47 protein-coding genes (2 of these 47 cut by a window edge) are annotated in these 57,671 nt (G+C 62.3%); 33 read left to right on the top strand and 14 right to left on the bottom strand.

Annotated features, from left to right (window positions below; all coding sequences use genetic code 11):
* From fucO to NVS32_RS07150, 21 genes are all read left to right on the top strand, one after another.
* Positions 1 to 113, top strand: the end of a protein-coding gene (gene fucO, locus NVS32_RS07050) for a lactaldehyde reductase (RefSeq protein WP_258499187.1). Its footprint begins 1,051 nt before the window's first position; the window shows 113 of its 1,164 coding nt (coding positions 1,052-1,164); its start codon lies beyond the left edge, outside the window; it ends in the stop codon at positions 111 to 113.
* Positions 114 to 435: 322 nt separating this feature from the next.
* A complete protein-coding gene (locus NVS32_RS07055; protein ID WP_258499188.1) occupies positions 436 to 1,710 on the top strand; it encodes an Mbeg1-like protein in 1,275 nt (424 codons plus the stop codon).
* 86 nt (positions 1,711 to 1,796) lie between these two features.
* Positions 1,797 to 2,126 carry an HIRAN domain-containing protein gene (locus NVS32_RS07060; protein ID WP_258499189.1) on the top strand — a complete coding sequence of 110 codons (330 nt, stop codon included), beginning with the start codon at positions 1,797 to 1,799 and terminating at the stop codon, positions 2,124 to 2,126.
* Positions 2,127 to 2,220: 94 nt separating this feature from the next.
* Positions 2,221 to 2,583, top strand: a complete 363-nt coding sequence (locus NVS32_RS07065) for a YerC/YecD family TrpR-related protein (RefSeq protein ID WP_258499190.1) — start codon at positions 2,221 to 2,223, stop codon at positions 2,581 to 2,583.
* 2 nt (positions 2,584 to 2,585) lie between these two features.
* Positions 2,586 to 5,873: a PD-(D/E)XK nuclease family protein gene (locus NVS32_RS07070; RefSeq protein WP_258499191.1), complete on the top strand. Its 3,288-nt coding sequence runs from the start codon at positions 2,586 to 2,588 to the stop codon at positions 5,871 to 5,873.
* Entirely contained in the window at positions 5,873 to 9,376 is a 3,504-nt protein-coding gene (locus tag NVS32_RS07075; RefSeq protein WP_258499192.1) for a UvrD-helicase domain-containing protein, read from the top strand. The genes NVS32_RS07070 and NVS32_RS07075 overlap by 1 nt, the downstream gene beginning before the upstream one ends.
* A gap of 168 nt (positions 9,377 to 9,544) precedes the next feature.
* Positions 9,545 to 13,444 carry a DNA polymerase III subunit alpha gene (dnaE, locus tag NVS32_RS07080; RefSeq protein ID WP_258499193.1) on the top strand — a complete coding sequence of 1,300 codons (3,900 nt, stop codon included), beginning with the start codon at positions 9,545 to 9,547 and terminating at the stop codon, positions 13,442 to 13,444.
* Between the two features lie 211 nt (positions 13,445 to 13,655).
* Positions 13,656 to 14,036, top strand: coding sequence for a desulfoferrodoxin family protein (locus NVS32_RS07085; RefSeq protein ID WP_258499194.1), 381 nt, complete (start codon positions 13,656 to 13,658; stop codon positions 14,034 to 14,036).
* Between the two features lie 144 nt (positions 14,037 to 14,180).
* Positions 14,181 to 16,091 (top strand): nitrilase-related carbon-nitrogen hydrolase, encoded by a 1,911-nt coding sequence (locus NVS32_RS07090; RefSeq protein WP_258499195.1) that lies wholly within the window; start codon positions 14,181 to 14,183, stop codon positions 16,089 to 16,091.
* Between the two features lie 81 nt (positions 16,092 to 16,172).
* Entirely contained in the window at positions 16,173 to 16,826 is a 654-nt protein-coding gene (ruvC, locus tag NVS32_RS07095; RefSeq protein ID WP_368407216.1) for a crossover junction endodeoxyribonuclease RuvC, read from the top strand.
* Positions 16,823 to 17,455, top strand: coding sequence for a Holliday junction branch migration protein RuvA (gene ruvA / locus NVS32_RS07100; protein WP_258499196.1), 633 nt, complete (start codon positions 16,823 to 16,825; stop codon positions 17,453 to 17,455). The genes ruvC and ruvA overlap by 4 nt, the downstream gene beginning before the upstream one ends.
* Complete coding sequence (gene ruvB / locus NVS32_RS07105; protein WP_438273328.1) at positions 17,452 to 18,519, top strand: Holliday junction branch migration DNA helicase RuvB; 1,068 nt, start codon at positions 17,452 to 17,454, stop codon at positions 18,517 to 18,519. Before ruvA ends, ruvB begins: the two co-directional genes overlap by 4 nt.
* A 39-nt stretch (positions 18,520 to 18,558) precedes the next feature.
* Complete coding sequence (locus NVS32_RS07110; protein ID WP_258499197.1) at positions 18,559 to 18,972, top strand: hypothetical protein; 414 nt, start codon at positions 18,559 to 18,561, stop codon at positions 18,970 to 18,972.
* A gap of 144 nt (positions 18,973 to 19,116) precedes the next feature.
* Positions 19,117 to 20,928, top strand: coding sequence for an NTP transferase domain-containing protein (locus tag NVS32_RS07115; protein WP_258499198.1), 1,812 nt, complete (start codon positions 19,117 to 19,119; stop codon positions 20,926 to 20,928).
* Between the two features lie 153 nt (positions 20,929 to 21,081).
* Positions 21,082 to 22,113 (top strand): extracellular solute-binding protein, encoded by a 1,032-nt coding sequence (locus tag NVS32_RS07120; protein WP_258499199.1) that lies wholly within the window; start codon positions 21,082 to 21,084, stop codon positions 22,111 to 22,113.
* A gap of 5 nt (positions 22,114 to 22,118) precedes the next feature.
* The gene (locus NVS32_RS07125; protein ID WP_258499200.1) at positions 22,119 to 22,910 is read left to right on the top strand and encodes an ABC transporter ATP-binding protein; all 792 of its coding nucleotides are present in this window, start codon (positions 22,119 to 22,121) and stop codon (positions 22,908 to 22,910) included.
* 36 nt (positions 22,911 to 22,946) lie between these two features.
* Positions 22,947 to 24,521 (top strand): ABC transporter permease subunit, encoded by a 1,575-nt coding sequence (locus NVS32_RS07130; RefSeq protein WP_258499201.1) that lies wholly within the window; start codon positions 22,947 to 22,949, stop codon positions 24,519 to 24,521.
* A 21-nt stretch (positions 24,522 to 24,542) separates the two neighbouring features.
* On the top strand, positions 24,543 to 25,430 hold the full coding sequence (locus tag NVS32_RS07135) for a sugar phosphate nucleotidyltransferase (RefSeq protein ID WP_258499202.1): 888 nt from the start codon (positions 24,543 to 24,545) through the stop codon (positions 25,428 to 25,430).
* Positions 25,431 to 25,493: 63 nt separating this feature from the next.
* On the top strand, positions 25,494 to 26,588 hold the full coding sequence (locus NVS32_RS07140) for a glycosyltransferase family 4 protein (protein ID WP_258499203.1): 1,095 nt from the start codon (positions 25,494 to 25,496) through the stop codon (positions 26,586 to 26,588).
* A gap of 168 nt (positions 26,589 to 26,756) precedes the next feature.
* Entirely contained in the window at positions 26,757 to 27,626 is an 870-nt protein-coding gene (locus NVS32_RS07145) for a glycosyltransferase family 2 protein (protein ID WP_258499204.1), read from the top strand.
* Between the two features lie 26 nt (positions 27,627 to 27,652).
* Positions 27,653 to 28,669: a glycosyltransferase family 2 protein gene (locus NVS32_RS07150; RefSeq protein WP_258499205.1), complete on the top strand. Its 1,017-nt coding sequence runs from the start codon at positions 27,653 to 27,655 to the stop codon at positions 28,667 to 28,669.
* Positions 28,670 to 28,672: 3 nt separating this feature from the next.
* On the opposite strand, the gene NVS32_RS07155 is transcribed toward NVS32_RS07150, so the two are convergent.
* On the bottom strand, positions 28,673 to 29,473 hold the full coding sequence (locus tag NVS32_RS07155; protein WP_258499206.1) for a LicD family protein: 801 nt from the start codon (positions 29,471 to 29,473) through the stop codon (positions 28,673 to 28,675).
* Between the two features lie 201 nt (positions 29,474 to 29,674).
* Between NVS32_RS07155 and NVS32_RS07160 the strand changes: the two genes are divergently transcribed.
* The 3 genes from NVS32_RS07160 to NVS32_RS07170 all read left to right on the top strand — a co-directional run bounded on the left by NVS32_RS07160 (position 29,675) and on the right by NVS32_RS07170 (position 32,779).
* Positions 29,675 to 30,562 carry a glycosyltransferase family 2 protein gene (locus tag NVS32_RS07160; protein ID WP_258499207.1) on the top strand — a complete coding sequence of 296 codons (888 nt, stop codon included), beginning with the start codon at positions 29,675 to 29,677 and terminating at the stop codon, positions 30,560 to 30,562.
* Entirely contained in the window at positions 30,555 to 31,778 is a 1,224-nt protein-coding gene (locus tag NVS32_RS07165; RefSeq protein ID WP_258499208.1) for a lipopolysaccharide biosynthesis protein, read from the top strand. The genes NVS32_RS07160 and NVS32_RS07165 overlap by 8 nt, the downstream gene beginning before the upstream one ends.
* Positions 31,779 to 31,921: 143 nt before the next feature.
* A complete protein-coding gene (locus NVS32_RS07170; protein ID WP_117651418.1) occupies positions 31,922 to 32,779 on the top strand; it encodes a LicD family protein in 858 nt (285 codons plus the stop codon).
* Between the two features lie 24 nt (positions 32,780 to 32,803).
* Here NVS32_RS07170 and NVS32_RS07175 read toward each other — a convergent pair whose 3' ends face one another.
* The 6 genes from NVS32_RS07175 to NVS32_RS07200 form a co-directional block, all read right to left on the bottom strand.
* Positions 32,804 to 33,160, bottom strand: a complete 357-nt coding sequence (locus tag NVS32_RS07175) for a DUF2304 domain-containing protein (protein WP_258499209.1) — start codon at positions 33,158 to 33,160, stop codon at positions 32,804 to 32,806.
* A gap of 8 nt (positions 33,161 to 33,168) precedes the next feature.
* Positions 33,169 to 33,849: a glycosyltransferase family 2 protein gene (locus NVS32_RS07180; RefSeq protein WP_117651416.1), complete on the bottom strand. Its 681-nt coding sequence runs from the start codon at positions 33,847 to 33,849 to the stop codon at positions 33,169 to 33,171.
* Positions 33,850 to 34,013: 164 nt separating this feature from the next.
* A complete protein-coding gene (locus NVS32_RS07185) occupies positions 34,014 to 34,217 on the bottom strand; it encodes a cold-shock protein (RefSeq protein ID WP_117651415.1) in 204 nt (67 codons plus the stop codon).
* A 181-nt stretch (positions 34,218 to 34,398) separates the two neighbouring features.
* Complete coding sequence (locus NVS32_RS07190; protein ID WP_258499210.1) at positions 34,399 to 35,085, bottom strand: HAD family hydrolase; 687 nt, start codon at positions 35,083 to 35,085, stop codon at positions 34,399 to 34,401.
* Between the two features lie 47 nt (positions 35,086 to 35,132).
* Positions 35,133 to 37,478, bottom strand: coding sequence for a tetratricopeptide repeat protein (locus NVS32_RS07195; protein ID WP_258499211.1), 2,346 nt, complete (start codon positions 37,476 to 37,478; stop codon positions 35,133 to 35,135).
* A 124-nt stretch (positions 37,479 to 37,602) separates the two neighbouring features.
* Positions 37,603 to 38,868, bottom strand: a complete 1,266-nt coding sequence (locus tag NVS32_RS07200) for a DUF1015 domain-containing protein (protein WP_258499212.1) — start codon at positions 38,866 to 38,868, stop codon at positions 37,603 to 37,605.
* Positions 38,869 to 39,015: 147 nt separating this feature from the next.
* Here NVS32_RS07200 and NVS32_RS07205 point away from each other — a divergent pair, with 147 nt between their 5' ends.
* The 3 genes from NVS32_RS07205 to NVS32_RS07215 all read left to right on the top strand — a co-directional run bounded on the left by NVS32_RS07205 (position 39,016) and on the right by NVS32_RS07215 (position 41,951).
* A complete protein-coding gene (locus tag NVS32_RS07205) occupies positions 39,016 to 39,711 on the top strand; it encodes an HAD family hydrolase (protein ID WP_117651410.1) in 696 nt (231 codons plus the stop codon).
* 117 nt (positions 39,712 to 39,828) lie between these two features.
* Complete coding sequence (locus NVS32_RS07210) at positions 39,829 to 40,182, top strand: phasin family protein (RefSeq protein WP_117651409.1); 354 nt, start codon at positions 39,829 to 39,831, stop codon at positions 40,180 to 40,182.
* Between the two features lie 5 nt (positions 40,183 to 40,187).
* Positions 40,188 to 41,951, top strand: coding sequence for an ABC1 kinase family protein (locus NVS32_RS07215; RefSeq protein WP_233516472.1), 1,764 nt, complete (start codon positions 40,188 to 40,190; stop codon positions 41,949 to 41,951).
* 35 nt (positions 41,952 to 41,986) lie between these two features.
* Here the strand turns inward: NVS32_RS07215 and NVS32_RS07220 are convergent, their stop codons facing one another.
* Positions 41,987 to 43,546 carry a DUF6937 domain-containing protein gene (locus tag NVS32_RS07220; protein ID WP_258499213.1) on the bottom strand — a complete coding sequence of 520 codons (1,560 nt, stop codon included), beginning with the start codon at positions 43,544 to 43,546 and terminating at the stop codon, positions 41,987 to 41,989.
* A 91-nt stretch (positions 43,547 to 43,637) separates the two neighbouring features.
* Here NVS32_RS07220 and NVS32_RS07225 point away from each other — a divergent pair, with 91 nt between their 5' ends.
* The 3 genes from NVS32_RS07225 to NVS32_RS11050 are packed head-to-tail and all read left to right on the top strand — an operon-like array spanning position 43,638 to position 47,341.
* The gene (locus NVS32_RS07225) at positions 43,638 to 44,312 is read left to right on the top strand and encodes a TetR/AcrR family transcriptional regulator (RefSeq protein ID WP_258499214.1); all 675 of its coding nucleotides are present in this window, start codon (positions 43,638 to 43,640) and stop codon (positions 44,310 to 44,312) included.
* 45 nt (positions 44,313 to 44,357) lie between these two features.
* A complete protein-coding gene (locus NVS32_RS07230) occupies positions 44,358 to 45,758 on the top strand; it encodes an MFS transporter (RefSeq protein WP_258499215.1) in 1,401 nt (466 codons plus the stop codon).
* Positions 45,755 to 47,341 carry a glycoside hydrolase family 36 protein gene (locus tag NVS32_RS11050; protein WP_258499216.1) on the top strand — a complete coding sequence of 529 codons (1,587 nt, stop codon included), beginning with the start codon at positions 45,755 to 45,757 and terminating at the stop codon, positions 47,339 to 47,341. The genes NVS32_RS07230 and NVS32_RS11050 overlap by 4 nt, the downstream gene beginning before the upstream one ends.
* Before the next feature lie 23 nt (positions 47,342 to 47,364).
* Here the strand turns inward: NVS32_RS11050 and NVS32_RS07240 are convergent, their stop codons facing one another.
* From NVS32_RS07240 to NVS32_RS07250, 3 genes are all read right to left on the bottom strand, one after another.
* Positions 47,365 to 48,483 carry a GNAT family N-acetyltransferase gene (locus tag NVS32_RS07240; RefSeq protein WP_258499217.1) on the bottom strand — a complete coding sequence of 373 codons (1,119 nt, stop codon included), beginning with the start codon at positions 48,481 to 48,483 and terminating at the stop codon, positions 47,365 to 47,367.
* A 183-nt stretch (positions 48,484 to 48,666) separates the two neighbouring features.
* Positions 48,667 to 49,509, bottom strand: a complete 843-nt coding sequence (locus NVS32_RS07245; protein WP_258499218.1) for a histidinol-phosphatase HisJ family protein — start codon at positions 49,507 to 49,509, stop codon at positions 48,667 to 48,669.
* Positions 49,510 to 49,523: 14 nt separating this feature from the next.
* Positions 49,524 to 50,705: an MFS transporter gene (locus tag NVS32_RS07250; RefSeq protein WP_258499219.1), complete on the bottom strand. Its 1,182-nt coding sequence runs from the start codon at positions 50,703 to 50,705 to the stop codon at positions 49,524 to 49,526.
* 39 nt (positions 50,706 to 50,744) lie between these two features.
* On the opposite strand from NVS32_RS07250, the gene NVS32_RS07255 reads away from it, so the two are divergent.
* Positions 50,745 to 51,731 carry an AraC family transcriptional regulator gene (locus NVS32_RS07255; protein ID WP_258499220.1) on the top strand — a complete coding sequence of 329 codons (987 nt, stop codon included), beginning with the start codon at positions 50,745 to 50,747 and terminating at the stop codon, positions 51,729 to 51,731.
* Positions 51,732 to 51,978: 247 nt separating this feature from the next.
* Here the strand turns inward: NVS32_RS07255 and NVS32_RS07260 are convergent, their stop codons facing one another.
* The 3 genes from NVS32_RS07260 to NVS32_RS07270 all read right to left on the bottom strand — a co-directional run bounded on the left by NVS32_RS07260 (position 51,979) and on the right by NVS32_RS07270 (position 56,229).
* Positions 51,979 to 53,952 carry an ABC transporter ATP-binding protein gene (locus NVS32_RS07260; RefSeq protein WP_258499221.1) on the bottom strand — a complete coding sequence of 658 codons (1,974 nt, stop codon included), beginning with the start codon at positions 53,950 to 53,952 and terminating at the stop codon, positions 51,979 to 51,981.
* On the bottom strand, positions 53,945 to 55,741 hold the full coding sequence (locus tag NVS32_RS07265; RefSeq protein ID WP_258499275.1) for an ABC transporter ATP-binding protein: 1,797 nt from the start codon (positions 55,739 to 55,741) through the stop codon (positions 53,945 to 53,947). Before NVS32_RS07265 ends, NVS32_RS07260 begins: the two co-directional genes overlap by 8 nt.
* 74 nt (positions 55,742 to 55,815) lie before the next feature.
* Positions 55,816 to 56,229 carry a MarR family winged helix-turn-helix transcriptional regulator gene (locus NVS32_RS07270; protein WP_258499222.1) on the bottom strand — a complete coding sequence of 138 codons (414 nt, stop codon included), beginning with the start codon at positions 56,227 to 56,229 and terminating at the stop codon, positions 55,816 to 55,818.
* Between the two features lie 419 nt (positions 56,230 to 56,648).
* On the opposite strand from NVS32_RS07270, the gene NVS32_RS07275 reads away from it, so the two are divergent.
* Together NVS32_RS07275 and pstC are read left to right on the top strand one after the other, a co-directional pair.
* Positions 56,649 to 57,578 (top strand): phosphate ABC transporter substrate-binding protein, encoded by a 930-nt coding sequence (locus tag NVS32_RS07275; RefSeq protein WP_258499223.1) that lies wholly within the window; start codon positions 56,649 to 56,651, stop codon positions 57,576 to 57,578.
* Positions 57,579 to 57,653: 75 nt separating this feature from the next.
* Positions 57,654 to 57,671 carry the 5' end (the start) of a phosphate ABC transporter permease subunit PstC gene (gene pstC / locus NVS32_RS07280; RefSeq protein WP_258499224.1) on the top strand. 885 nt of this gene lie beyond the right edge of the window, so only the first 18 of its 903 coding nucleotides appear in the window; it begins with the start codon at positions 57,654 to 57,656; the stop codon falls past the right edge of the window.

Consider the following 57,671-nt stretch of genomic DNA (forward strand, 5'->3'; position numbering starts at 1 on the left):
CCGACCTCGACCAGCTCGCAGATGACGCGGCCGCTGACGCGTGCTTCCCCGGCACGCCCAAGCCCGCCGACCACGAGACCATCAAGGCCCTGTTCCGCAAGGTAATGGCGTAGGCGAGAAGAACAGCGATTCCTGGCCCGGTCGAGGTTTTCCCGGTCGGGCCATTTTTCTCTGCTGGGGTGCAAGTTCTCGGCTCTGCCGCGAAAAGCTGCGGCCGAGAAACTGCCGGGGAGAGACTGCGACCGAAATAGCCGGGCTCGAAAAACTGCGGTTTAATAGCACCTCCCGAGAAGGTAGCGGGCCGTCTACCTGTGGTTTCTCTCAGCGGCGCTCCAGGCTAACTGCTATTAAGCCGCAGGTTTCTCCCCACCTCCGCGCGTTCGTGGCATACTGCCTCATACCAACCGGCCATCATCTGCACCCGAAGGGACATTTATGGCAAACATCCACGACTACCTCGACCTTCGTGGCGACATCACGCTTGAGGAGCGGCCGTTCAACGTGGTGGACGGGCTGGTCCTCTCGGTGCTCTCCTACGTCGACTTCACGGGGATTGTTCCCGGGGAGGGAGAGGGGCCGGTTACCGTATCGTACGCATGCGAGGCGCTGCTCGACCGCGCGGGTGGGGACGTTTCCCCCTACGTGCGCTCGCTCGCGAAGATCGACGAGCGCTACCTGCGGCTCCTTGGGTCATCCAAGCGTTTTGGGCAGGCTCTCGTACAGGGTTACGTGGACGTATTCGACCATGACCGCGACCTGCAGTTTGCGGCGCTCACGGTGGAGCTTCCGGGCGGCCTGCGCTTTGTCTCCTTTAGGGGGACTGACAACTCCCTGGTGGGCTGGCGCGAGGACTTCATGCTGAGCTTCGAGGTCACGGAGGCGCAGCGGCTGGCGGCGGAATACCTGCTGAGACAGGCGCGCCATGCCGAGGCCGAGGGTGTGCGCCTCATGGTGGGCGGCCATTCGAAGGGCGGCAACCTGGCGAGCTTCTCGGCGGTGCTTCTGCCTGAGGAGCTGCAGCACGTGATTGGGCGCGTCTACTCCAACGACGGCCCCCTCATGGCGTCGGAGGTCGTGCCCCTGAGCTGCCACGACGTGTACGGCGATCGCTTTGTGCGCATAGTTCCCACCTACAGCGTGGTGGGCATGCTCTTCGACGACCCGGCAGAGCCCAAGACCATCGTGAGAAGCACCGGGGACGGCGCCCTCCAGCACGACCCAACCACCTGGCAGGTACACGCTGACTGTCTGGACGAGGCAGACGACCTGCTCCCGCAGTGCAAGCTCGTGAACGCGATCTTCGACAAGTGGATGCGCGGTGCCAACCTTGCGGACCGCGAGCTCTTCACGCGTCAGGTCTTCGACGCCTTCGAGGCCGGGGGAGCGACCACGTTCGACGAGGTTATGGGCAATCCTGCCAGTACCCAGCGCGTGCTTGCAGCTCTGAGGGACGTGGACCCCCGCACTAAGGAGCTTCTCGGCGAGCTTGTCCAGGTTGCCGCTGGCAAGACCTGGGATGCCACGGTTGCTGCGGTGGCAAGCGCCACGCGCGCCGCCCTGAGCGCCGTGGGGGCCATGCTCCCGCAGCACAGGCTCGCGAGTGAGGGCGACGCTGGCGAGCGGGGACAGGACGAGGCTCGCGTGCTCCCCGAAGGTTCGGCGCCCGTCGATGCCGCGCCTGACACCGACGCAGGGGACGTCTCCCTCTGAGGGGCTTATTTGTGTCGCGCCCCCGTTCCATACTGTGGTCAACACAGAGGACGGCCACCCAAGCGGCCTGGGGAATGGAGGAAGTCATGTACGAACCTTCTCGTCTCATCTCGTCATTCTTCATTGCGGGGTTTCAGTACTACGACGGTGCACTTGTGCTCTCGAGCCTCAAGCCAGGCGAGTCCACCCTCGAACTTGTCCCCGAGCCGGACAACCCTCATGACCCGGATGCTGTTGCCATCTATTTTGGCGGCCACAAGCTGGGCTTTGTTCCCGGAAGCGAGAATGCGCTGATATCGCTCATGTGTCACTACGGTCATGCGGACGTCTTTGAGGTAAGGGTGCTACAGGTCAAGCAGGATGCCGACCCCTGGAAGCAGGTGCGCGTGGGCATCTATGTGACAGATGCCCGCTAGCAGGCGCGTTCCCCTCGGTTCACTTTGATGCGCTAAAGTGGTTCCCACGCACGTGACACTGCTCGCTGGCACAAAGTGGCGTGGGAGGTTGTGGATGACGCGTGACAACACGTTTGGCTCTGAGGAGACGCGACGTCTCTGCGAGGCGGCATGCCTTGTGAAGACGCCGGAGGAGGCCTTGGCCTTCTTCGCCGACCTTCTCAGTCCGCACGAGATGAGTGACCTTGCGCAACGCCTTGAGGTGGCGACGCTCCTGCGGTCCGGGAGGTCCTACGTGGATGTGTCGAGCGCTACGGGGGCATCGTCTACCACGGTGAGCCGCGTCTCCAAGTGTCTGAGGGGAGAACGCGGTGGCTACCGTCTTGTGCTGGAGCGACTTGATGGCGAGCCGGGCGCGGCAGGACGCGCGAATGCCGAGAAGGCCGATGGTTTAGGGATGCAAGGGAGACAGGTCTAGGGATGCTTCACATTGCGACAACTGCCGAGGAGTGCCTGGCGAGCGCAGAGGTCCGTGCGTGCCTGGAGGAGGCGCTGCACACCCACGGCACGGCAACGCTTTTGGTCTCGAGCTTTGCCGACCAGCTGGTTGCCCAGAAGGAGCTCTCTGCATATCCTGCCCTCTCGCTTGGTGTGACTGTCACCACGCCTGTTGCATGGACCAAGGAACGCTGGGAGGTGTGGGGAGACGGCACGCACGTGGTCGAGCCGCTTGCGAGGACCATCGCCGTGCAGCGTGCCATTGCGCAAGCCCCCCAATCGCTTAGTCGCGGCGTGTCGCTCAACGCGGGGACGGTGCAGCTCCTCTCGTCGCTCGTGCGTGAGGCGCTGCCTTGGCTTCCGTTGGATCCTGCGGGCGAGCCAAACGAGCTTGCCTGCCACGGGGCCGGCCTCACCAATGCCGAGGTGGGCGTTGTTGCCCTGGCGGGGGAGTACGCGCGCATCATTCACCAGGCGGGCTACGTCGAGGAATCCGAGGCAATGGCGCGGGTTGTCGGCACAATGGCAGAGGGACTCGTTGGGCCGGGGTGTGTCGTTGCTGCAGGTTTGGGCGAGACGTCCCGCCCCACGCGCGAGCTTCTGGCAGACCTCGCCTGCGCAGGAGAGCTCACCATTGTTGCCCAGACTGGAAATGACGCTGCCCTAGAGGGACAACGTTCCACCATTGCGCAGGTGGAGGAGGCCATTGCCGTACGCGGCGGCAGCGTCTCTAGGGAAGGGGAGGCAACTCCCGGGCCGGTGGCTAACGCCGATAGGGCACCAGAGCTTCAGAACCTTGTCAAATCGATCTTTGGTACCGAGACGGGCGTCGCGCCTACGGGTGCGGTGGAGCTTCTCGCTCCGGCCGGGCCTCTCGCCGAGGCGGAGCTGGTAGCATCCCGTGTGGTCGAGCTTGCAAAGTCGGGCGCGCACGAGGTGGTTGTAGTCGCGGCAGACCCCGCCCGAGCTTGGCGCGAACTCTCGCCCAAGCTCTTCTCGCGCGGCGTGACGTGTGAGGCGGAGCTTTCCTCGCGCGTGGACCAGCTCGAGGCGGGGAGGGCCTTCCTCGAGTTTGCAAGCTCTGTCGCGCAGCTCTCTGAGCTGGCTGCTTCGTGGCCGGCTCCTGAGGAGAGCCCCGAGGGGGAGCTCGTTGTGTTGGGCGATATGACTTGGTGGCCGCCGCGTGCGCTTGCGGACTTCCTGCGTCAGGACATCGCGCACGTTCCCACCGAGCGCGCCGTCTCGCTTGATCGTGCGTGGCGCGCAGACCGTCTGCTCACCCCCGCGGACGTCCTTGCCACGCTCCAGAACCCCAAGGCCACGAGCGCTCCCGTTGCCGCTGCCACGAGGGAGCTCCTGCGCGGGCGCGTGGGGTCCGCGGCGTCAAAGCTCCTTGCACCCTACCTGCAGGATGGGGAGGCCATGCCAGCGGACCTGGTTCCCAGCGAGACCACCCTCGAGCTGGTTCCCGTTGCGCCCGAGCACAACCGCCTTGAGGACGAGCGCGGCATCGGCGTCCTTGACGCGGTGCTGGGAATTGCTGGCACGCTCAAGGACCTGGGGATAACGGCAGACCCAGAGGTCCCGGCGCACGTGAGTCTCTCCACGCTCGTCGAGCTCTGCGCGCAGGCAATGGCCCAGACCAGCGTGGTCGTGCGCCCTGGGGCCTGGGCGGGCGACGGGGCATGTCGTTGCAGGATTTATGGCCGCGCGCGGGCGGCGGGGCTGGCGCCCCTCTCGGCAGATGTCCTTGTCTCCTGCTCGATGACCTCCACCGAGTGGCCTGTCGCCACCGGAGACGACGTCCTCTCGGCGCTTCTCGAGCGCCTGGGGATAGAGCCAAAGTCAAACCCCGCCGCTCACGAGCGCTCCGTCTTCTGGCGCATGCTGCGCGTGCCCCGCACAAAACTCATTGTGGAGAGGTGCGGCGTCGATGCCTCGGGCAGCCCCTGCTACCCGGCTGTTATGCTCACGGAGCTGCTCTCCTGCTATGGCAAGGCGATAGCCGACAAGGACAAGGGCATGCCGGTGTGGTCCCGTGGCGAGGGCCAGGCAGACGCAAACCTCAGCACAACTGGTCACGGCATGAATGTCTTTGGCAGCAATGATCCCTCGCCCGCAGGCAGCATCTCTGGCCCCAATGCCGCCCTGGTGGTTGTGCCGCCCACGGGCAGGGTTGACCTTGTGGAGGGAAAGCCGCTCCTCTCGGCATCGCAAATCGAGTCGTACCTCGAGTGCCCGTACAAGTGGTTCAGCCTGCGGCGTCTTCGCCTGCAGGACTCCGATGCCGGCTTTGGCCCAATGGAGATGGGCACCTTTGCGCACCGCGTACTGGAGGTCGCTCACGCGCGGCTGCTCGCCGAGGCGCGCGAGCGCGCGGGGATAGGCGAGGGCGACCACCTCGACCCTTGGGTCATGCTTCCTGGCTCGCGCGTGCTTGAGGACGATGCGGCGGGCCTTTCGCACGCGCACGAGGTCCTTCTCGCCGAGTTTGAGGAGCACCTTCGCCACCAGAGTCTGCGCCAGGGAAAGCGCAGCCGCTACCAGGCCTTTGTTCCCCACAGCTCCGCAGACGAGGCGCAGCTTGAACAGCTCAGGCACGACCTCGAGTCCGCGCTCGACTACGAGGCGGGCCTCTTTGTAGGCTTCGAGCCGCGCTTCTTCGAGTGGGACTTTGGTACGCAGGACCAGCCTGTGGAATACGCCGGGGCCTGGATTTGCGGCACCATCGACCGCGTGGACGTTGATGCCCACCAGCAGGCCGTGGTCATCGATTACAAGCACAAGGGGCCAAACGGCTTTGCCAAGGAGTACGGCGTGACGCCCGTGCATACCGCCGCAGATGCTCCGCAGAGCGAGGCAGACGAGCAGCGGGCTGCCCCGTATGGCCTGCCCCGCCGCGTCCAGTCGCTCATCTATGGCCAGGTGGTGCGTCGCATGCATCCAGAGCTCAAGGTGAGGGCGGCAGTCTACCTGGGAACCCGTGGGAGCCACGCCGTGGGCGGAGCCATCTTGGACAACTCGATTGATCGCGTGCTTGGCAGTCACGCCCCCGCAAGGGACAGCTCCCTTTCCGCGTATGCGGTCAGTGACAGCGACTCCTACGGTATCGAAGGCGAGCACGGCATGGAGGCGTACCTCGATGCCACCGAGGCGGCAATTGCCGAGAAGGTGGCCCAGCTCCTTGCGGGAAACGTCGAGGCAAACCCGCTCGATGCTGCCGCGTGCTCCTTCTGCCCCGTCATGAACTGCGAGAGGAGGCTCTCCTAGTGTCAGGCATAGACCTCTCTACCTTGAACGACCGTCAGCGTCAGATCGTCTCCACGCTTGACCGCCCTGTCTTTGTCGAAGCTGGCGCCGGCTCCGGCAAGACGTTCACGCTTACGCGCAGGATTGCCTGGGCCCTCTCGCCCGGCTCCGGTGTGGACGGTGCGCCCTTTGTGGATGACCTGAGCCAGGTCCTCGTCATCACCTTCACCAACGCCGCCGCGCGCGAGATCAAGGAGCGTGTCCGCTCCACGCTTCGCGAGGCTGGCATGCGCGAGCAGGCGCTCATGGTGGATTCCGCCTGGATTAGCACGATCCACGGGATGTGCTCGCGCATCCTGAAGCGCCATGCGCTCGACTTGGGGATAGACCCATCGTTCAAGGTTGCCGGCGTCAACGAGGCACGCGCCCTTCTCGAGCAGGCAACAGAGGAGGTCGTGGGCGCTGCGAACCGTGGCCACGCGGACGCCGTCCTCAACCGTGCCTTCGAGGAATACGGCTACGGAACCCTTGGTGGGCCCACCTCCTTCGGCGTGGTATCCATGGTCCTGGACGTGGTGAATGCCGCGCACTCCTCGCCTGACGGCTTTGATTCGCTTGTCATGGTGGGTGAGCCGGATGTCGAGGGGTCCGTCAATCGTCTGAGGCAGGCGGTGGGCGCCCTGGGTGCGCAGTCTGGCATCACACCGGCCGCTCGCGAGGCGGTCATGTCGAGTCTGGGGTCTCTTGATGCGTTCCTCTCGGCACCTCCGGGCGAGCGCACGCCAGAGGCGGCCTCTGCGGCTCTTGCCGGGGTAAAGCTCCCCAACGCACGAGCAAAGGCAATCAAGGAGCTTGTGCCCGAGGCTAAGCGCGCCTTGGGCGAGGCAAGGCTCGAGGCCGCGCTCGCTGGCAATGCGCCGCTGGCAGAGGCCCTTGTCTGCCTAGCCCGTAAGGTTGACGAGCGCAACCTCGAGCTCAAGCGCGAGCAGTCCGTCCTGGATAACGATGACCTCGTCGCACTCGCCCTCCATGCCGTGCGCGACAACCCCGTTGTTGCGGCAGACTACCGCGGGCGCTTCAAGCTCGTGATGGTCGACGAGTCGCAGGACACCGACGCCAGCCAGCTCGAGCTCATCACGCTTCTGTCCGGTGACGGCGCGCGGCACCTTACCACGGTTGGTGATGCCCAGCAGAGCATCTACCGCTTCCGTGGTGCGGACGTGAGCGTGTTCCGCGCGCGCGGCGAGGAGGTCCCGCAGAAGGACCACGTTCGCCTTGACGTGAACTACCGCAGCCATGCCGACGTCCTCTCATTTGTGGATGCCGTCTGCGGTGTTCCTACTGGCGTGGTCGACGGCTTCATGCACCTGGAGCCAAACCCCAAGCGGGATGACGGATATCGTGCCCGTTCTCTCCCGCGCGTGGACGTGGAGGTGACACTTGCCCAACGTGGCATGGCAACCCTAGCCTCTGCCACGTGCGCAACTCAGATAGCAGACCGCCTCGCGGCGTATGCCGCTGCAGGCCAGAGCCCGTCCGACATGGCGTTGCTCCTTGGCGCCACCAGCAAGGCAGACCTTTACATCGACGCGCTGCGCTCCCATGGGCTCGAGTGCGTGGTTACGGGTGGCTCGACCTTCACGCGCACCCCCGAGGTCAAGGTCATGGCTGCCCTGCTCCATACGCTGGCCAATCCGCACGACACCCAATCTGGCCTCTTCCCACTTCTGGCCTCGCCCATGTTTGAGCTCGATGCCAACGACTTTGTGCAGTTGGGAACGCGCAGGCAGGACATGGTGGACGCGCCCACTAAGCGTTCCATCGACCGGGGAATCCAGATCATGTCGTTCTTTGGCGGGGCGCAGCCGTCGCCACGACTCAAGGCTGCGCACGAGGTTCTCGCCCGCGCGCGTCTGGCGCTACGCAAGCACTCTGTGGCAGACGTCTGCCTGCAGGTGGTTCGCGAATCCGGGTGGCTTCGTCGCCTGGAGGCCGCCGGCACCGACGGCCTTGCGCAGGAGGCAAACGTCCTGGCAGCAGTGCGCTACATTCGCGAGCTCACGCAGGACCTTGGCCTTGGCCCGGCGCGCGCCGCCTTTGAGTTTGACCTCTGGCTCGAGGCGGCCAAGGTTCCCCCGGCATCCCTTGCGGGTGGGTCCTCAAACCAGGTGCAGATCATGACCGTGCATGCCTCGAAGGGTCTCGAGTTCCCCATCGTTGCCATTGCTGAGTGCTGGGCAGACCCGCGCACCTCGGGACCGGTGGTCACCGGCCGCGTCGACGCCCGACGCCGAGGCATCATCGTGAAGCCCAAGGGGCTTAAGGTCCCCAAGGAGCTTTCTGCAGACGAGAACCCCCACAGCTGCGCGGAGTGGCTTCTCTCGCTCTCAGAGGATGGCGCAGAGCAGGAGGCTGCCGAGAAGACCCGCCTGCTCTACGTGGCGCTCACGCGTGCGAGGGAGGCGTTGGTCCTGGGGGTTGGCGTGACGCAGTCCTCCTCGGGCGCCTCGCCGGCACTGGCTGCAAACGTCCTTGGGGCGCTTGTGGAAACGCCCACGCCTGTGCCGGGCGAGAGTTCCCTCGAGTACGGCGGCAGCGAGCCGGGGCGGCTGAGGTGCGTCTCCCTTGAGCCCAACAATGAGCATGCAGGAAATGGCACCACGCTTGACTCGGCTGGAAGCTTCTTCGACGGCACCGTTGCCAGCGCGGACGAGGTCATCGCCATTGGCGCCACTGTCCAGGCGCCGGCACCCTCAGGCTTCTCGCTTGTCTCACCAGACCCTGACCCTGCAGCACCTGCCGTCACCATGTGGCGGCCGCGCGCGGGTGTCTTTAGCTACTCGAGCGCCCATGCGCAGATGCTCGGGGACTTCTCGACGTCTGACGCGGCGTCGCTAGACGATGCCGGTCCCGTTGCCGGCGTGGCCGCCCTGCCAACGCGCGCCGAGCGCGACGCCATGCAGGAGGGCGCGCCCGTGGTGGGCGATGCTGACAAGGCCACGGGGCTGGGGTCGGCCTTCCACGAGCTTGCCCAGGCCATGGTCGAGGGCGGACAGCGCTTCCCGGTGCCCGAGCGCATCGCGGCCACCAAGCGCTTCTGGCACCTCTCCAAGCGCGCCGGCGCCAGGCTCGACGAGGCGCTTTCGCGCTGGTGGGGGTCGGACGTGCGGCAGGAGGTCCTCTCGCACGCGCTCGTGCGCGCGGAGGTTCCCTTCTTCCAGAGGGTGGACTCCGCCTACGGCGGCTACGTGGAGGGCGCCATTGACCTTCTTGCCACAGACCCAGGCTCTGACCACGCCTGTCTTGTGGACTACAAGACAGGGGACCGCGGCCTCGATGCGCAGGCGCTGCGCCGGCGCCACGAGATGCAGGCCAACTTCTATGCGTACGTCCTCATGAAGCTTGGCTTTGCCTCGGTGAGCTGCCGCTTTGTCTGCGTCGAGCTGGACCGCACTGACGTTCTCGGCCAGCCCGTGGTGGTTCCGTACGAGTTTGACGCCACGCACCCGCCGCGCATGGGATAGCGCCCCCTGGGGGTAGCGGCAATCAGAACAACGTGTGGAGCCTCTGCTTGAATTCTACCTGCGACAATGCCATTGTCGCAGGTAGGGTGGGGTATAGGCCAAAACGCCAGCCACTGGCCTTCTGCTATGCTTTGCCAAACACAAAGCGTCACCCGGTATGGAGAACACATGGCATTCGTTCACCTACACAATCACTCGGACTTCTCGATTCTCGACGGCGCCACGCCCATCCCCAGCATGGTCAAGCGCGCCGTCGACGAGGGGATGCCTGCCGTTGCCCTTACGGACCACGGCTATATGTTTGGCATCCCCAACCTTGACCTGGAATGTCGCAAGTACAACGACGGCCAGGCCAACATGAAGCAGTGGCGCCACGACGTCGAGTGCTTCAAGAAGAGCTGGGACCTCGAGGAGCCTGCGCCGGACGCGGATGACGCAAGCTACTTCGACCGTATCCACGACCAGTGGGCAAGCGACGTTGCCGTGTGGGAGTCCTCCGGACACGACCTCGATGCCGTCCAGGCAAACCGCCCGCGCCTCAAGGTGAAGCCCATCTTTGGCTGCGAGGCATACTTCATCACTGACGACTGCATCGAGCGCGGCACCAAGCAGCGCCGCTATCACCTCATCCTTCTCGCCAAGAACGAGACGGGCTACCACAACCTGGTGAAGTGCATGTCCAAGGCCGCCGGCCACGAGATGATGTACTACCGCCCGCGTACCACGCTCGACATGCTCAAGGAGTACCACGAGGGCCTCATCTGCCAGAGCGCCTGCGTCCAGGGCATTATTCCCCAGTGCATCCTGGACGGTGACTTTGACGGTGCGCGCAGGTGGGCAGAGACCTTCCGCGACGTCTTTGGCGATGATTTCTACATCGAGATTCAGGACCACGGCCTTACCTTCCGCAACGGCTGGGACGACCGCAAGCTCGACGAGTACCTGGTCAAGATGGCGCATGAGATGGGTGTCAAGGTTGTTGCCACCAACGACTTCCACTACCTCACGCGCGACGACGCCTCCACGCAGGACATCCTCTCATGCATTGGCAAGGCGACCACCCTCGACGATCCCAATCGCATGCGCATGGAGGGCTCGGAGTTCTACATGAAGTCCGAGGACGAGATGCGCCAGCTCTTCTCATGGTGCCCCGAGGCCTGCGACACCACGCTCGAGATCGCCGACAAGTGCAACTACGAGCTCGACTGGACCCACATGTACCTGCCCGAGTACCCTGGCCTCCGCCCCGGCGAGACGGCGGACGAGCGCTTCCGCGAGGAGTGCGAGAAGGGGCTGGCCAAGCGCTATGGCGAGAACTGGCGCGACCTCACGATTGGCGGGTGGAACGTCAAGGATCGCTTCGAGCACGAGTACAAGATCATCACCGAGAAGGGCTTCGCCAACTACTTCCTCATTGTCCAGGACTACGTGCAGTGGGCCAAGGACAACGGCATCGGCGTTGGCCCGGGCCGTGGCTCCGCCGCTGGCGCCATCGTCGCGTACGCCATGAACATCACGAACTTCGACCCGCTCGAGAACGGCCTCATGTTCGAGAGGTTCCTCTCGCCGCAGCGCTCCGAGATGCCCGATATCGACATGGACTTCGACGACGAGCACCTCCAGGACGTCCTGCAGCACGTTCGCGACGTCTACGGTGAGGACCACGTGTGCAAGGTCATCACATACTCGACCATCAAGGCCAAGCAGGCCATCAACGACGCCAACCGCGTCCTGGGCTTCCCCGTCTACAAGGGCCAGCAGCTCTCCAAGATGCTCTCGAACGACCCCAAGCTCCAGCTTGCCAACGCCCTCCACAAGAACGAGAAGAAGCCTGACCAGTACTCGCCGGACTTCGAGGAGGCCTACAACAAGGACCCGGACGCCCACCGAATCATTGACGCCGCCCTCTCCATCGAGGGCTTCATGCGCGGCGAGGGCGTCCACGCCTGCGCAACGCTCATCGCACCCACGCCCGTCACAGACCATGTGCCCACCAAGCTCGACACCAAGGGCAACGTCACCATCACCCAGTACGAGGGCCACTCCGTTGCGGACATGGGCCTGCTCAAGATGGACTTCCTGGGCCTGCGCACGCTCACGGTGATCAACAAGGCGCTCGCGAACATCCGCCACTCCTACCCCAACGCCTCCGACATCGACCGCATGCCGGATGCGGTCAAGGCCTGCATCAAGCCCGGCGCCACCTGTGTGGACATCGACGTGGACAAGGTCGACTTCTCGGACCCCAAGATCTACGAGCTTCTCGGCAAGGGCTACACGGCCGGCGTGTTCCAGGTGGAGTCTGCGGGCATGACCGCCACCATCAAGAACATGCAGCCCAACGCCTACAAGCAGATCGTCGCTCTTATCGCCCTGTACCGCCCCGGCCCCCTGGGCGCCGGCATGGTCGACAGCTACATCAAGCGCATGCACGGCCAGGAGAAGATCTCGTACTACGACGACCGCCTGAAGCCGATCCTGGAGGAGACCTATGGCACCATGGTCTACCAGGAGCAGGTCATGCAGATCTCGATGAAGATGTCGGGGTTCACCGCTGGCGAGTCAGACTCGCGCATGCGCAAGCCGGTGGCAAAGAAGAAGATCAAGATGCTCACCGACCAGGTCTTCCACTGGGAGGGCAACGGCGCGGACGAGACGATCTACGACCACTGGATGAACGGCGCCGTCTCGAACGGCTACAAGCGCGAGGTAGCGCAGGAGATCTGGGAGAACGTTCTGGAGTTTGCCTCCTACGCGTTCAACAAGTCCCACTCCGCCGGCTACGCCATCCTGGTCATGCAGACTGCGTGGCTCAAGGCGTACTTCCCGCGCGAGTACATGGCCTCGGTTCTCACGTCCTACATGGGCAAGACCGACAAGATCGTGCACTACGTCACGAGCTGCCGTCGCGAGGGCATCCAGGTGCTGCCGCCCGATATCAACGAGTCCGGAAAGGACTTCACGGCAACCGCCGAGGGCGTGCGCTTTGGCTTCGCCGGCATCCGCGGCGTGGGCGAGGGCGTTGGCGAGTGCATCATGGCCGAGCGAGACGCCAACGGCCCCTTCAAGAACCTCCACGACTTCTGCGAGCGCGTGGACGGCTCCCAGGCAAACCGCCGCGTGGTCGAGTCCCTCATCAAGGCAGGCGCCTTCGACTCCACGGGCTACACCCGTATGCAGCTCATGCACTTCGTCGACAAGAACAACCCCGAGAACATCATCGACGCCGCGGCGCGCCGCCAGAAGGAGCGCGCAGTGGGGCAGTTCTCGATGTTCGACATGTTTGGAGACGTGGCGGGCTCCGGCTTTCAGGACGAGGTTCCGGCGCCCGACGGCGTCGAGTGGGACCGCCACATCAAGCTCGCACAGGAGCACGACGTCCTGGGCATCTACGTCTCGGATCACCCGCTGCGCCCGTATGCCTACGCGCTTGCCAAGGCGCGCGACTACACCATCGCAGACCTCTCCGTCTCGGAGGAGTATACCGACCCCAACACCGGCGCCACCACCGAGCGCTTCAAGGTCCCCGAGGACAAGCCCATCCGCCTTGCCGGCATGGCAACCTCGGTGCAGAAGAAGACAACCAAGAAGGGCGACGCCATGGCAATCGTCACCCTCGAGGACATGGAGGCCGAGACCTCGCTCGTGATCTTCCCCAAGACCTACAAGGAGTGTGCCGCAACGCTCGCCGGCGAGGTCGACCCCGAGACAGGCGAGAGCACGGGCGACATCTTCATCAAGGTGGTGGGGCGCCTGGAGCGCGGTGACCGTGGCGACCAGCTCATCTGCACCTCCGTCGAGCCGCTCGAGCTTAACGACAAGACCAACCGTCCCAAGGTGCTCGAGATAAACATGCCTGCCAACCTCCTCACGCGCGGCCGCATGGACAATCTCGGAGAGATTCTTGGCCGCTATCCCGGTCTCGACCACGTGGAGCTGCGCGTGGAGAGCGCCTCGGGCGACGTCATGCGCATGGAGCTTCCCACGCGCATCGACGCGCACAACATGGTCCTCATGGCCGAGGTCATCGACCTCATCGGCCGCTCCGGCCACGTGAAGGTGGCCTAGGGGGCGGCTCTGCCCCGCCCCGGGCGCACTTCTCGACAGGGGAGTGCGCTCGCTCTTGTCGTTGAGGCTTATATGTAGGTTTAAAGATAGCAATTGCCGCATGCATGAATCGGCGCCTGGTGGGGGACAATAGCTTTAGTAGCGGTCGCGATGCGGCCGCAGGCAGTGGCTCCTCCCTGCGGGAAGGAGCCAAAGATGGAGAGGATGTCCCATGGCAGATGTAAAGATCTATCGCTGCAAGCACTGTGGCAACATCGTCGTGAAGATCGTTGATGGCGGCCCCACGCCCGTGTGCTGCGGCGAGCCTATGGAGGAGCTTGTTGCCAACACCACCGACGCCGCCGTCGAGAAGCACGTTCCTGCGCTGACCGTCGAGGGCGACCGCCTTGTTGCCCACGTTGGCTCCGTCGAGCACCCCATGACTCCCGAGCACTACATCGAGTGGCTGCTCTTTGCCGACGGCACCAAGACCGTCATCCGCTACCTCAAGCCGGGCGAGGCCCCCGAGGCACGCTTCCATCTGGGCGAGGATGGCAAGGCCACGGTTTACGCCTACTGCAACCTCCATGGCCTCTGGAAGGCTGAGCTCTAGGCCAAGCTGGCTTCTCAACCGCTCTACGGTTCGTCGTGCCGCCCTGGCAGTGCCGGGGCGGCACGCTTCTCTTTGGGTAGTGCGGGCAAGCTTGGCGGGGATACAATCGATAGCAGGTTACGAAAGGTAGGGGAAGGTCCAAGCATGAAGATCGCGGTTGCCCAGATGAGGACCACGGCAGGCGAGCTCGAGCGCACCACGGAGCGCATGATCGAGTACGCAAAGAGAGCGGCCAGCGAGAAGGCCGAACTCGTGGTGTTTCCCGCCGCCGCCCTTATGGGTATTTGGCCACCCGATCCGCCCAGCCGGGACGGACTCTTGCTCGACCTTGCGGAGTCCCTGGTGAAGATTGCCGACGAGGCTCCATGCCCCTGCATCGTGCCGGTTGTCTCTGATATCGACGGGCGGCCTGCCCCCGAAGCGATTCTCGTACGCGATGGGCAGATCACGCCGCTCAAGCTCTCAGCGATGATGCGTTCATCACTTGAGCAACGTGTGCCCCAGCGTTTTCAGGAAGGCGAGGAGGGCAGGGGCCCCGCGTCTGACCTTGCCATCTTTGAGCTAGACGGCGTCCGCTTTGGGCTTGCCCTCTCCTTTGACGACCTCGATGACTTCGACACCTATGACTTTGACCTTGATGTTCTGCTCTACCTCGACAGCTGCGGATTTGTCTTGGACGACCCCTCCTCGGGCATGGGCATGGCAATCACCGAGAGCCGCTTTATAGACGATGCCGAGGCAACGGGCGCTTGGATCGTTGGCGTGGGATCGCTTGGAACCTACGGTGAGCAGGTGTGCATTGGTGGGAGCTTCGTCCTTACCTCGTGGGGCGAGCTTGCGGCCCAGGCGGCATCGTTCGACGAGGACTTTCTCGTCGCAGACGTCAACCCCGACTATGGCGGCCCCCTCGACCATCCGCTTGCCCCGGAGGTCTTCGATCGACCACTCGTGGGCTGGAACGCGCTTGTGCAGGGGCTCTCGGAGACCATCGACCAGATGGGCTTCACCCAGGCGGCCGTGCTCGTAGACGGCACGCTTGGCTCAAGTGCCGTGGCTACCCTGGTGACCGATGCCCTTGGCCCCACCAACGTACATGCCCTGCTCGTGACTGGGGCTAACGACAGGCTTGACGCGTCTGCCCGAAAGCTCGTCGAGAACCTCAGGTTGCCCGTTCGCGAGCTCCCCATGGCCGCGCTCTCGCCGGACCGCGCGCTTGCGGCAGACCTCGCAAAGGCCCATTTGGCGGCTCTGGCGCGCGAGGAGGGCGTCATGCCGCTCTCGAACCTCGACAAGACAGCCATGGCACTTGAGATCATGCCCGGCATGCTCGCCCCCGCAGGGCTTGCCCCCCTGGGGGACGTCTACCGCTCCACCGTGCTCGATCTTGTGCACACGAGAAACACCATTTCGCCGGTCATCTCGCGTGACTCCTGCCGTGCCTTCGAGGTGCCCGCCATCCCAGGCGTCGAGGAATGCGGCCCTACGCCCGAGCAGCGGCTGGGGTTCGTCGACTACGTGCTCGCCAGCCACATCGAGTGGGCGCGAGCCCTCTCCGATATCGCTGATATCGAGGGGCACCCCCAGGTGGTCTCGGCCATCCTTGACCGTCTTGCAACGTGCCAGCCAGGTCGAATGTCCTGCTGCCTGGTCATCGTGATGTCCACTTGCACGCTCGACGACGCGCCATGGCCCTTGGGCATGGCGTGGCGTGACCGTCCGCGCACCAAGGAAGAACGCGCTGGCAACTTGATGGAGGGTGCGGTCTCGCTTGGCAAGGACGTGGACGAGGCAATTGCCAAGCGCTCGTCGGCGGATACGGAGGGCGAGCGCCAGACGCGTGCGGCCGAGGATGCGCGCAAGGCCGCTGCGGAGAAGCACGACCCCGAGCAGGACATGCGCGGAGTTGTGAACCTCCTCCGAGACCTCTCGCTCACGGGTGGCCTTGCCGCCGACCAACCGGATGGCCGTGGAGGAAAGCACGGTCAGGGCGGTCGTCCAGGCCGCGGTGGAATGCCGGGTGGCGGCTCCGGCTGGCGCACCTTCTCGGAGAACTGAGAATGCCCTTCCCTTGGGTGCGTGGTATGCTAGAATAGAACGAACGTTCTAACAATTCCACGCGTGGGGAGGTGCAACCGCTTGATTATCTTGGGCATAGATCCCGGCCTTGCCAACACGGGCTGGGGCGTGGTCGAGACGCGCGGCTCTGTGTGCAGGGCACGTGCGTATGGTTGCGTCTCCACCTCCTCGGCCGAGTCCATCGATCGCCGCCTGGGAAAGATCTACGAGGGCATCTCCAAGGCCATAGAGACCTACGCGCCCAGTCAGCTTGCCATCGAGAAGATCTTCTTTGGCGAGAACTCCCGCTCTGCACTTGCAACGGCACACGCGCGTGGCGCAGCCCTTGTCGCCGCTGCAGAGGCCGGGCTCGAGCTGGGGGAGTACACGCCCATGCAGATCAAGCAGGCAGTGGTGGGTACGGGGTCTGCGGACAAGCGCCAGGTGATCTTTATGGTGAGGAACATCCTTGCCCTTGATCACGACCCGCGCCCGGACCACTGCGCGGACGCATTGGCGGCGGCCATCTGCCATGCCAACCTTACGCGAACGCATCGGCTCACGCGCGAGGGAGCGGCCGTGCAGGTCTTCGAGCAGGAGAGGGCACAGGAGGAGCTTGACGCCGCCACGGCGCGCAGCGTCACGGCGGCTGCCACGGCGGCACGTCTCGCAGGCGCACGTGGAGAGGCATCGCCTCTTGGCCACGTCCGGCAGAGCAGGAGGAACACCCAATGATCGTGCAGCTCACGGGCACCCTCGTCGAAGTTCTGCCCTCTCATGTGGTCATCGACGTGGGTGGCGTTGGCTATGAGCTAGGCGTCTCGGCAACCACCGCGGCATCGCTGCCAGCTGTTGGCGAGGCTGGCGTTACCGTGCTCACGCGCATGCTCGTGAAGGAGAACTCCGTTGAGCTCTATGGCTTTGCCACGCGCGAGGAACGCGCCGTGTTTGACAAGCTCGTTGCCGTCTCTGGTGTGGGACCAAAGCTCGCGCTTGCGGTGCTCTCCACATTCTCGCCGGCAACGCTCGCATCCATCGTCACCCTCCAGGACGAGGGACGCATGGCGCAGGTGCCTGGCGTTGGACGCAAGAAGGCCCAGCGGCTCCTCGTCGAGCTGCAGGATGTCTTTGCCAAGGACGCAATCCTGCGCGGTCTTGTGGGCATGAGCGAACCCGCGGCAGGCCAGTCCAAGGTGCCAGACACCTCGCAATCCGTAACTGAGGAGGCAACTGCCGCGCTTCTATCCATGGGCTTCTCGCCGCAGGAGACAGAGATTGCTCTCGATGGGCATGAGGAGGCTGGCGCTGTGACGGTCGAGAAGGCCATTCAGTTTGCGCTCAAGAGGATTGGGGGCAACCTGTGACGTGGGAGGCTCAGGAAGAGGATCTCTTCGACGACGTGCCGGGTTCCGGCAACGGCCATGGGGGGCCGCGTCCCGTGACGGGCGAGCTCACGGCAGATGACCTCGACGTCGACCGTAGCCTTCGCCCAACCACGCTTGACGAGTACTGCGGCCAGGAGCGTGTGCGTGACAACCTCCGCGTGCTCATTGCCGCCGCCAAGGACCGTCACGAGACGCTCGATCATGTGCTCTTCTCTGGCCCTCCGGGCCTGGGAAAGACCACGCTTGCCAATGTGGTTGCCAACGAGATGGGCGCCCGGCTGCGAACCACGTCGGGGCCGGCTATCGCTCGCACGGGAGACCTTGCCGCCATACTCACCAACCTCGAGGAGGGCGACGTCCTCTTTGTGGACGAGATACACCGCCTCAACCACCAGGTCGAGGAGGTCCTCTACCCCGCAATGGAGGACTTCTTCCTCGACATTGTCATTGGCAAGGGTCCGGCAGCGCGCTCCATCCGTCTTGACGTTCCGCATTTCACGCTCATTGGTGCAACCACGCGTACAGGGCTTCTCACGGGACCCTTGCGCGACCGCTTTGGCATCTCATACCGCCTGGACTACTACACCGTCGACGAGCTCAAGCGCATTGTCCAGCGTTCGGCGGCCATCCTTGGCGTCCAGATTGACGAGCAGGGGGCGGCAGAGATAGCCTCGCGATCGCGCGGAACGCCGCGCCTGGCAAACCGCCTGCTCAAGCGCGTTCGTGACTACGCCCAGGTGAGGGCTGGAGGTGCCATCACGTGGGAGGTCGCTGCCAAGGCGCTCTCGTTCTTCGAGATAGACGAGATGGGCCTTGACTGGATGGACAAGAAGATCCTCACTGCGCTCACGAGCACCTTCAGAGGCCGTCCTGTGGGGCTCACTACCATTGCCTCCGCGGTGGGGGAGGACCCATCCACTCTCGAGGACGTCTACGAGCCGTATCTCCTGCAGCGCGGTCTCATTGTCCGCACGCCTCAGGGACGCCAAGCTACCCCTGCCGCGTTTGAGCATCTAAAGGTGCCGCTACCACCGCAGCGTTAGAATCTATGCCGCGTTAGCGTTCGCAGAGAGGATGGCACCATGCTAGAGAGGGACTACATTACCGAGCTCATCTCGCAGTTCGTCGAGGCGGTAACAAGGGCGTTGGGGCTTGCTGTCGAGAAGGGCGACCCCGCCTCTTGCCAGGAGGTCGAGCAGCAGGTCGCGGACCTCGTTGACCTCGACGTCCAGACGGCCATGGCCCTCTCACCGGACTCGCTCGTCACCATGCTCGTGCTCTCCGGCATGGGAGACTCAGTCGCCGCCTACGTCTGCTACGCGCTCGACCGCGTTTCTCGCGTGTACGAGGCTCAGGGCAACGATGACCTTGCCGGCCTTCGACGCCTGCAGGCCAAGGCGGTGGCAGAGAGCTTTGGCTGCGACCTTTCGACGCCTCCTGAGGAGCTTGCTGCCCTTGACGCCGAACTCTTTGGCTCTGCAGACAAGGACTTCTAGTCTTACCTGGGCATCCTTGCGGTGCTGTTTTGGTGTTCATCGTCTTACAAGCGCCTAATATATTGAACATTCAGTTTACCTTTGGCATACTGAAGCCTAACATACTGAAGCCTAACAAACTAGGTTTTTCTCGCCGGAGGTTCTATGGCGCTCTCCAGAAGCATGTTCAAGGTCCTTGTTGCGCTTGCAAAGTCAAACACTCATATGACCCAGCGTCAGCTGAGCGCCGCCTCGGGTCTCTCCCTTGGAACGGTGAATGGCGTCCTGCATGAGGCGGAGGACGCTGGACTTATTGCGGACGGTATGCTCACCATCGACGGGCTCAAGTCGCTGAAGCCCTACGAGGTTGAAAACGCCATTATCATGGCCGCGGGCCTTTCCTCTCGCCTCGCCCCCATCTCCTACGAGAAGCCCAAGGGTCTTCTCCGCGTTCGCGGAGAGGTCCTCATCGAGCGGCAGATCCGCCAACTCCAGGAGGCGGGCGTTACCGACATCACCGTGGTGGTGGGCTACAAGAAGGAGTACTTCTTCTATCTGGCAAGTAAGTTTGGCGTGCGCATCAAGGTCAACCCGCAATATGCGACGAGGAACAACAGCTACACCCTGTGGCTTGTGCGCGACCGCCTCGACAACACCTACGTGTGCTCGTCAGATGACTACTTCGAGGAGAATCCTTTCGAGCACTATGTCTACGAGGCCTACTATGCCACCCAGTACGTTGCTGGCCCAACCGAGGAGTGGTGCGTGACCACGGGTTCGTCAGACCGTATCACCCAAGTTAGCGTGGGGGGTACGGACGCCTGGACAATGCTCGGCCACGCATACTTCGACCGTGCGTTCTCCACAAGCTTTGTCCCGCTTCTCGATGATGCCGTGCGTCGGCCCGAGTTGGCAGACAGGCTTTGGGAAGACATCTTCCGTGCCCACACAGACGAGCTGCACATGGCCGCTCGGCGCTATCCCGGAGCCTCGATTCACGAGTTTGACACCCTTGATCAGGTGAGCGGCTTTGACCCTGCCTTCATCGAGAACGTTGACTCTAACATCTTCGACAACGTCGTCTCGGTCCTGGGCTGTGAGAAGTCACAGATTCATGGCTTCTATCCCTTGAAGCAGGGCCTCACTAACCTCTCGTGCCACTTCTCGGTGGGAGAGGGAGCGGCCGAGCAGGAGTACGTGTACCGCCACCCCGGCCTAGGGACCGAGAAGATGGTCGACCGAGCCGCCGAGGAGGCGGGCCTGCGCCTTGCGCGCGAGCTTGGCCTTGACAGCACCTTCATCTACGAGGACCAGAAGCAGGGCTGGAAGATCTCGCGCTTCGTGCCAAACGCCCGCTCCCTTGACCCGCATGACCCTGTGCAGCTCAAGCGCGCTATGCAGATGTGCCGCAGGTTCCATCAGAGCAAAGCCACGCTCAACCGCAGCTTTGACTTTGTCGAGGAGGGGCTGGGGTACGAGAGGCTCCTTGCCGAGCGAGGCTCTATTGAAATCCCTGGCTATGATGATCTCAAGGAAAAGGTGCTGAGGCTCAAGGGCTACGCCGAGAGGGACGGCTTCTCTCGTTGCGTCTCGCACAACGACTTCTTCTACCTCAACTTCCTCGTCGACGAGCGGGACGAGTACAGTCTCATCGACTGGGAGTATGCGGGAATGTCGGACGAGGCAAGCGATTTTGGCACCTTCACGGTGTGCTGCGAGCTCTCCAACGAAGAGGCCGAGAACGCCCTGTATGACTACTTTGGTCGTACGCCAACCACACGCGAGCGTCGTCACTTCTGGAGCTACGTGGTCTTTGCGGGATGGTGCTGGTATGTGTGGTCGCTCGAGAAGGAGGCAGAGGGCGACAACGTGGGCGAGTGGCTTCTCATCTACTATCGCTACGCGCAGGACAACGTGGACCGCGTGCTCTCCTGGTACGAGGGCGACGAGCGCGGGGGCGAGCGCGAGGCATCGTAGCTGCTCGCGCGTGTTGGGGCGCCATCGCACAACGGCTGTGTCCAAATTTGCATATTCCGTTCATGTTCTTGTGGCATTGCGTGTAGTATGAACACCATAACTCTCTTTACAGACAGTTGATGTGTTCATGACAAAACGCATGGCGGTGACTGTATGGCGCGACGCATTCATAATGACGATGCCTCTCCTGGAATTTCTCGCAGGGGCTTCTTCGAACTTGCCGGTGGTGCTGCCGCTTGTATAGGGCTTGGTGCCCTTGCTGGTGCGGGAGGAACATCGAGCAACTCCGTTGTCATCTATTCGTGCTGCGAGGGCATTCGTAACGAGACGCAGATGACAGCCCTGCGGCAGGCTTTTCCCAACTACGATATTCGCATGCACTACATCACCACGGGAAACTGCGCTGCCAGGCTTCGCATGGAGGGGGCGTCATCCGAGGCGGACATCGTACTGGATTTTGAGGGCGGCTACATCAACCAGGTGTCAGACAGCCTCGAGGTCCTCTCGGACTTTGACGAGTCCATGTACTGCGAGGACCTTCTCGATCCGGATGACCGCTACTTTCCCTTTTCCCGCGAGAGTGCCTGCATCGCCACGAACGACAACATCCTGTCAGAGCGAGGAATTCCAACTCCTACCTCCTACCAGGACCTCTTGGATCCCGTCTATGCCGGTGTGGTATCCATGCCCAACCCCAAGACCTCCGGCACAGGCTACAACTTCCTCAAGAGCCTCGTGAATGCATGGGGTGAGGATGCCGCCTTTGACTACTTCGACGCGCTGGCGGAGAACGTCTACCAGTTCACGTCCTCGGGTTCTGGCCCTGTGAACGCTTTGGTGCAGGGTGAGGCAGCGGTTGGGCTTGGCATGACCTATCACGCGGTATCCGAGATAAACGAGGGTGCTCCACTCTCTGTCCACTTCTTTGAAGAGGGGTCACCCTGGGACGTGTACGGATCCGGAATCATCCAAGGACGAGCAGGCCGTCAGGCAGTCCATGACGTATTTGGGTGGCTCTGCACCGAGGGCGTGCGCATAGACAATGCAACCTATGTGCCCGATCAAGTGCTGGTAGGCGTATCGCCAGAGATTCCCAATTATCCCAAGGACGTCAAGTACGCCGACATGACCGGCATAACCGACGTGGACGAGAAGATGCGTCTGCTCGAGAGATGGAGCCACTGATTGCCATGACCATCAAAAGCCAAGAGACAACCGCACCCCATAAGCTCACCGTCAAAGGAATCAAGAAGTCCTTTGACGGCCGCGAAGTGCTCCATGGAATTACTTTCGACGTGCATGGGGGAGAGTTTCTCTCGATACTGGGCCCCTCTGGCTGCGGAAAGTCGACCCTCCTGCGCATCCTCATTGGTCTTGAGCATCCGGATGCTGGCAGCGTGCTTCTCGATGGCGAGAACATCACGGATGCCGCCCCAAGTAAGCGCCACATGGGCATAGTCTTCCAGGATTATGCGCTCTTTGAGAACATGACCGCGCTGGGTAACGTCGAGTATGCACTGCGCTTCGACCCCACCCGGCGCGTGCGTCGGTCGCAGATTGCGCTCGATGCGCTTGCGAGCCTGGGCATGGCGGACTTTGCCAACAAGCCAGTCGCTGGTCTCTCTGGTGGCCAGATGCAGCGCGTGTCCATTGCGCGCACGCTTGCCTTGAGCCCCGAGGTCATACTCCTCGACGAGCCAACGAGCGGACTCGACGCTGACGCGCGCCTTGCGCTGCGCTCGCAGCTCAAGAACATTCAGCGTGACCATGGGACCACGATGATCTTCATCACGCACGACCAAGAGGAGGCATTCGCACTTGCCGACCGTGTCATGGTAATGGGGGAAGGCTCAATCCACCAGCTCGACGAGCCCCTTCACATCGTCGAGAACCCCGCGGACAGCTACGTTCGCGACTTTGTGGTGGCAAACCTCAAGGCCAAGTACGACTCGCTTGCGAGGTTCGCCTCGCCGTTGGAATAGGGGGTCGTTGTGGCTCGTCAAACCAGCTCAAAAGGCATGGGACTCCTCAAGATAGCGCTCCTCCTCTTCTTCCTGCTGGCGGTTGTGCTTCCCCTGGTAGGGATGTTCTCGCGCCTGGCAGATCCGCAGGTACGGGAGGTCTTTGGGACCCCGGCGTTTGCAAGCGCATGCGTCAACTCCCTTGTGGTCGCGGCAATCACCACAGTTGTCTCGGTGCTTGCTGCTCTCCTCATGTCGTGGGTGCTCTGCAGGACCGCAATCCAGGGGAAGAGCGTCTTTGCCGTTCTCCTCACGGTTCCTATGCTTGTCCCCTCGCTCGCTCACGGCATGAGTCTGGTGTATCTTCTGGGGTCAAACGGGATACTCACGAACCTGCTGCATGGATCGTGGTCCATCTATGGGTTTCCGGGCATTGTGATGGGGTCGTTTCTCTACTCGTTCCCGCCGGCCTTTCTCATGATCTATGACGTGATGCGCTACGAGGATGCAACGCCCTACCAGGCAGCGGACGTCCTGGGCATTCCCAAGCCCAGTCAGTTCGCCCACATCACGCTTCCCTTTTTGAGAAAGCCGCTCATCTCTGCTGCGTTTGCGACCTTTGCTCTTGTGATTACGGACTACGGTGTGCCGCTGATGGTGGGAGGCAAGGTCACGACGCTTCCCGTGCTCATGTATCAGAATGCAGTGGGGCTTCTCGACTTTGACACCGGTGCTGCCATTGGCTTTGTCCTGCTCATCCCCGCTGTTATTGACTTTCTTGTCGACGTGCTTGCACGGGATCGTGCCAGCGCGCGCTATGTCTCGCGTGGGTTTGATCTCAAGCCAAATGCGGTTCGGGATGCCGTGGGCTACGTTGCGGCAGTTATCGTCACACTGGCGCTTCTTGCTCCCATCGCCACCTTCTGCATGGTGTCATTTGCGACGAAATATCCCCTTGACCTCACGCCCACCCTTGCCAATATTGGCCGAGCCTTCACCATGGGGGCGGGTTCCTACTGGGTGAACTCACTCTTCATTGCCTTTGTCGTCTCCATCCTGGGGACCATCCTTGCCTATCTCGTTGCCTACATTACGGCTCGCGTCGGTGGCGTATCCGCGCGTCTCCTTCACCTGGCGTCTGTCACCACCCTTGCCGTGCCAGGCATTGTCCTTGGACTCTCGTTTGCTCTTGCCTTCAAGGGATCTCTCATCTACGGGACGTTTGCCATCCTCATCTTGGTGAACTTGGTCCACTTCATCGCGTCGCCGTATCTCATGGCCTATAACTCTCTCTCCAAGGTGAACAAGAACCTCGAAGCGGTTGGCCAGACCTTGGGGGTGGGGCGTGCACGCATCGTGCTGGACGTTCTCGTGCCGGCGACGGCGGACACGATTGCCGAGATGTTCTCGTTCTTCTTTGTCAACTGCATGGTGACCATCTCTGCTGTCTCCTTCCTCTCTACCACGCTTGACATGCCGCTTGCGCTCCTGGTGACCGACCTCGACGCACAACGTCTGGTAGAGTGCTCTGCATTTGTCTCCGTTCTCATCCTTGTCACAAACGTTATTGAGAAGGTGGTGGTAGCAGCCATAAGGCGCTACCGCCATACTCAACAGTCAGTTTCCCGATAGCCACCTGGAGGTAGGTACGTCATGACACACAAGGAGTTCCTCGTTCTCTCCACCATCGCAACGGCCCCGGCGCCGCTTACCCAGCGCGCCGTGGCGGCGCAGGCTGGGATGTCTGTGGGGAGTGTGAACGAGGCGGTCTCTAATCTCACCGAACAGGGGCTTGTCGCAGACAGGCATATCACCGACGAGGGCCTTGACGCGCTTGAGCCCTATCGCGTGAAGCGCGCTGTGCTCATTGCTGCCGGCTTTGGCTCCCGCATGGTGCCCATCACGCTCAACACCCCCAAGCCGCTGGTGCGCGTGGGCGGCAAGCGCATCATCGACACCATTCTCGACGCGGTCTACGCGGCCGGCATCACCGAGGTCTATGTGGTTAGGGGCTATCTTGGCGAGCAGTTCGACCAGCTCCTCTACAAGTACCCCACCATCAAGCTCATCGATAACCCCCTCTACAACGAGGCAAACAACATCTCGAGCATGGTTGCTGCTAAGGACTACCTCCAGAGCGCCTACGTCTTTGAGTCCGATCTGCTGCTGAGAAACCCCAGCCTTATAACCCGTTACCAGGATCGGTCCAACTACCTGGGTATCCCCATGGAGCGCTCTGACGACTGGTGCTTCGAAGTCAAGAATGGTGTCATCAAGGACCTGGGTATTGGCGGCGAGGGTGGCGTCTGGCAGATGGTGGGCGTCTCTTACTGGACGCCTGAGGACGGCAAGAAGCTTGCGGAGGACATTCCTGCTACGTTTGCGATGCCTGGCGGCAAGGAGCGTTTCTGGGACGAGGCCCCGCTCAAGTACTTTGCTGACAAGTACAAGGTTTATGCCCGGGAGTGCTCGCTCTCTGACGTGACGGAAATCGACTCGTTCCGCGAGCTTGAGGCGATAGACCCCGCTTACGACTGCTAAGCTAGGTTCATGTCACGAACCTACGCCATATTTTCTGCGCAGTACCTCCCACACGTGGGAGGCGTGGAGACGTTTACCGCAAACCTCGCCCATCAGCTCGTCCTAGGTGGTGACGGGGTTTGTGTGGTGACGTCTGCCCGTGACGATGCGCCAGAGGTCGAGACCCAGGAAGACGGCGTGCGCATCGTTCGCCTGCCCAGTATGCAGCTCATGGGTGGTAGGCTTCCGCTCTCACGCCATGGCTCGCGCGAGCGTTCGCTCCTCTCTGCCGTTTCCGGTCTGGGCGTAGATCGCGTCCTCGTGAACACCCGCTTCTACGGCACGTCGGTCACGGGACTTCGATTTGCACGGGACATCCACGTTCCAGCAGTACTTCTTGACCACGGCTCGGCGTGGCTCACCTTTGGTCGTGGGGAGGCGCTTGACGCCGCAGCTCATGCGTGGGAGCGCCGCATGACCGCCAAAGACGTCTCGCTTGGTGCAACCTTTGCCGGCATAAGCGAGAAGAGCGCTGCGTGGCTTGCGACCTTTGGCATCAAGACGTCGCTGGTCATTCCCAACGCCATCGACGGGGCGGCGTTTCGCGGCGAGTCATCTGGCAGGGACTTCCGCTTCGAGCTTGGCATTCCGGAAGACAAGACGCTCGTTGCCTTCGTGGGCAGGCTTGCGCCCGAGAAGGGGCCAGAGCGGCTCCTGGCTGCCATGGAGCTGCTGGGCGAGAGGTGCGCCTGCGTCCTTGCGGGCGAGGGTACGCTGCGTCCCCAGCTCGAGCGAGGCCTCCCTGCCAATGCTCACCTCGTGGGCAACCTTGGTCACGCCGACCTCTCCGCCCTGCTCTCACAGGCAGACGTCTTCTGCCTTCCTACGCGCTCTGAGGGCTTCTGCACGTCTCTTCTCGAGGCGGGTGCCTGGGGCGTTCCCTGCGTGGTGCCAGACGTGGGCGGCGCGCGCGAGGTGCTTTGCCACGACGGCAAAACCTTTGGGCTTATCGCACCAGATCGCGAGCCTGCAACCATGGCGGACGGCATCCGCCAGGTTGTGGCAGCTTGGACGTCCGAACAGGCGCGGGAGCTTCGCGCGCATGTCGAGCGCGACCTGTCCTGGCCACAGACGGTGCGGGCTCTGGAACGTGCCTATATGTCGTCTCGAATCGGTTGACGGTCGCATTTTTCGGCAGTCGCTAGTTTTCAGAATCTTTCATCATATTTGGAGCTTTCTCTTCGTTCTGCGACGCCCTTACTGGCTGATTACATCTCCGTGCAAAAATGAATTCTCCATTCCGGCAGCGGAACCATCGCGCATATCATCAATCGGAGATCTGTCACCATGGCAACCGTTTGCGTGTTCACGCCAACCTTCAACCGTGCCTACATCTTGCCCAAGCTCTACAAGAGCCTGGTAGCCCAAACCTCGCGCGATTTCTCCTGGCTCGTGGTCGATGACGGGTCGACAGACAACACCTCCACGCTGGTTCGCAGCTGGCAGGCAGAGGGGCTTGTGCCCATCACCTACATCTACCAGGAGAACGGTGGCAAGCAGCGTGCCACTAACACAGGTATGGAGCACTGCTCAGACGAGCTTTTCTTCGTGGTGGATTCCGATGACCATCTGGTTCCCACGGCAATCGAACAGATAATGGACGTGTGGCAGGGCGCGCGGGAGGATGCCACCCTCGCGGGTATCGTTGCCCTGCGGGGCACAGATGAGAACACACCACTGGGAACACGCATGCCGGCAGGTGTGACCAGGGTCAAGATGTGGGACCTGCTCCACAAATACCGCTTCAAGGGCGACACCTCGCTCATCCACCGCACGGAAATCGTGCGCCAGCACCCCTACGAGGTGGCGCCTGGCGAGAAGTTCGTAGCCGAGTCGATGGCCTTCTTTGCGATTGACGATGACTACGACATGCTCACCTACGACCATGTGCTCACCATTTGCCACTATCTGCCAGATGGCTACACGCAGAACTTCGTCGAGAACACCAAGAAGAACCCCATTGGCTACATGCGCCACAAGCGCGACAGTGCGAGAAGGGCGACAAACCCCTACGACGCCTGCCGAGAGACCACGCTCTACCTGGTTGGATGCATGCTTGCCCATCACAGAGGCGGCGTGCGAGAGGCACCCAACGTGCCGCTTGCCGTGCTCTGCTACCTGCCCGCAAAGCTCGCGTGTGCCACCGTCTTCCGATAGACCGCTCATAGATCTAGGTGTGTGTCATGAAGATTAGCGTCATCATCCCCGTCTACAACTCACAGGACTACCTGCGCGAATGCGTGCGAAGCATCACGTCGCAGACCTACCGCGACCTCGAGGTGCTTCTCGTCGACGATGGCTCAACCGATGGCTCTGGCGACCTCTGTGACGCTCTGGCTGCCGAGGACCAGCGCGTCGTTGCGATTCACAAGCCAAATGGCGGTACCTCCTCCGCGCGCAACACGGGCGTCGAGCGCGCCACGGGAGACTACCTCACCTTCTGTGACAACGACGACTTCCTTAGGGACAACCGCTGCCTCGAGCGCGTGGCACAGAGCCTCTCCGCGCGTCCTGTGGATGTCCTCATGCACGACAACTGCATGTACGATGACTCCAAGGGAGCCGTCATCCCTCCAAAGGAGACAAACCTTGCCGAGAAGATCGCTGGCCTGAGCAAGGGGGATGCACTTCTCGAGTTAATTTCCCAGGGACTCATGGCTCGTGCCGTGTGGAACAAGGTTGTGCGCACCGAGCTCGTGCGAGCGAATGGCATTGCGTTCCCCGAGGGAATGCGCAACGAGGATACCGATTGGTCTGCCAGCGTCCTCGAACACGCCAAGAGTGTGGGATGGCTCGACGATCCCTACTACTGCTACCGCAAGGGAACCGCCTACGCCCAGACGTCAAAGCCAGTAACGCGCAGCATGACCGATGACCTTGCAATAGTGATCGAAAAGCACGTTGCTGCCATTGACGAGCTGGGACTGTCTGGTACCGAGGCGCGCTCAATCCGCGCCTATCTAGCCTATCCGTTCATAGTGTGGATGGGGCAGGCGGCGGCACTGGGGGAGTGCCGCAAGGACGACCGCACGTCCCTTGAGATGTGCGCCCACGCACCCCTTCTCCTTACTGCTGACGAGGACCGCGCTGTGCACCTTGCCTCCCTCTCCTATCACATTTTTGGCTTCTGGGGCACGGCGCGGCTATTGGGCATTGCGTTTAGATTGACGCGGCTCTCGGGCCTTCGTCACCAGTCCTGACGTCTAGAGCCAGCGGGCGTCCACGTAGTGAGGGATGCGCTGGTCCTCTGGCGGCGGCGTCATGTAGTCTCCATACCAGCGCGTGAGGCAAATGTCGTAGTCTCTCGGGCCGTCAAACTGATCGCCCTCGAAGTCATAGGGGCACGTGTCGAATACGATGGATTTGGGCATGCGCTCGTTCGGCCCCACCGCCCAGGCGATATTGGCAGCCTCCCTGCTTTCCGCTAGGGGAACCGCACGGGCGATGTCATCTGTCTGCTGGGCAATCTGGTAGATGTCCTCCTTGGGCATGATGGCTTTGAGCACGCGCTTCCCCAAGAGGCTCACAGTCGAGGAACCCTCGTGAATGTTGGCCGTTAGATAGTCGTACTTGCGCCTGAGTTTGGCCACATCTTCAAATGGCTTGTCGCTTTGGCCAATGCCATCAGCGGGGAACACGTCCACCCATACCCCCGTGCGGCACCAGCGCTCGTCAACGTAGTGCTCGATAACCTCCGTGCGCACGTCCACCACCTTGATGAAGGGATAGATGGACGAGTGGTCCCGATACCAGATGATCTTGTAGTACGGCTTGGAGGAGAGCTTGGCAAACGCTTCCGGCAGGCGCTCGTAGTCTTCTCTCGGCATCAAGAGGTCGATGTCGTCATCCCAGGGGATGAAGCCGTGATGGCGTATTGCACCCAAGAGCGTACCGTACGCCATGATGCACTTCAGGCCTTCCTCATGGCACACGCGGAAGAGTTCCCGCATGATGTCCAGCTCGATGGCCTTCATCTTGTCGGTGCCAATGCGCTTTTGTTCCATCTTGTCCCCGTTCAGGTTCCTTTCCATCACCTGATAGATTGTAAGCTCTCGATTAAGGGGAATCGGGTGTGCAAATGGCGCTCTCTGTTGAATTTCCGCTTGGCACCCATCGCCGCCCTTGCATCAAGCCGTCCATGCGAGAATTGCTAAATGCCCGTGCAGGCCGCCTGCTGCATCTTGTCATTCGACCGGAGCATCCGCATGAAAACAGTTTGTGTGTTCACACCAACCTATAACCGCGCCTACATCCTTCCGACGCTCTACGAGAGTCTTGTCTCGCAGACATCGCAGGACTTCATGTGGCTTATTGTGGACGATGGCTCTACCGATGGCACCTGCTCGCTGGTTTCCTCATGGAAGCAGGAGGGCAAGGTCGACATTACCTACGTCAAGAAGGAGAACGGTGGAAAGCCTCGTGCAATCAACACTGGCGTCGCACTGTGCGAGTGCCCTCTCTTCTTCTGCGTCGACTCCGACGACCACTTGGTTCCCGGTGCCGTTGCGCGCATAGTCGATGACTACGAAGCGATTCGCGATGACAACCGCATTGCCGGCATTGTGGCGCTCAGGGGTACCGACGAGCACACTCCCATGGTCACCTGGATTCCAGATGGCCTCACCGAGGTCAAGTACTGGGATCTCTTCGAGAAGTACCACTTTGCCGGTGACACCTCCCTCATCCACAAGACTAAGGTGCTGCGAAAGTACCCGTACGACGTAGCGCCAGGGGAGAAGTTCATCGCAGAGACCTCTGTGTACTACCGCCTCGATGATCACTATCTCATGAGGACGGACAACACCATCCTCACCATCTGCCACTACCTTCCGGATGGCCTTACCAAGAACTTTGCAAAGAACGCGCGCGAGAACCCCATTGGCTACCGCAAGCACAAGCTCTATTGCGCGCAGCGCTCCCAGACGCTGGTTGGAAAGTTTAGGGAGACTACGCTCTATCTTGTTGGCTGTCGCATGTCAGGGGAGAGGGGTGGCCTCTCGAAGGTCCCCAACAAGGTGATTGGCGTCTTGTGCGAGCTTCCCGCAAGCATTGCCTACCACACCATATTTGGAGGAAAGAAGGCCAATGGCTAAGGGTCTCTCGCTCAAGAAGAACATCGCCTGGAACTCCGCCGGCTCCATCGTGCGGCTGGGCTGCAACTACCTCATCACCATTGCCGTGGTGCGTCTTTCCCATGGCTTCGATGCCGCGGGCGCCCTCTCGCTGGCCATGTCGGTCTCCAACCTTGTGGCGCCCTTTGCCGACTTCCGCCTGCGAACGGTGCAGGTGACCGACGTCCGGGGCGAGCACAGTTCCGGTGAGTATGTTGGCTTGCGTCTTCTCACGAGTGCCTTAGCCTTCGTGGCTGGCGTTGCCTATGCGGTTCTTACGTGCTCCCTGGATGCCGTGCCGGCAATTGTCGCCTACCTGGTGGCTTCGCTTGCCGCAAACTTCATCGAGGGTCTCCACGCAATAGATCAGCGGCACCTTCGCATGGACTACATCGGCCGCTCCTACATGATGCAGGGCATCTCCAACCTAGTCCTTTTCTCTGTGGTGCTGTGGTTCAGCGATTCTCTGGTGCTGGCCTGCATCTCCATGGCCGTCTCCACGCTGGCAATCTGCGGTATCTACGATATGCCGCGAGCCTCTGGCTTTGAGTCCATCAAGCCCGTCATCGACCTGCGCTCTGCCGCCCGTACGCTTGCAACACTGCTGCCGCTGGTCATAGCACAGGTGTGCTCGAGTGCTGTCCTTACGGTCCCTAAGCAGTACCTCGCAGCGAGTGTGAGCACGGCTGCTCTGGGCATCTACTCTTCTGTGGCGTCTCCGGCGGCAATTGTCCAGATGGGGGCCTCCTACATCTACAGCCCCCTCATGGGCGAGTTCGCACAGCGCTTCAAGGATGACAAGGCATCCGCGCTCAAGCTCTTCAGGCGCACCATCCAGGGCATTGTGGGTATCACGGTGGTCTTCTCGGTGCTCATTCTTATCTTTGGCGAGTGGGTGCTTGGTCTTCTCTACGGTCAGGAGATAGTCGAGTACAGCTACCTTCTTGGCCCAGCGGTGCTCTGTACTTTTGTGACTGCCTTTGCCTGGTTCATGAACGACCTGCTGCTCTCGCTCAGAGACTACAAGGCAAGCTTCCTCGGCAACGTTGTGGCCACCGTTGTCTCGCTTGCGGTCACCATTCCCGTGGTGGACCTTTTTGGCATGAACGGCGTAAGCTGGGTTGGCGTGGGCTCCTACCTCATGGCCGTCCTCTCGCTGGTGGCGTTCTTTGTGCGCGACTGCAAGAGGCTCGATTAGACAAAGATGAGACAAAGGGACAGTCCCTTTGTCTCACGGGCGAAGAGGAGAGAGGGTCTGCCGAACAGGACGAGCAGTACACGAGGGGAGAGGAATGAGACAAAGAGACTGTCCCTTTGTCTCATTACAAGGGGAGGAAGAAGATGGATGAGATGCGGCCGTATCCCGAGGGCGCTCTCGAGAGGCTGCAAGATGCCGAACGCAGCATTCTGGGTGTCGTGGATGCGCTCTGCCGCGAGAACGGCATCGACTACTTCATCGATTCGGGGACCTGCCTGGGCGCGGTTCGCCATGGAGGCTTCATCCCCTGGGATGACGACACGGACATTGGCATGGCCTATGAGGACTACCAACGCTTTGTCGAGCTCGCCCCCAGGGCACTGCCCAAGGGTTATTCGCTTGCCACGTGTCAGAACACTCCGGGCCTCACGTCGCTCTGGGTCAAGGTCTTTCTCGACGGTACGCGCTTCATCGATGATGTCTCCATGGAGGCCGGCTGCAACCAGGCAATCTTTCTCGACGTCTTTCCCTTCTTCCGCCAGGAAGCCAATCCTGCGCGTGCCCGGGCGCAGAAGGCAACGTGCCTCCGGCTCCAGCGCATGAGCTACCTTCACGGCATCGCGCACCCCAAGATTCCGACAGACACTTCCATGCGTGGCCTTAAGGCAACGGCATGTTCCGTGCTCCATCACACTATCGCTCAGGCGTGGAAGCCGCAGGAGCTCTCATGCCGGCTCATTGAGGCTGCGCAGCCCAAGGAACCCTTGGAGCGCTGGTTCAATGCCACCTATCCCCTGGAGGGGCTCTACGACACTTCCGATATCTTCCCCACGAAAGACATCGCCTTCGACGGGATGACCCTACGGGCACCGCATGATTGCGACGCGTATCTGCGCGTGCTTTATGGCGATTATCACCAGCTCCCGCCTGCTGAAGACCGCTACACCCATCTCCCCCGCATCCTCGACTTTGGGGACGGGGTCAACGTGATGGAGCAGTAAAAGCTTTGACGCCTCTGCTTAGTGCTAACGCTTGTTCTGGGGGTTGTCGCCAAACTCCTTCTTGCTGAGCGCGACCTCCTGAGAGAGCTGCTCGACCTTGTCTGTAAGGCGCGACACATCGCAGGCAAGGTTGAAAAGCTTGAGCAGCATGAGCGCGATGACCACGAGGAATACGAAGTTGCTGGGCGAGAGGAACCCCAGGAGATCTGAGAAGTAGTACGCGATTCCCGGGAAGATTGCCAGAATAAGGAGAAGCACGGCAGCGCAGACCCAATAGACCGAGTCGGCGATGCGAATCTTTGACCTTCTCACCTTGCGCACAACGATGGAGAGGGCAAACAGTGCCCCAATGATGAGGGCTATACGAAGAACGATGGACATGGCAGTTCCTATCTAAACCACTGGAAGAGCAGGATGGAGAGGCACGTGCGCGCCATATAGGAAATCGAGGACATGAAGTGCAGGTAGCTCGTGCCGCCTTGCCTTTCTCGCATCTCTGCGGGTACCTCGATGACCTTTGCGCCCCTGCGGATGAGAAGCGCAATGGTATCTGGCTCGGGCGCCAGGTCGAACCCGCGAGCGAGCCGCTCGATCATGGCCCGGTTGTACATGCGCATGCCGGACGTTGGATCGGTGATGGTGGCGCCCGTTGTCTGGTGGATGATCGCGGTGATGAGCTTTGCCCCTGCGCCGCGTGCACCCACTGCGCCGCCACCTGCGAGGTTGCGCGAGGCAATCACGATGTCTGCGCCCTCTTCCTCGAGGGTCTTTGCCATGGTGGGGATGTACTCGGGTATATGCTGGCCGTCTGAGTCGATCTGCACGGCGGCGTCATAGCCATGGCGCAGGGCATACTTCATGCCCGCCTTCACGGCGGAGGTAAGGCCGCAGTTCACGGGGAGATCGATGTGGTTGAGTGCCAGCTCGTCGCAGATGCGCGGCGTGGCGTCGCTCGAGCCGTCGTTGACGACGAGGTAGTCAACGTCTGGGCAGGTGCTAGTCAGCTCTCGTACGGTGTTTGCGAGACACTCTTCCTCGTTGTACGCGGGCACGATTGCAAGGACTCTCACGATTCCGTTCCCTCTCGTCTTATCCCAAAGCAGGTGCCCGTCCATGGTATCGCAGCATGCGCCCGCGTCATGGAAAGCCCCACGATGCACAAAAAACTCCCCCACCATACGGAGGGGGAGCCAAGTCCCACAAATCCCCAAAGGGGTATGAGTTGGGCTATGAACTAGAGCTTGTGGACGTTGGAAGCCTGGAGCTTGCCGTTCTGGCCGGTGGTGATGTCAAACTCGACAGCCTGGCCCTCGTCCAGGGTCTTGAAGCCGTCCATCTGAATCTCGGAGTAGTGGACGAACAGGTCGTCGCCATCCTCACGAGAGATGAAGCCATAGCCCTTGTCGGGGTTGAACCACTTAACAGTACCCTTTGCCATGTCGTGCCTTTCTTTCTTTGCCCCGCAGGACAAAAAGCTGCGCTCTCGCGCGATACCTTGTGGCCCCAACAGCCACGGGTGCTATATTACCCCAATGGTTCTGGGAATAGCCCATAAATCCCCAAGTGGTAATCAATGGCCACTTCCGGTCCCATGCACGCCGCTCGCAAAATAGTAGTTGCTACCTCTCGTTCGCAAGCGCTTCTCGCCAGTTTGAGATGGAACAGTCCGCTGCAGCAACGACCTCACGTTCGTTCTGGAGGGGGTTGTTGCTCAGTACTGCACAGGTGCGCATTCCGGCTCGCTTTGCGGAGCAGATCCCCTGGAGGAGGTCCTCGAAGACCATGCAGTCCCCGGGCTTCGCAGAGATGCGCCTTGCCGCTTCGAGGTAGATGTCGGGGTGATCCTTGCCGCACCCAACCTCCTTAGCGCATACCACGGCATCGAAGAGGTCGTAGACGTCCACGTTCGTCTTCATGGCGCCAAGCACGTCGGGGTCGTTGGTGGTCGCGAGCGCCAGGGGCACGCCTTCGCTTCTCAGCGCTGCAAGGTACTCCCTCGCGCCTGGCCGCAGGCGTACCTGGGTGGCGTAGAGCGCACGGCCCATGGAGTTCCACTCATCGCAGATCTCCTCGACCGTGTCCTTGAGGCCGTAGCGCTCGATGCACCAGCGCGCGCCGCCCGCAAAGCCAAGCATAGTGAGCGTGCGGCCAACATCTGGCGTATAGCTGATGCCACGCGACCTCAAGAAGGCGATGTCCACCTGTTTCCAGAGGTCGTGCGTCAGAGCGAGGGTGTCGTCAAAGTCAAAGATGGCTGCCGAGAAGCTCGGTGGCCACAGTGGGTTCGAGGTGGTCTGCTCGTGCATGTGTGTGCTGTCTCCTAGGTTTCTGGCTGGGCTTCGCGCTGCCTGCGCTAGCGGTCTGGCTCGTCCTCGATGGAGCGGAGCATGCCGTAGTACACGTCATCGTGCGTCATGAGCCCCAGAATGGTCATGAACTCCCGGGCCACCGAGAATATCTCGGCATCGAGGGAGGCACGCATGCCCTCGAAGAAGGCGTCGGTGACCTTCTCGGTGGGCGCTATCGCGATGTCGCGAGCCGCAAGCGCCGCGCGCACCTGCTCCTCGCTGAGAGGCTCGCTCGAGGTGGCGGTGCCCTGCAGCTGCAAGACTATGGCCGAGAGCTGCGAGGCCATCTGGGTGGCGATGCCAGGCATGAACGAGAGTGCCCGCTGGTAACAGGCGCGGGCAGCTCGTATGTCCTGGCGGTTCCACTCGTAGCTAGCCATGCGGAAGTAGCCAAGCCCCACGCCCTCGGGGTCGTGGGCAAGCTCAAGGAGGTGCCCCACCTCCACCATGGCATCGTCCGTTCGGCCATCGGCATCAAGGCACTGTGCCAGTTGCAGCCGCGAGTGGATACTCAGGGGTGCCAGCTCCACGGCACGGCGGGCTCGCTCTGTGGCCCGAGGTAGACGGCCTTCGGCAAGCGCTGCCACGGAGGCCACGAGCTGGGCCTCTAGGTAGGCATCGGGCGCAAGGCGCGTCTCGTGGGAGCCGTCCCAAAGCAGGCGGTTGTAGAGCACGCGGTCAACGTAGCTGCCAAACGCGCGCCACTCCACCGTGGGCGTGTCCTCGTAGGCTCGCGCCTGCTCCACAGGCGCGAGGGCGTCAAGCACGCAGGAGAGCGCCCCTGCCGTGTCCTTCTGGGCAAGCAGCTCCTTGGACTTCTCGACGGCTTCGAAGAGCGCGTTGCCGTTTACGAACTCGTCTTGGATGGCCTGGGGGTCATCATCGGGGAGCGTGCCGTCTATGAGCTTGCCCACGCAGCGGCGAGCGGCCTCCCTTACGGTTGCGTCGTCGTCCTTGCCCGCAAGCTCCATGATGGCGCGGACGTTCTCCTCGGTCGAGGACGAGAGGCGCCGCGCGATTTGCGAAGCAACCTCGACACGCTTGCTCTCTTCGACAATGCCAAGCTGGTTCACGCGACTTGCCCCCAGCGCCGTGGCAAAGGGGTCTGCAAGCACACGTGTTGAGAGCTCAACGGTCTCGTAGCGCCTGGTGGGGCAGAACTGCTCGCCCTCAAGCGAGAAACCCTGCCTTACGGGCGAGATCTGGCCGTCCTTCTCGTCGAGCGTGGCGTCGAAGCCTTGGTAGGTTGCCACGGGATCAAAGGTTCCCGTGAGGGGGATTACCGAGAAGCCCTCGCGGTCGAAGCACACGGAGTAGTAGCAGTCGTGCGACTGTGGGGTGTCAACGGTGCCCGCAACCCACACGTGCCGTATGAGCGAGCTGCAGCGAAACGCACAGGCTGCCAGCAGGATGCCAACGCGAAGGTTGTAGTCGGTGGCTGCGCGACGGCGCATTTCGGGCGTTGACGGAACAATCCCCAAACCGTCGACCCACACATGGGCGGGCATGGCGGAAGGTGGCGTGAGGTCGACCACGATGGCCACGTTGCCGTCGGCCACGTTTGTTCGGAAGCTCGCCTGAAGGCGATAGGGCACCTGGAAGTGCTCGATGCCCGTCGAGATGCCCTTGCGCACCGCCCACTCGCCGTTGGGGCGCTCCTCCTCGCGCGTGGGAAGGCCGTCTGCGATGGTAGGAATCTGTGACGTGACGGAGGTGGCGATGCGCTGCCTAAACCTCACGAGCTCGCCTACCGGCACGTCGTCCGCGTCATCGAAGAACGTCGAGGCGAGAAGTGCCGCGTTGAGTGCCGCCTCAATGCGAAGCACCTTGAGCTTTGCCGCATAGCTCAGCTCTGGGTCATTCACGCGCAGGTAGAAGAGGTGCGAGGTGTGCGGTCGGACCACGCCTACCGATGGCATGGCAACGTCCGGGGCAAGAAGTCCCGCATCGTCAAGCGCGTCGGCGAGAAACAGCTCGAGGTTAGAAGGTGGGAGCGCGTCCTGTGCGGAGGAGGGCACGATGATCTGACCTTCTCCGGTACTCTGGTCATCGCGTTGACGCGAGCGGATGTCCGCCACAACAAGGCCAAGGTCTGAGAGGGGGTCGTCAGAAGCCATGAGCCGCTGGGACAGCACGTCGATGTCGAGCGTCGTCGTGACTCGCGGATGGCCCGCATCGACGGCTGCGGCAAAGCGGGCACCTAGCCTGGGCGCCGCGACCTTCCCTTCAGAGATTGCCTGACCTGCGGAGTCCTGGTCCTGCGGGGCGACCTGCCGCCCAAAGGCATGCGATAGTGCCTGCGTGAAGTCGCGCGCCCAGTGCGGCCAGCGCTCGTCGTCAGTCTCCTCCATGCGGCACCTCCTCATTGCCTGCAAACCGGCGGTTCCGGTCGCGTCTCCGAACTCACCTTATACCCATGGAGTGGAAAAGGCACCCCAGAGACCGCAATGGCCTTCGGGGTGCCGGTTTGCGCTCCTATGCCTGGCGCTTCACGGCGCTCCCCAGGATTGGCCTGATGAAGAGCCCGCTTCTCAGCTTTGGCTCGAACCAGGTGGACTTGGGGGGCATGATGCCCTCCTCGTCTGCCACGGCCATCATGTCGGCTACCGGCGTTGCCCTCAGCGCAAAGGCAAGGCCGCCCTTGCCGACGAGCGGCTCGAGGGCGCCGGCGTCCGGCTGACCGCCCACAAAGCAGATGCGCGCGTCGCGTCCGGGGTCGGTGATGCCCAGGATGGGACCTAGGACCTGGTTCTGGAGAACCGAGACGTCGAGCTTGCCCACGGCCGTCTGGGGGACGTCGCCCTGCCATGCAAGCTCGCGCCACGCACCGTCGAGGAAGAGCCCGTAGTGGAGGGCTTCCGTGGGGCGCACGGGTCCCTCGGCGGACTCGTCCACGGCAAAGCCCTGGTTGACGAGGCGAGCGAGAAGGTCCTCGGCAGAGAGGCCCGCGGTGTCTGCCACCACGCGGTCGTAGGGGAGGGTCATGAGCTGGCTCTCGGGGAAGAGCACGGCCAGGAGGTAGTCGCAGGGCTCGGTGCCGGGGGCGCCCATCGCGTCTCCGTGTTCCTCGCGGAGCGACTTTCGCACGCGTGCCGCGGCGGCCGCGCGGTGGTGGCCATCGGCGATGTAGGCGCGCGGGACAAGCGCGAGCATCGTGCGCAGGGCGTCGACGGCAGCAGGCCTGTTGACGCGCCACACGGTCTCGCGCAGACCCTCTGCGTCGGTGAAGCCGTAGAGCGGGGTTGCCGTCGTTGCGGCGGCGACGATGGTCGAGAGCGTGGGGTCGTCGCGGTAGGCGAGGAGCACGGGGCCGGTCTGGCAACCGGTGGTTGCAATGTGGTCTGCGCGGTCCTTCTCGTCAACCGGGCGCGTGAACTCGTGACGGCGGATGGTGCCGGACTCGTAGTCGTCTACCGAGAAGGCCGCAACGATACCCGTCTGCTCGTGGCCGTTGCCGCTCAGGCGGTAGAGGTAGTAGCAGGGGTCCCCGTCGCGCACGAGCGTGCCGTCGGCAACACGGTCTGCTAGGAGGCTTGCGGCCTTCTGGTAGACATCGGGGGCATGCATGTCGTGGGAGGGGTCGAAGGCGGTCTCGGGGCGGTCGATGGCGAGAAACGAGTGCGGGCGCTCGGCCACGGCCTCCCGTGCCTCCTCCCTCGTGAAGACGTCATAGGGCAGTGACGCGAAGTCCTTGGCCTTCTCGGGCTGAGGCCTGTAGCACACGAACGGCTCTGCGCGCATGTCGCTCCTTCGTTGCGGTCTTGATACGGGATGGAGTCCTGGTAGCTCCACGAGCAGATTCTAGCGCGCGGAGCCCGTGGCTTCAGGTACCGTAGACGCTTAGAAACCCGTATGTGACAGGCAGGACGAGGCCGGGGGAGAGCATCGATGGCATCCGGAGAAGTTACAAGGCGGTTCTCGCGTGGGATGGACGTGAGCGGTCGCAGGCTTGTGGTGTTTGACTTTGACGGCACGCTCTCGGATACCATTGCGGGCATCATCGCCACGGCCCGCACCGTCCTCCGCGAACACGGTCTGAGCGGCGAAGACATGGGAGACCTCAGACGCCTTGTGGGGCCGCCCTTCCCCGAGGCCTTCTCGATGGTCTATGGCTACTCGGCAGAGGAGGCCGCGCGGATTACCGAGGAGTACCGCGCCATCTACAACACGCTGGGCGCCGAGGCGTTTCCCGCCATCCCGGGCATGGTGGAGCTTGCGGATTCGCTCCATGCCGCCGGCAAGGTGCTTGCCGTTGCCTCGTCAAAGCGTGCGGCCTTGCTCGAGCGCGGCATGCGTGAGTCTGGCCTTGCTGCTCACTTCGACGTCTACCTGGGAAAACTCGATGACGGCACCGACACCAAGCCGCAGACCATCCGGCGCGCGATGGACCGCACGGGGCTTGGGCCCCATGACGCGGTGATGGTGGGCGATCGGTTCTACGACGTTGACGCCGCGACGGAGGTGGGCATTCCCTGCGTTGGCGTTCACTATGCGCGCACGTGCGAGGTGGCAGAGCTCTGGGACGCCGGGGCGGTTGCCGTTGCCGAGACCGTAGGGGAGCTTGGGCACATACTTCTGGGGTGAGGCATGGGGCGCCCGCCGAATTTTGGGCTCCCAGCGCATCCAACCAGCTGATGTGGGGTAGAACAGAGAGCATCACGGCCGCGGGACGGGCTCGTCCCGCTTCTGAAGGGAGACATCATGGCAGACTTCGATATCACGGACGGCTTCCGCAAGGTCTTCCTGGCAAGCGTGGGCGCAGTCGCCACCACCGCCGAGAAGTCCCAGGAGATCATCGACGGCTTCGTCAAGAAGGGCGAGCTTACCGTTGCCCAGGGCAAGGCCATCAACGAGGAGCTTACCCGCAAGGCAAAGGAGGTCGTTGGCGACACGTCCGACGCCGCCCTGCGCGCCAAGATGGAGGCTATGACCCCCGAGGAGCGTGCGGACTTTGCCAAGAAGGTCGCCTCTATGGCTTCTGACATCGACGCAGACGTCGTCGAGCCGGATTCCGTCGAGGACGCCCCCGTCGATGATGGTGACGCCAAGGAGTAGAACCTGTGCCAGAAGTTCACGACACAAGGGATGTCACAAAGGGGAGCTCGCCACATACCAGTGACGAGCTCCTTGACGCGTGGTACAAGAGCGTGAGCGAGGACGGCTTCGAGGACGACGACGCGCAGACCATCGGTCTGTTTGGTGGTCGCAGCAAGACGTCTGACGGGTACGAGTCGTCGCGCAGCTCGCGGCTCAAGCGCGTCCGCGAGATTCTCTCGATTGTGCGTCGCTATGACATCTTCCACGGCCTCACGCCAAAGAGTCTGCGTCACATGCTCGAGGAGCTTGGCCCCACCTTCGTGAAGGCGGGACAGATTCTCTCCATGCGCTCGGAGATACTGCCCGAGAGTTTCTGTCGAGAGCTTACCAAGCTCCGCTCGGATGTCGAGCCCATGGACCGCGACACGGTGCTCCAGGCGCTTCGCGACGAGTACGACACTCCCATTGAGGACATCTTCGACGCCATCGACGATGTTCCTTTGGGCTCCGCCTCCGTGGCCCAGGTGCACAAGGCACGTCTCGTCACGGGCGAGATGGTCGCCATCAAGGTGCAGCGCCCACACGTCCAGGAGACCATGGCACAAGACATCGCCATCATGCGCTCGCTCGTGGGGTTCATGGACCGTTTCATGTCGGGGAGCCAGTTCCTGGACATGCAGTCGGTAGTGGACGAGCTTTGGCAGTCCTTCCGCGACGAGACAGACTTCCTTGTGGAAGCCAGAAACCTCGAGGAGTTTAGGCGCAACAACGCGGACTGCAAGTTTGTCGACTGCCCCAAGCCCTATCCCAAGCTCTGCACCAAGCACGTCGTGGTCATGGACTACATCGAGGGCATTCCCATCGACAAGACGGCAAAGCTGGTCGCTGCCGGCTACGACCTCGAGGAGATAGGCACCAAGCTCGTCGACAACTACACGCGCCAGATGATCGATGACGGCTTCTTCCACGCGGACCCCCATCCCGGCAACCTCATCGTCCGCGGCGGGCAGATCGTCTACATCGACCTGGGAATCATGGGGCGTCTCTCCTCGCATGACCGCAAGGCCATGTCGGACATGGTAAAGGCCGTCGCACTGAGGGACTCTGCCGGGCTAGCCGACGGTCTCCTGCGCTTCTCGATATCTGACACTTCCGCCGTCGACCACGCGCACCTCCTGGACGATCTCGACATGATCATTGCCGACTACGGCGAGGCTGACCTCGCAGACCTTGACGTTGGCTCCTTCGTGAACTCTCTCATCTCTATGGCGAGAAAGAACGGCGTCGAGCTTCCCGGCACGGTCACCATGCTGGCACGCTCCCTCGTGACGCTCGAGGGCGTGGTCGACGAGTTTCTCCCTGGTGTCTCGATCATCGAGATCATCACGGCCCACATCAAGGCTCACACCACGCCAGAGGACCTCATCGAGCACGAGGTCAAGGGCTTCACGCGCGAGGGAACGCGCGCCGCGCATGGACTTCTCGGCGCGGCCTCGCAGGCGGACCTTGCCATGAAGATGCTCACCCGCGGCCAGCTGCGGCTTAACCTGGACGTGGCGGGAACAGAGGACCCTATCAACGACTTTGCCCACATTGCCAACAGGCTCTCGATGAGCGTGATGGTGGCGGGCCTCTTCATTGGCTCGTCGGTGGTCTACTATGCGCGCATCCAGCCCGTTATCTTTGGCATTCCCATCATCGGCTTTGTGGGCTACCTTGCTGCCCTCATCCTGGGCATATGGGTTGCCCGTAGCATCATCAAGGACGACCGTCGCCGCAGGCGATGAGACAAAGGGACAGTCCCTTTGTCTCATCGCGTATGCTAACGTGCCATGGCGCGTGGGGCGGGTAGCGTTTGTGTGCCGTTCACCGCAAGATCAATGACGCGATAAGCACCGTCGTAGATGCCCGCCTTGGCGGCGTCCTCGATGCGGTCGCACATAAAGCCGAGAAGCCCACGCTCGCGCTGGAACGAGTCGATCATCGAGAGCACCTCTGCGGTGTCGTCCATCTCATACGTGCCGTCGCCAACCTCCGCTGCGCGGATGGCGCCCCAGGCCTCGTGGCCTCCCACGCGGTGGATCATGAGCTTGGGCACGGGGTAGAACGAGAACTCGCTCGGCTTGGTGACCAGCACATCCGAGCAGCGCATGAGCAGGTTGGACGAGTAGACCGCCGTGAAGATGTCCTTGTCGCAGAAGGCGTGCACGCCGCTCACGTCACCGTCGAGTGCCGCCGTTGCAAACCGCGCTACCTCGTCTATGCCCTCGAAGTGGGGGAGCGCCTCGCTGCGAAGGCCGTCCACGCTTTTGAGCAGCGCGTCCCACACCTTCTTGTGGTCTCCCACGTTGACAAAGACCACGGCCTCCCCACGCCTCACATAGGGGAGGAGATGCTCCACGATTGCCGCGAAGAGCTCCTGCTGGGCTCCTGCGCCGCCAACGGAGAGCAGGTAGCGCACGGGGCCGCCTCCCATGACGCGGTTCCTGCGTCGCGAGCAGTCTGCGGGGATGTTGGAGACAAGCTCGTGGTCAACGTAGTGGCCTGTGTAGTAGATTGACCCTTCGGGCATGGGCTTGAGCTGGCGTGCGGGGTCCATGCCGCGAAGCTGGTGATACCCCAGGTAGGCGCTGGGCGTCTGCACCGTGTGGATTGAGCCCTCCGCAAGGTGGAGCGCCATGGGCCAGTTGTCGGGGATGGCGTTCACCACGTGAGTCATGCCCGCGTGCACAGCTGCCTGCGAGGGCCAGACATGCGTTCCCACGTAGGGGATGTCCTTGTCGATGTCGTGGAAGAGGGGCACACAGAGCTCGGCGTTCTTCTGGTCCGCCGCGTTGTACGAGAGCTTGCGGAAACCCTCCGAGTTGAGCGGCTCCCACACGAGCTTGTTGAAGGCCCCAACGCGCTGAGAGATTCTCGACCCCTTGGAGTAGAGGTCGTTCTGGTAGCGGATGACCTTGGAGCCCGTGGCGTCCTTGAAGGAGGCAAGGTCAAGCCAGTAGGGCGTGTAGCCCATGGCATGCGCGGCAGACGCCATGGCCATCGAGATGCGATAGTGCCCAAAGCCCATGCGGATGTTTCCCACTATGACCGGGGCGCCGGTTGCGCCTTCCACGGTGCGGTCTGTGGCGGGTGGCTTGGGGGCCTGTGTGGCGTCTGCGTAGATGTCGAGAGGCGTGCCGTCGGGCGAGATGACGAGGTTCCTCACGCCGAGCATCTCGCCAATCACCGGTGTGGGAGCAGCCGAGAGGTGACAGACGGTCTTGGAGTCGTCGCCAAAGCGACGGAGGTAGCGCTCCTTCGATTGGACCGCCTTCTGGTACGTTGCATCGTCCTGCTCGTTGCCAAAGACGCTTCTCGCCCGGTCTGTCGACGATTCCATCGAATCCTCCTTGACCCTGTATGGACAGAGGTGATAGCCTCGCTATCAAGTTGATAGTAAGACTATCACCCAGGGGAACGGAGCGTCAAGGATGGCACAGGGTGAGTCAACGGCAGGTCTTGCGCCTGCGGTGCCACAGGAAAGGAGCCTTACGGGCGACGCGCGTATGGATCGCGCCGTCGAGTGCGCAGCCGGCCTCTTCCTTAAGCGACGCATCGCGGACGTGCGCATGACCGACGTCGCAGATGCGGCAGGAGTTGGCGTGGCCACGCTCTACCGTCGTTTCTCGACCAAGACGCGCCTTGCCCTTGTGGTAGGAACGCTCCTTTGGCGGCGCTTCAACGAGCGCATTGTGGCGCTTGTCGAGTCGGATGCGTTTCTCGGCATGAGTGGCGCGGACAGGCTCGAGCGCATGCTGCGCCTCTATGCAGAGGGCTACGTGGAGAACGCCGGCTTTGTGCTTTTCATCGACGACCTCGACGGGCTTCTCGTCACCGAGGGGGCGCCGCTTGACGCGGTTGCCGCCTACGGGCGCGAGGTGGACTCGTTCTACCTCATCTTTGCCGACGCGTACCAGCTGGGACTCCAGGATGGCTCCGTTGCGCGCGAGGTGGACTTTCCGGTCTTCTACTGGAGCGTCGCCCATGCGCTCATGGGCGTGGCGCAGAAGCTCGCGCGCGGCGAGGTCATCCCCTCGGATGACTTCTCCTCGGGGGCTCAGGAGCTTGAGTGCATCGTTGACATGGCAGTGCGTGCGCTGAGATGAGACAAAGGGACTGTCCCTTTGTCTCATGGCGAGAGGGGAGTAGGGATGGCGGGGGAGAAGGCTTCGGGGACCAGGCTTGCGGACAGGCGGGTCATCAGGCTCTTTGCGATAGGGCAGCTGGGATGGGCGATACTCTCGGGCATCGTCAGCAACTGGCTCGTCTACTTCTACATGCCCTCCGACACCATGCTCTCGCGTGGAATGGCGGTCTTTATCACCCAGGGAGCCGTGTTTGCGGGGCTCACGGTCATTGGAATCATCACGGGGTGCGGCAGGCTCCTTGACGGCTTCATCGACCCCTTTATTGCCGCGCAGTCTGACAGGCTGAAAAGCCCTCTTGGCCGCCGGATCCCGTTCATGCGCGGTGCCGCCATCCCCTTTGGCGTGATGACGGTCCTCGTCTTTGTGCTGCCGGGTACGGGCAGCGAGACTCTGAATAACGTGCTGCTCTTCTGCTGTCTCATGCTCTTCTACATCACGCTCTCGCTCTACTGCACACCCTTCAACGCGCTCATTCCCGAGCTTGGACGCACGCAGGAGCTGAGAATCGACCTCTCCACGCACATCTCGGTCACCTACTTCATTGGTACGGCGCTCGCGTACCTTGTGACCACGGTCGCTGCCTACCTCGAACCTGCGATGGGTATTGCCGGCGCCTTCAGGGTTACGGTTGCCGTGCTCGCCGCCGTTGCCGTTGCCTGCATGCTTGTGCCCGCCTTTGGCATCGACGAGACCCTCTACGCCAAGGCCGAGCCCTCCTCAACTCCCATGTTCCAGTCCGTTGCCAAGACATTCAAGAACCATGACTTCCAGGTCTTCGAACTCTCCGACGTGCTCTACTGGGTTGCCATCACCATGTTCCAGACCGGCATGACCTACTACATCACCGAGCTCATGGGTTTGCCGGACTCGCTCTCCTTTGTCTTTTTCGCCGCAATGACGCTCATCTCGCTGCTGTTCTATGCTCCCGTGAACATGCTGGCCAAGCGCCACGGGAAGAAGCGCATAGTCGCGTTTGGCTTTTTCTTCTTCTGTGCGGCGTTCGCAGTCACCTCGGTGTGCGGCATGTTTGGCATCCCGGGTATGGTGTGGGGCATGCTCGTGGCGGTGCTTGCTGCCGTGCCCATGGCCATCCTTGGCATCCTTCCCCAGGCGGTGTTGGCAGACATCGCGGAGTGCGACGCCGTGGAGACGGGCGAGAGGCGCGAGGGCATGTTCTACGCGGCTCGCACCTTCTCGATGACCTTGGGTCAGACGCTTGCGATGATCCTCTTCACCTCCATCTCCATCCTCGGCGAGAACGGCATGGGCTACCGGGCCACCGCGATTGTTGCCACGGCGTTCTGCCTCATAGGAGGCCTTGTCTTTACGCGCTACAACGAGCGGCGCGTGCTTGGGACTATTGGGGGCGCCTCTGGTGAGGCCAGGGGAGGCGACAGGGCGTGACGGCGCTTCTCGGTGAGCCTACCTTCTGTGTGCGCTGGCACACGGCGTCTGACCAGGGACGCGTGGCCCATGTGCAGGCATCTGGCTTGGTGACCGGTACGGATGCGGCAACGCTCGGTATCTCACTTGTGCGCGACGGGGAGTGCTGGCGGCTGTGCGCGGAGCCCCGGCGTGAGGTTGTGATCGACGCCGTGGAGGCAACGCTGCCCGCGGCGCTGGGTGAGGCAACGGCGCTCTACCTGAACGGCTACAACTCCTGGACAGACTCCGTGGAGCGCAGCCCGCGCGATCGCATGCGCAACTTCTCCGTGCCACGCGTGGCCATTCGTCACTGGGTGCTCGACGCCTCGGGCGACTACCGCTTTGTGGAGGAGGACGAGAGACCCGGTCACCAGCATGGCTTTACCTATGGCTACGTGCGGCGGGATGGCGAGGCTGCCCTGGTGGGCTCGCTTGGAGAGGGCACGGGGATGACGCTCATCCGCGAGGACCTGCCCGCGGGAGTGCTTCTCGTGGGCAAGGAGCCGCCGGCGGTTCTCGTGAGTGCTGGCGATAGGTGCTGCCTTTTGGGGCTTGCTGTGGTGCGGGCGGGGAGCGTTGACGAGGCGGCTGGCCGCTGGCTTGCGCTCTGTGGTATCGCCGCCCCGCCCTGCTCGCCGCTTGTGGGCTACACCAGCTGGTATCGCCACTACACGGACATCTCGGAGCCATGCCTGCTGCACGACTTGGATGCGCTTGCGGACTGCCTTGAGGGCTACGACCTGGGTACGCGCCGTTCAACCTTCCAGATGGATGACGGCTACACGCGCGTGGGGGACTGGCTCCAACCGGATGCCGAGAAGTTCCCGCACGGCCTTGTCGCCGTGGCCGCTGCCGCTCGTGAGCGCGGGCTCATGCCGGGCATCTGGGTTGCGCCCTTCGTGTGCGAGCGCGAGTCCCAGCTCTTCTCGGCGCATCCGGACTGGCTGCTTCGTGACGAGAAGGGCGAGCTTGTGGTGACCGGCTCGCACTGGTCCGGGCACGTGGCACTCGATACGCTGAATCCTGAGGTGCGGGAATACGTGGCACGCGTCATGGCAACGCTCACCGGCGAGTGGGGATTCTCGCTTCTCAAGTGCGACTTCCTCTATGCGGCGTGCATGCTCCCGCATGGCGGCATGAACCGAGGTCAGCTCATGGCTGACGCCATCGACCTCATGCGCCAGAGCGCAGCGCCTGGCACGTGGTTTGACCTGTGCGGCGTTCCGGTTGGCTCTGCCTTGGGGCGCACGGAGTTCTGCCGCATTGGCTGCGACGTGGGGCTGGACTGGGACGGGGCCGCCTACATGCGTGGCACCGGCCGCGAGCGGGTGAGCACCAAGAACAGCCTTGCAAACACGCGCGGTCGTGCGCATCTCGACGGCAGGGCGTTTAGGTGCGATCCGGACGTCTTCTTCCTGCGGCCGGGCGTGCGCCTTAACGACGCGCAGCGCTCGGAGCTTCTCGAGGCAGACGCCATGCTTGGCGGCGTGCTCTTTACCTCGGACGACATGTCGCTTTGGGACGCCGACCAACGCGCTCTCTTCTCGCGCGCGTTGGGATGAGACAAAGGGACAGTCCCTTTGTCTCATCCCAGGACGTTTGCCATGATGTCGTGCGTGAGCTGATAGACACCAGGCATCTTGGACTCGCGCGGGCCGGCCACGTTGAGCGTCATGGCGCACGTGCCAAGTGAGCGGAGCCACGCAAGCGCCTCCGTGGCGTCCTCGCTTACCCTTGCCCCCTCGAGGACCAGCACCGGCCTGCCCATGCGTTCGGCGAAGATGGCCGTCATCTCCGTGCCGCTTCGGGGCTCCAGGCCACCAGGCGAGACGATGAGCGTCGCGTGGCTGTCACGCACGTTCCATGCGGTGCGCTCGACATAGCCCTGGCTGGGGCCTTCGCGAAGCTCGGGGTAGAGGGCGAGAAGGCCCGGCGGTTCGGGCAGATCCTCCGCAAGGCCGCCGGGAGGGCACCAGCCGCAGATGGGGACGTTCTGCTCGCGCGCCGCATCGAGGCCACCGCGGTCGGCGCCGGTCTGGCCACCGGAGCGCACGAGCGAGATGAGCGGCAGACGGTCGATGATGCCTGCCGCCTCGGACTGCTGGCGCGCGATGGTTCCGGCGTCCGTTGGGTCTGCGGCAAGCGAGACCTCCCACTCCCTGCGCGTGATGCGCTGCACGTGCTCGGTGTGCGTGATGCCAAGACGGTCAACGGTGCCATCGACGTGGTGGTGCGGGCGGAGCCCCGCCTTCTCCTGGACCCGGCGGCTGCCCTCGTTGCCCTCGTGGTAGCTTGCGCGCACGGCCTCGAGGTTCTCGACGAGAAACGCGTGGCGTAGCACTTCACGCACGGCCTCGGTCATGTAGCCGTGGCCCCACCAGGGCCGTGCGATCCAGTAGCCTATCTCGGCCTCGTCTGCGGGCAGGTCTGTGAGGCCCTGCGCGCTGTGGCGGAGCGCTATTGCGCCCACCGGCTCGTCTGCTAGCGTGCCCTTGCGACCGTGGAGCGTGATGGCCCAGGAGTCAGGCACCATGAGGATGTCGTGCAGGACCTGGCGACTCTCGTCCTGCGACTGGTGGGGAGCCCAGCCCGCGTGCGGTCCCACCTCGGGGTCGCTGGCGTATCGGAAAAGAGCGGTGACGTCATCCTCGCGCCATGGGCGCATGACGAGATGGGCCGTTGTGAGCGTGGTGGGCCAGCGCATGGGTTTCTCCCGGGGGTTGTGCTGCCGAATGTCCACCACCATAGCGCAGTCGGCCTTGCCTGCAGGTGCTGTTAAGAACGAATTGGACGTTTTAAGGTCCGCGTCTGCCCCAAATGTCGAATTTCTTCTCGTCAGCTCATTGCTGGTGGCGTTGTTGGAGCGGGGGTTGGTCGTGTCGCTATGCTACAGCTCGTAGAACCGGGGCTCGCCCTGCTCGTACGTGCATGCCTGCGAGAAGCCCAGCGCACGCAGGCGGTCCTGTGCAATCCGTAGGTAGGCGCCCAGGTGCTCCGGCTTGTGCGAGTCGGACCCCAGCGTGACGATGCGTCCACCAAGGTCGCGGTATAGCTGCAGCACGTCGTCGGTTGGCTGCGGCCCATCAAGCCCGTAGCGCCAACCGGATGTGTTCACCTCGATGCCGTGGCCGTCGGCAATGACTCGCGAGAGGATCTCTGCCACAATGTCGCGGACCGCAGAGAAGGGGAGAGGACAGCCTGGCGTGGGATCGTAGCGCCTGATGAGGTCGAGGTGCGCCACCACGGAGTAGCCGTGGAACTGCTCGACCACCCCGAGAAGCTCTTCGTAGTACGCCATCGTGAACTGCTCCTGCGTGCGGCCCTCCTGAAACGCGCCGTTCCAGAACTCCCTGTCTCCCACCTGGTGGATGGAGAGCAGCGTGAAGTCAAGCTGGTCGCCGTAGCTGTGGAGCAGGCGCTCGTAGGCGGTGATGGTGTGGGTCTGCACGCCCAGCTCGAGACCGCGCGCAATGCGGATTTTCGTGCCGTAGCGCTCGCGAACTCGCTCGAGCTCCCCAAAGTAGGCAGGGTAGGGGCAGTTGGTGACGGGGTGGCCGTCCTCAAAGCGCGCGCCGGCTGGCTGGTCCCAGTCCGGCTTCACGCCGTAGTCCACGTGCTCCGTGAAGCACAGCCCGTCGAGGTTGATGCGAATGGCATCCCTCACGACCTGCTCCATGGGGTAGGTGGAGTCATCGGAGTATGCGGAGTGAACGTGGTAGTCAGCAAGCATGGGGTTCTCCTCGATCACTGTCGGGCTGCGGACGCGTGACTCGCCATCACACGGCTATCGCAGCGTATCAGGCATGCGGTCATAATCGCAAGAAGGGTAGCTGCGGCCACGGGAAGCAGGACCGGAGAGACCTGCTCCACAAGAAGACCCATGAGCGGCGGAAATGCCATCGAGCCCACGTATGCGCAGGCCATTTGGAGCCCCATCAGAGACTGCGCGTTCTCGTCACCAAAGCGCTCGGGGGTAAGCTGGATCATCTGCGGGTAGATAGGTGCGCAACCCAGGCCGAGGAGGGCCAGTCCCGCACCAAGGCCAACTTCCTCTGGGAAAATAAACAGAATGACAACCCCAAGTGCCATGATCGTCTCGCCAAGTCTGAGGAGTTGCCTTCCGTCAAGCCGCAGCGTCAGCACGCCCGAGAGGAACCTTCCTACCGTGATGCCGGCATAGAAGAGCGAGGCGAGAAGAGCCGCCGTCTGGGCAGATACGCCATGCCCCAACACCAGGAACGTCGAAGCCCACAGGCCACAGGACGACTCCAACGCGCAGTAGCAGAGAAACCCCGCCATCGCGAGCTTCACGCCGGGAAGGGAGAGAAGCTCGCGACGTGAGAGCGCGGCGTGCTTCTCGCCAGCGTCTACTGCGTCCGCGCGGTCATGCCACAGCGGGAGACTCAGGGCGATGGCCACCACGAGAATCACTTGGAGAATGCCAACAATGCGGTAGCCTCCCGGCCAGCCGGCAGAGCCGCCCATCTGCCAGGACATGATTAAGGGGCCGCCTGCAGCGCCAAGGCCCCAGCAGCAATGCAGCCAGTTTATGTGCCGTGCCGCAAAGTGCGTTGCCACATAGGCATTGAGCGCCGCGTCGACGGCGCCCGCGCCAAGGCCGTATGGGATGGCCCAAAGTATGAGCTGCCAAAATGCGCCAGATGCCGAGAAGCCAAAGAGCGCCGCTGCGGTGAGTGCCACCGAGACCGCGGTGAGCCTGCCGGTGCCCAGCTTACGTACCAGCTGCACGGTCAGCAGACTGGAGGTGATGGTCCCCAGGCAGATGACCATCGAGACTACGCCTGCCAGCGAGACGTTGGCGTCGACGCTTGCGTGCATGGCTGGCCATGCCGCCCCTAGAAGGCCGTCGGGGAGCCCCAGGCTAACAAATGCCAGGTAGATGATGCCGAGAAGTGCGTTGGTCATGAGTTGACGATCCCTGTCCGATTTGCGGATGTTTATCACATGATAATTGTGAGACGGACATTCTTGTACAATTTATCCGCCATAAAGTATCGCGTATCGGACATCTGGAGCACATGGATGATATATACGAGATGCCCTCTCAACCTTAGCGGCAATGACCATGAGGACGTTAAGTCTGTCTCGCCCGATTTCCCTGCCGAAGGCTACGACGAGCTGCTGAATCAGGAGCCCGGGTGTGACGTTCCTTGGCATTGGCACGAGGAGCTTGAGGCCATTGTGGTGCGCGACGGCGCCATGCGGCTCCTTGCTTCCGGTCGCTCCTTTGTAGTCGAGAGGGGCTGTGGCGTCTTTATTAATTGCAACGTGCTTCATGCCTGTAAGGGTGAGCCTACGTGTCGGATTCGCTCGGTGACCTTTGATTCCAGTTTGGTCGCTGGCGGACAGGCGTTGGCGATACACCGTAAGTACCTTGCCCCAATAGTGGGAAACGAAGCCCATCCTATTGTGCTTCTGCCCTCCAATACCCCAGCGGGCGTGCACGGATGTACACGCATAGAGGATGCCGTGAGGGCTTTTGAGTCTGGCGGACAAGGCTTTGAGATAGACGCTCGTTTTGCACTCTCGCATCTTATGCTCGATGTGCTCGCACTTGCCGGTGAGGAGGCGGACGGAGGGCGTCCGAGGGCCTCCGCCAGAAGGGTAAGAGAAATGTGCCGGTTCATCGAGACCCATTTGGGAGATGACATTGGCATATCGGACATTGCCCACGCGGCAAGTATTGGGGAGCGTGAGGCGCTTAGGTGCTTCAGACAAGAGCTGGGAACAACGCCTTCTTCCTATCTTGCCGAGCAGCGACTGGAACATGCGGCGCGTATCCTATCGGAGAGCCCGGATGAACCCGTCTCGCAGGTAGCGTGCCACGTAGGCATGAAATCGGCATCGAACTTCTCGCTAAGGTTTCGCGAGTACTTTGGTTGCGCTCCGAGAGAGTGGCGCAAGAGAGTGACAGCCGGACAGTCCGTGTGATTCCCTCAGCTCGTCGCCGGAGGGCCTCTATTAGTTCCATTTGCAACACGGGAAGCCTTCCGGCGACAAATAGTCGCCGGAAGGGTAATTCTGGTGCAGGCTGCATCATATTGCGTCTTTCGGCGGCAAGACGCACGCCGTAGGGAAGTGCTTCCGCGCGCTTCTCGCATAAAAGAACCCCTCCGGCGCCGCAAGACGCCGGAGGGGCAAAAAGGCGAGACTATCGCCGCCGCCGGAGTAGCAGGCGCTACTCCAGCTCGAACGCTCCGGTGTAGAGCTGGTAGTACGTGCCGTGCTTGGCGATGAGCTCGTCGTGCGTGCCGCGCTCGATGATGCGGCCGTGGTCGAGCACGATGATCACGTCGGAGTTGCGCACGGTGGAGAGCCGGTGCGCAATCACGAACGTGGTACGTCCGTACATGAGGGCGTCCATGCCGCGCTGCACGATCTGCTCGGTGCGCGTGTCGATGGAGGACGTTGCCTCGTCCAGGATCATGACCGGCGGGTCTGCCACGGCCGCACGGGCAATGGAGAGCAGCTGGCGCTGGCCCTGCGAGAGCTGGGCGGCATTGTCGGTGAGCATCGTGTTGTAGCCTTCCGGCAGGCGCTGGATGAAGCTGTCGGCACCGGCAAGCTTGGCGGCGCCAATGCACTCCTCGTCGGTGGCGTCCAGGCGTCCGTAGCGGATGTTGTCCATCACCGTGCCCGTGAAGAGGTTGGTGTCCTGCAGGACCATGCCCAGCGAGCGGCGGAGGTCCGCCTTCTTGATCTTGTTGATGTTGATGCCGTCGTAGCGGATCTTGCCGTCGGCAATGTCGTAGAAGCGGTTGAGCAGGTTGGTGATTGTCGTCTTGCCCGCGCCCGTGGCGCCCACGAAGGCCACCTTCTGTCCGGGCTTGGCGTAGAGCGAGATGCCATGGAGAACGGTGTGGTCGGGCGTATAGCCAAAGTCCACGTCAAAGAGGCGCATGTCGCCCGCAAGTGGCGTGTAGGTCACGGTGCCGTCGTGGTGGGGGTGCTTCCAGGCCCAGCTCTCCGTGCGCTCGGCGCACTCCTCAAGCTCGCCTGCGGCATTCTTGCGTACGTTCACCAGGGTGACGTAGCCCTCGTCCTCCTCGGGCTCCTCGTCAATGAGCGAGAAGATGCGCTCGGCACCCGCAAGGCCCATGACCACGAAGTTGATCTGCTGGGAGACCTGGCCAATGGAGCCCGAGAAGCGCTTCGTTAGGTTGAGGAACGGCACCACGATGTCGATGGAGAGCGCGACGCCCGCGATGGAGGGGTTGGGCGTTCCCGCAGCGAGCATGGCGCAGCCAGCCAGCGCAACCACCACGTATGAGAGGTTGCCCATGTTCATGAGGATGGGGCCAAGCGTGTTGCCATAGATGTTCGCCCGCTTTGAGGCGTCGAAGAGCTCGTCGTTGACCTCGTCGAAGCCCCTCTCGGTGGCAGCTTCGTGCGTGAAGACCTTGATGACTTTCTGGCCGTTCATGGCCTCCTCGCCGAAGCCCTCCTCGGCAGCGAGCGCGCGCTGCTGTGCGAGGAAGAAGTGCGCCGAACGTCCGCCCAGGACACGCGTGATCACGACCATCAGGACGACCATCGCAAGCACCACGAGCGTGAGGGGGAACGAGTACCAGAGCATGATGACGAGAACCGAGACCATTGCCGTGAGCATGGTGATGAGGTTTGGCACGGCAACGCCAATGAGCTGGCGGAGGGTGTCCACATCGTTGGTGTAGTGCGACATGATGTCGCCGTGCTTGTGCGTGTCAAAGTAGCGAATGGGCAGGTCCTCCATGTGGTCGAACATCTGGTTGCGGACCTTCATGAGGGTGCCCTGGCAGATTACAGCCGTGAGCTGGGCCTGAGCGATGTTCGCGCCCAGGGCAATCACATAGCAGCCAATGAGACTCAAAACGATGCGCGTGATTTGGACCTGTGCAGCTGCCCAGTCTCCCGTGCTCACGAAATCCTGTACCACGGCGATGGCCTGCTGCATGAAGACGGAAGGCAGCGACGAGAGGATCGAGGCGGTGAGAATGCAGAGCACCTGTGCGGTTACGTGAACTGGGTAGTAGTGGAAGGTGAGCGCCAACGTGCGCCCGAGCGTCTTCCCGGGGTTTGCAGCCCCATGGCCGCGGCTGGGGCCATCAGTGTGCTTTGACTTTGCGGCCTGCTCAGAAGGAGACTTCATTGCCTGGTCTTTCTCTTTACTCATCGTTCGCCTCCTTCTTGGGCTCGACGGCGTCCTTGGAGATGGTCTCCATGGCCTCGTCGTGCGACTGCTTGTTCTGTGTCGTGTACGTCTCGCGGTAGATCTCGTTGGTTCGGAGCAGCTCTTCGTGCGTGCCCACGGCGTCAATGCGCCCGTCGCGCATGACCACGATACGGTCAGCGTCCTCCACCGAGCTGGTGCGCTGGGCGATTATGACCTTGGTGGTCTCGGGGATGAAGTTCTTGAACCCCTCGCGGATGAGACGGTCGGTCTTGGTGTCCACGGCGCTCGTGGAGTCGTCGAGAATCAAGATCTTGGGATTCTTGAGCAGTGCGCGCGCAATGCAGAGACGCTGCTTCTGGCCGCCCGAGACGTTGGTTCCCCCCTGCTCGATGTAGGTGTCGTACTTCTTGGGGAACTGCTGGACGAACTCGTCTGCCTGCGCGAGCTTGCAGGCCTCGAGCATCTGCGCGTCGGTTGCGTTGGGGTTGCCCCAGCGGAGGTTGTCCTTGATGGTGCCTGAGAAGAGGACGTTTCGCTGGAGCACGACCGCCACCTCGTTGCGGAGGGTGTCAAGGTCGTACTCGCGCACGTCTCGGCCGCCAACGCGCACGGTGCCCTTGGTTGCGTCGTAGAGACGGCAGATGAGCTGAACGAGCGTCGACTTCGAGGAGCCCGTGCCGCCGATGATGCCGATGACCTCGCCACTCTTGATGTGCAGGTCGATGTCGTCTAGCGCCATGCGGTCTGCCTTGGCCGAGTACTCAAAGCTCACGTGGTCGAAGTCGATGGAGCCGTCAGGGACTTCCATGACGGGGTTCTTGGGGTTCTTGAGGTCGGGCTCCTCGCGCAGGACCTGGCAGATGCGTCGCGCAGACTCGTCTGCCATCGTGATCATCACGAAGACCATCGAGAGCATCATGAGGCTGATGAGCATCGAGAAGCCATATGTAATGAGGGCGGAGAGCTGCCCCACGCCCATGAGCTGGCCCTGGCTGGAAACGATTGCCTGGGACCCAAAGAAGATGACGAAGGTGTAGATGACGTCGATGGCCAGCGTCATGAGGGGCTGGTTCCATGCCAGGATGCGCTCGACGTGAACAAAGTCGTGGTAGAGCGTGCCGGACGCCTCGTTGAACTTTTCCTTCTCGTGGTCCTCTCGGACGTAGGACTTCACCACGCGAATGCCCTGGACGTTCTCTTCCACAGAGTCATTCAGGCGGTCGTACTTCCTGAAGATGCGGCGGAAGATGGGCATCACGGTGAGCGAGATCTTGAAGATGCCCCAGCCGAGGACAAAGGCAACGATCACGTAGATCACGGCCATGGGGCCGCCCGAGACGAACGCCATCACGATGGAGAAGATCGCCATGAGCGGGCAGCGGATCGCCATGCGGATGATCATCATGTACGCCTGCTGGACGTTGGTGACGTCGGTCGTGAGTCGGGTCACGAGCGAGCTCGTGGAGAACCGGTCAATGTTGGAGAACGAGAACCCCTGGATCTTGTGGAACACGTCGTGCCTGAGGTTCTTGGCAAGGCCAGTGGCTGCAATCGAGCAGGTGACGCCGGCTGCGGTTCCAAAGGCGAGCGAGGCGAGCGCCATGATGATGAGAATCGCCGCGTGCCCGGCGATTGCGGAGACGCCGCCCCCAAGCGCGAGGGCATCGATGAGCTGTGCCGTCACGAATGGGATTGCGCACTCAAGCACAACCTCCCCGGTGACGAGAAACGGCGTCGCCCAGGCGGGCTTGCCAAACTCCCTCAGCGACCCAGCAAGCGTTGAGATGATCTCCTTGAGCCCGTACTGGGGAAGCGAGGATTGCTCGCCTGCATTCAATGTTTTTTTCAGCTTCTTGCGTATGCTCACTTTTCCACCGCCCTGTCTTTCTCCTCGATGTCCTGCCAATGCTCCATGAGAAGGTCGAGCATGCCTAGGAGCTGGCCCTTCTCGTCCTCGGTGAGCACCGAGAGCGCCTCTGCCTCGAACTTTGCGTGCTTCTCGGCACATACCTTGGCCTCGGCCTGTCCGTTCTCAGTCAAGGTGACGTCAAGCTGGCGCTTGTCGCTCTCGGAACGCGTGCGGGTGATGAGGCCCTCGAACTCGAGCTTGGCGAGAACCTCGGAGACTGCGGCAGAGCTTATGGGCACGGTGTCCTGAAGCTCTCTCTGGCTTATGGTGCCGCCCTCGCGCAGGATGCGCTCGAGCATGCGCTGCTTGCCGCTGCGCCCTCCGGCGTGGAGGTGCAGGAAGTGCCCAAAGTAGCCCAGGTCCCTCATAATACGAGACTCCGCCGAGGCAGAGAGCTCCTTGGGCGGCCGGCACCTCCCGGGTTGCTGTGTTTCAGACGTAGTGATCTCTCCCTTATCTCTTACCACTTGATGTTGACGAGAGAAGATTAGGTACCTAACAAAAAAGTGTCAAGGTACTTAGCAAATTACCATATCTGGTAGACACAATCGCTCCGAACCGGTGCCAACCAAGGTGACCTTACACAAATGAAGTACCGTCTACCTGCAGCGATACTGTGGCATTACAAATGCTCGCACCAAATGTAAGGCAAATGTAATGTGCGGTCAGGGTGTCGTAATGCATTGCCAACGAGGCAGGGGAGAGCCAGACCAACCCATAGCATGCAAGTTGACAAGGCCCGCCGGGGGAATGGGACGGCGCGGTCACACCCTCTGGAAGGAGAAGCATGTCCGATAGTCTCTCTCGTCGTTCTTTCCTCTCGCTTGCAGGTGGCACTGCCGTTGCCCTTGCCGGCCTGGGGCTCGTCGGCTGCGGCGGTTCAAGCAGCTCCAGCAGCTCTGACTCCAGCGCCAAGTCCCTCTCCGGCACCGTGAACTGCTCCGGCGCCACCTCGTTCCAACCGCTGGTCGAGGCCGCCGCCAAGAAGTTCGAGGACGAGAACCCCGACGTGACCATCGCCATCACCGGTGGCGGTTCTGGCCAGGGCCTCTCCGACGTCCGAGACGGCAAGGCGCAGATCGGCCGCTCCGACGTCTTTGCCGAGGAGAAGCTCGATGCCTCCGACGCCAAGGCTCTTACCGACAACACCGTGTGCGTGGTTGGCATGGGCCCCATCGTGAACTCCAACGTCGACGTTGACGACCTCACCACCGACCAGCTCAAGGGCATCTTCACCGGCCAGATCACCGACTGGTCCGAGGTCGGCGGCACCGCTGGCAAGATTCAGGTCATCGAGCGCAAGGCTGGCTCCGGCACCCGTGCCACCTTCGAAGCCGCCGTCCTCGGTGGCGAGTCCGCTCCCGCCGACTTTGCCCCCGTTGCCGAGGAGGACTCCTCGGGCACCGTTGTCGAGAAGATCCAGCAGACCGAGGGTGCCATCTCCTACCTGGCCTTCTCCTACTTCGACGACACCAAGTTCAAGGCTCTGAAGGTCGACGGCGTCGAGGCCAAGGCAGAGAACGTCTGCAACGGCTCATTCAAGATCTGGGCGTACGAGCACATGTACACAAAGGACACCGACGAGGTCACCCAGGCCTTCATCGACTACATGATGTCTGACGAGGTCCAAGGCAGCATAGTTGAGGAGCAGGGCTTCATCCCCGCCAACGACATGAAGGTCAAGAAGGACGCGTCGGGCACCATCACCAACGCGTAACTTCCGAGCAAAACCGTGGGGGCGTCCGTGCTTGGGTGCGGATGCCCCTTGTCTGTACAGGTAGAAAGGCTACTCATGGCTAAACGCCTCATG

The sequence above is a fragment of the Tractidigestivibacter montrealensis genome, assembly GCF_024741235.1.
In the GTDB taxonomy this organism is placed as follows: domain Bacteria; phylum Actinomycetota; class Coriobacteriia; order Coriobacteriales; family Atopobiaceae; genus Tractidigestivibacter; species Tractidigestivibacter montrealensis.

What these genes read in the sequence shown, in the direction of transcription:
- NVS32_RS07250 (WP_258499219.1), bottom strand. Translation starts at nt 50,705, where the DNA reads ATGACCAACGCACTTCTCGGCATCATCTACCTGGCATTTGTTAGCCTG.
- NVS32_RS07195 (WP_258499211.1), bottom strand. Translation starts at nt 37,478, where the DNA reads ATGGAGGAGACTGACGACGAGCGCTGGCCGCACTGGGCGCGCGACTTC.
- NVS32_RS07190 (WP_258499210.1), bottom strand. Translation starts at nt 35,085, where the DNA reads ATGCACGAGCAGACCACCTCGAACCCACTGTGGCCACCGAGCTTCTCG.
- NVS32_RS07275 (WP_258499223.1), top strand. Translation starts at nt 56,649, where the DNA reads ATGTCCGATAGTCTCTCTCGTCGTTCTTTCCTCTCGCTTGCAGGTGGC.
- NVS32_RS07170 (WP_117651418.1), top strand. Translation starts at nt 31,922, where the DNA reads ATGGATGAGATGCGGCCGTATCCCGAGGGCGCTCTCGAGAGGCTGCAA.
- NVS32_RS07185 (WP_117651415.1), bottom strand. Translation starts at nt 34,217, where the DNA reads ATGGCAAAGGGTACTGTTAAGTGGTTCAACCCCGACAAGGGCTATGGC.
- NVS32_RS07110 (WP_258499197.1), top strand. Translation starts at nt 18,559, where the DNA reads ATGCTAGAGAGGGACTACATTACCGAGCTCATCTCGCAGTTCGTCGAG.
- NVS32_RS07210 (WP_117651409.1), top strand. Translation starts at nt 39,829, where the DNA reads ATGGCAGACTTCGATATCACGGACGGCTTCCGCAAGGTCTTCCTGGCA.
- NVS32_RS07115 (WP_258499198.1), top strand. Translation starts at nt 19,117, where the DNA reads ATGGCGCTCTCCAGAAGCATGTTCAAGGTCCTTGTTGCGCTTGCAAAG.
- NVS32_RS07120 (WP_258499199.1), top strand. Translation starts at nt 21,082, where the DNA reads ATGGCGCGACGCATTCATAATGACGATGCCTCTCCTGGAATTTCTCGC.
- NVS32_RS07085 (WP_258499194.1), top strand. Translation starts at nt 13,656, where the DNA reads ATGGCAGATGTAAAGATCTATCGCTGCAAGCACTGTGGCAACATCGTC.
- NVS32_RS07130 (WP_258499201.1), top strand. Translation starts at nt 22,947, where the DNA reads ATGGGACTCCTCAAGATAGCGCTCCTCCTCTTCTTCCTGCTGGCGGTT.
- NVS32_RS07230 (WP_258499215.1), top strand. Translation starts at nt 44,358, where the DNA reads ATGGCGGGGGAGAAGGCTTCGGGGACCAGGCTTGCGGACAGGCGGGTC.
- NVS32_RS07125 (WP_258499200.1), top strand. Translation starts at nt 22,119, where the DNA reads ATGACCATCAAAAGCCAAGAGACAACCGCACCCCATAAGCTCACCGTC.
- NVS32_RS07245 (WP_258499218.1), bottom strand. Translation starts at nt 49,509, where the DNA reads ATGCTTGCTGACTACCACGTTCACTCCGCATACTCCGATGACTCCACC.
- NVS32_RS07270 (WP_258499222.1), bottom strand. Translation starts at nt 56,229, where the DNA reads ATGAGGGACCTGGGCTACTTTGGGCACTTCCTGCACCTCCACGCCGGA.
- NVS32_RS07225 (WP_258499214.1), top strand. Translation starts at nt 43,638, where the DNA reads ATGGCACAGGGTGAGTCAACGGCAGGTCTTGCGCCTGCGGTGCCACAG.
- dnaE (WP_258499193.1), top strand. Translation starts at nt 9,545, where the DNA reads ATGGCATTCGTTCACCTACACAATCACTCGGACTTCTCGATTCTCGAC.
- NVS32_RS07165 (WP_258499208.1), top strand. Translation starts at nt 30,555, where the DNA reads ATGGCTAAGGGTCTCTCGCTCAAGAAGAACATCGCCTGGAACTCCGCC.
- NVS32_RS07200 (WP_258499212.1), bottom strand. Translation starts at nt 38,868, where the DNA reads ATGCGCGCAGAGCCGTTCGTGTGCTACAGGCCTCAGCCCGAGAAGGCC.
- NVS32_RS07060 (WP_258499189.1), top strand. Translation starts at nt 1,797, where the DNA reads ATGTACGAACCTTCTCGTCTCATCTCGTCATTCTTCATTGCGGGGTTT.
- NVS32_RS07135 (WP_258499202.1), top strand. Translation starts at nt 24,543, where the DNA reads ATGACACACAAGGAGTTCCTCGTTCTCTCCACCATCGCAACGGCCCCG.
- ruvA (WP_258499196.1), top strand. Translation starts at nt 16,823, where the DNA reads ATGATCGTGCAGCTCACGGGCACCCTCGTCGAAGTTCTGCCCTCTCAT.
- NVS32_RS07255 (WP_258499220.1), top strand. Translation starts at nt 50,745, where the DNA reads ATGATAATTGTGAGACGGACATTCTTGTACAATTTATCCGCCATAAAG.
- NVS32_RS07175 (WP_258499209.1), bottom strand. Translation starts at nt 33,160, where the DNA reads ATGTCCATCGTTCTTCGTATAGCCCTCATCATTGGGGCACTGTTTGCC.
- NVS32_RS07055 (WP_258499188.1), top strand. Translation starts at nt 436, where the DNA reads ATGGCAAACATCCACGACTACCTCGACCTTCGTGGCGACATCACGCTT.
- NVS32_RS07090 (WP_258499195.1), top strand. Translation starts at nt 14,181, where the DNA reads ATGAAGATCGCGGTTGCCCAGATGAGGACCACGGCAGGCGAGCTCGAG.
- NVS32_RS07240 (WP_258499217.1), bottom strand. Translation starts at nt 48,483, where the DNA reads ATGCGCTGGCCCACCACGCTCACAACGGCCCATCTCGTCATGCGCCCA.
- NVS32_RS07205 (WP_117651410.1), top strand. Translation starts at nt 39,016, where the DNA reads ATGGCATCCGGAGAAGTTACAAGGCGGTTCTCGCGTGGGATGGACGTG.
- NVS32_RS07150 (WP_258499205.1), top strand. Translation starts at nt 27,653, where the DNA reads ATGAAGATTAGCGTCATCATCCCCGTCTACAACTCACAGGACTACCTG.
- NVS32_RS07145 (WP_258499204.1), top strand. Translation starts at nt 26,757, where the DNA reads ATGGCAACCGTTTGCGTGTTCACGCCAACCTTCAACCGTGCCTACATC.
- NVS32_RS07065 (WP_258499190.1), top strand. Translation starts at nt 2,221, where the DNA reads ATGACGCGTGACAACACGTTTGGCTCTGAGGAGACGCGACGTCTCTGC.
- NVS32_RS07260 (WP_258499221.1), bottom strand. Translation starts at nt 53,952, where the DNA reads ATGAGTAAAGAGAAAGACCAGGCAATGAAGTCTCCTTCTGAGCAGGCC.
- NVS32_RS07220 (WP_258499213.1), bottom strand. Translation starts at nt 43,546, where the DNA reads ATGGAATCGTCGACAGACCGGGCGAGAAGCGTCTTTGGCAACGAGCAG.
- NVS32_RS07160 (WP_258499207.1), top strand. Translation starts at nt 29,675, where the DNA reads ATGAAAACAGTTTGTGTGTTCACACCAACCTATAACCGCGCCTACATC.
- NVS32_RS07155 (WP_258499206.1), bottom strand. Translation starts at nt 29,473, where the DNA reads ATGGAACAAAAGCGCATTGGCACCGACAAGATGAAGGCCATCGAGCTG.
- NVS32_RS07070 (WP_258499191.1), top strand. Translation starts at nt 2,586, where the DNA reads ATGCTTCACATTGCGACAACTGCCGAGGAGTGCCTGGCGAGCGCAGAG.